General features: G+C 72.3%; 57 protein-coding genes and 1 tRNA gene (1 of these 58 running past the window's edge). 34 read left to right on the forward strand and 24 right to left on the reverse strand.

All coding sequences use genetic code 11. The annotated features are described in order from the left end of the window. Nucleotides 1-107 precede the first annotated feature (107 nt). Nucleotides 108-181: transfer RNA gene (locus ACZ4TW_RS19955), tRNA-Leu, on the forward strand. Between the two features lie 12 nt (nt 182-193). Here the strand turns inward: ACZ4TW_RS19955 and ACZ4TW_RS19960 are convergent. Beyond that, nucleotides 194-775, reverse strand: a complete 582-nt coding sequence (locus tag ACZ4TW_RS19960; protein WP_465545635.1) for a dihydrofolate reductase family protein — start codon at nt 773-775, stop codon at nt 194-196. Nucleotides 776-875: 100 nt separating this feature from the next. Beyond that, the gene (locus ACZ4TW_RS19965) at nt 876-1,802 is read right to left on the reverse strand and encodes a Ppx/GppA phosphatase family protein (protein WP_465545637.1); all 927 of its coding nucleotides are present in this window, start codon (nt 1,800-1,802) and stop codon (nt 876-878) included. A 108-nt stretch (nt 1,803-1,910) separates the two neighbouring features. Between ACZ4TW_RS19965 and ACZ4TW_RS19970 the strand changes: the two genes are divergently transcribed. Genes ACZ4TW_RS19970 through ACZ4TW_RS19990 form a run of 5 tightly spaced genes read left to right on the forward strand, consistent with a single transcriptional unit; the run spans nt 1,911 to nt 6,613 of the window. Next, on the forward strand, nt 1,911-2,513 hold the full coding sequence (locus tag ACZ4TW_RS19970) for a TetR/AcrR family transcriptional regulator (protein WP_465545639.1): 603 nt from the start codon (nt 1,911-1,913) through the stop codon (nt 2,511-2,513). After that, the gene (locus tag ACZ4TW_RS19975; protein ID WP_465545641.1) at nt 2,510-3,778 is read left to right on the forward strand and encodes an alanine racemase; all 1,269 of its coding nucleotides are present in this window, start codon (nt 2,510-2,512) and stop codon (nt 3,776-3,778) included. Before ACZ4TW_RS19970 ends, ACZ4TW_RS19975 begins: the two co-directional genes overlap by 4 nt. Next, nucleotides 3,775-5,127 (forward strand): D-arabinono-1,4-lactone oxidase, encoded by a 1,353-nt coding sequence (locus tag ACZ4TW_RS19980; protein WP_465545643.1) that lies wholly within the window; start codon nt 3,775-3,777, stop codon nt 5,125-5,127. The genes ACZ4TW_RS19975 and ACZ4TW_RS19980 overlap by 4 nt, the downstream gene beginning before the upstream one ends. Nucleotides 5,128-5,171: 44 nt before the next feature. Further along, nucleotides 5,172-5,738 carry a LemA family protein gene (locus ACZ4TW_RS19985; RefSeq protein WP_465545645.1) on the forward strand — a complete coding sequence of 189 codons (567 nt, stop codon included), beginning with the start codon at nt 5,172-5,174 and terminating at the stop codon, nt 5,736-5,738. A 2-nt stretch (nt 5,739-5,740) separates the two neighbouring features. Further along, nucleotides 5,741-6,613 carry a M48 family metalloprotease gene (locus ACZ4TW_RS19990; protein WP_465545647.1) on the forward strand — a complete coding sequence of 291 codons (873 nt, stop codon included), beginning with the start codon at nt 5,741-5,743 and terminating at the stop codon, nt 6,611-6,613. Here the strand turns inward: ACZ4TW_RS19990 and ACZ4TW_RS19995 are convergent. After that, nucleotides 6,610-7,824 (reverse strand): winged helix-turn-helix domain-containing protein, encoded by a 1,215-nt coding sequence (locus ACZ4TW_RS19995; RefSeq protein WP_465545649.1) that lies wholly within the window; start codon nt 7,822-7,824, stop codon nt 6,610-6,612. The genes ACZ4TW_RS19990 and ACZ4TW_RS19995 overlap by 4 nt on opposite strands. Nucleotides 7,825-7,895: 71 nt before the next feature. Here ACZ4TW_RS19995 and ACZ4TW_RS20000 point away from each other — a divergent pair, with 71 nt between their 5' ends. Together ACZ4TW_RS20000 and ilvA are read left to right on the forward strand one after the other, a co-directional pair. Next, nucleotides 7,896-9,116, forward strand: coding sequence for an AI-2E family transporter (locus ACZ4TW_RS20000; protein ID WP_465545651.1), 1,221 nt, complete (start codon nt 7,896-7,898; stop codon nt 9,114-9,116). Nucleotide 9,117: 1 nt separating this feature from the next. After that, nucleotides 9,118-10,416 (forward strand): threonine ammonia-lyase, encoded by a 1,299-nt coding sequence (gene ilvA, locus ACZ4TW_RS20005; RefSeq protein ID WP_465545653.1) that lies wholly within the window; start codon nt 9,118-9,120, stop codon nt 10,414-10,416. A gap of 48 nt (nt 10,417-10,464) precedes the next feature. On the opposite strand, the gene greA is transcribed toward ilvA, so the two are convergent. After that, on the reverse strand, nt 10,465-10,962 hold the full coding sequence (gene greA / locus ACZ4TW_RS20010; RefSeq protein WP_465545655.1) for a transcription elongation factor GreA: 498 nt from the start codon (nt 10,960-10,962) through the stop codon (nt 10,465-10,467). 60 nt (nt 10,963-11,022) lie between these two features. Further along, the gene (locus ACZ4TW_RS20015) at nt 11,023-11,499 is read right to left on the reverse strand and encodes a DUF4307 domain-containing protein (RefSeq protein WP_465545657.1); all 477 of its coding nucleotides are present in this window, start codon (nt 11,497-11,499) and stop codon (nt 11,023-11,025) included. Nucleotides 11,500-11,571: 72 nt separating this feature from the next. Here ACZ4TW_RS20015 and ACZ4TW_RS20020 point away from each other — a divergent pair, with 72 nt between their 5' ends. Beyond that, nucleotides 11,572-11,841 (forward strand): hypothetical protein, encoded by a 270-nt coding sequence (locus ACZ4TW_RS20020; protein ID WP_465545659.1) that lies wholly within the window; start codon nt 11,572-11,574, stop codon nt 11,839-11,841. 18 nt (nt 11,842-11,859) lie between these two features. On the opposite strand, the gene trhA is transcribed toward ACZ4TW_RS20020, so the two are convergent. Continuing rightward, nucleotides 11,860-12,657 carry a PAQR family membrane homeostasis protein TrhA gene (gene trhA, locus ACZ4TW_RS20025; RefSeq protein ID WP_465545661.1) on the reverse strand — a complete coding sequence of 266 codons (798 nt, stop codon included), beginning with the start codon at nt 12,655-12,657 and terminating at the stop codon, nt 11,860-11,862. 72 nt (nt 12,658-12,729) lie between these two features. On the opposite strand from trhA, the gene ACZ4TW_RS20030 reads away from it, so the two are divergent. From ACZ4TW_RS20030 to ACZ4TW_RS20040, 3 genes are all read left to right on the forward strand, one after another. Continuing rightward, nucleotides 12,730-13,515: an isoprenyl transferase gene (locus ACZ4TW_RS20030; RefSeq protein ID WP_465545662.1), complete on the forward strand. Its 786-nt coding sequence runs from the start codon at nt 12,730-12,732 to the stop codon at nt 13,513-13,515. Between the two features lie 58 nt (nt 13,516-13,573). Then, entirely contained in the window at nt 13,574-14,692 is a 1,119-nt protein-coding gene (locus ACZ4TW_RS20035; protein WP_465545664.1) for an aminotransferase class V-fold PLP-dependent enzyme, read from the forward strand. A 207-nt stretch (nt 14,693-14,899) separates the two neighbouring features. Beyond that, entirely contained in the window at nt 14,900-16,285 is a 1,386-nt protein-coding gene (locus tag ACZ4TW_RS20040) for a PhoH family protein (RefSeq protein WP_465545666.1), read from the forward strand. A gap of 54 nt (nt 16,286-16,339) precedes the next feature. Here the strand turns inward: ACZ4TW_RS20040 and ACZ4TW_RS20045 are convergent, their stop codons facing one another. The 5 genes from ACZ4TW_RS20045 to xseA all read right to left on the reverse strand — a co-directional run bounded on the left by ACZ4TW_RS20045 (nt 16,340) and on the right by xseA (nt 20,634). Next, nucleotides 16,340-17,755, reverse strand: a complete 1,416-nt coding sequence (locus tag ACZ4TW_RS20045; protein ID WP_465545668.1) for a class II fumarate hydratase — start codon at nt 17,753-17,755, stop codon at nt 16,340-16,342. Between the two features lie 73 nt (nt 17,756-17,828). Beyond that, the gene (locus ACZ4TW_RS20050; protein ID WP_465545670.1) at nt 17,829-18,482 is read right to left on the reverse strand and encodes a carbonic anhydrase; all 654 of its coding nucleotides are present in this window, start codon (nt 18,480-18,482) and stop codon (nt 17,829-17,831) included. A gap of 13 nt (nt 18,483-18,495) precedes the next feature. Then, the gene (locus ACZ4TW_RS20055; RefSeq protein WP_465545672.1) at nt 18,496-19,137 is read right to left on the reverse strand and encodes a DUF4245 domain-containing protein; all 642 of its coding nucleotides are present in this window, start codon (nt 19,135-19,137) and stop codon (nt 18,496-18,498) included. Beyond that, a complete protein-coding gene (locus ACZ4TW_RS20060; protein WP_465545674.1) occupies nt 19,137-19,409 on the reverse strand; it encodes an exodeoxyribonuclease VII small subunit in 273 nt (90 codons plus the stop codon). Before ACZ4TW_RS20060 ends, ACZ4TW_RS20055 begins: the two co-directional genes overlap by 1 nt. A 1-nt stretch (nt 19,410) precedes the next feature. Then, the gene (gene xseA, locus ACZ4TW_RS20065; protein ID WP_465545676.1) at nt 19,411-20,634 is read right to left on the reverse strand and encodes an exodeoxyribonuclease VII large subunit; all 1,224 of its coding nucleotides are present in this window, start codon (nt 20,632-20,634) and stop codon (nt 19,411-19,413) included. An 85-nt stretch (nt 20,635-20,719) separates the two neighbouring features. On the opposite strand from xseA, the gene ACZ4TW_RS20070 reads away from it, so the two are divergent. Further along, on the forward strand, nt 20,720-21,766 hold the full coding sequence (locus ACZ4TW_RS20070) for a 4-hydroxy-3-methylbut-2-enyl diphosphate reductase (protein WP_465545814.1): 1,047 nt from the start codon (nt 20,720-20,722) through the stop codon (nt 21,764-21,766). 49 nt (nt 21,767-21,815) lie between these two features. Here the strand turns inward: ACZ4TW_RS20070 and ACZ4TW_RS20075 are convergent, their stop codons facing one another. Together ACZ4TW_RS20075 and fbaA are read right to left on the reverse strand one after the other, a co-directional pair. Then, on the reverse strand, nt 21,816-22,427 hold the full coding sequence (locus tag ACZ4TW_RS20075) for a DUF6264 family protein (protein ID WP_465545678.1): 612 nt from the start codon (nt 22,425-22,427) through the stop codon (nt 21,816-21,818). An 8-nt stretch (nt 22,428-22,435) separates the two neighbouring features. Further along, nucleotides 22,436-23,467, reverse strand: a complete 1,032-nt coding sequence (fbaA, locus tag ACZ4TW_RS20080; RefSeq protein WP_465545680.1) for a class II fructose-bisphosphate aldolase — start codon at nt 23,465-23,467, stop codon at nt 22,436-22,438. Nucleotides 23,468-23,584: 117 nt separating this feature from the next. On the opposite strand from fbaA, the gene ACZ4TW_RS20085 reads away from it, so the two are divergent. From ACZ4TW_RS20085 to ACZ4TW_RS20120, 8 genes are all read left to right on the forward strand, one after another. Further along, entirely contained in the window at nt 23,585-24,484 is a 900-nt protein-coding gene (locus tag ACZ4TW_RS20085; RefSeq protein WP_465545816.1) for a fructose-bisphosphatase class II, read from the forward strand. A gap of 43 nt (nt 24,485-24,527) precedes the next feature. Continuing rightward, nucleotides 24,528-25,250: a FadR/GntR family transcriptional regulator gene (locus ACZ4TW_RS20090; RefSeq protein ID WP_465545681.1), complete on the forward strand. Its 723-nt coding sequence runs from the start codon at nt 24,528-24,530 to the stop codon at nt 25,248-25,250. A gap of 68 nt (nt 25,251-25,318) precedes the next feature. After that, nucleotides 25,319-26,770, forward strand: a complete 1,452-nt coding sequence (locus tag ACZ4TW_RS20095) for a four-carbon acid sugar kinase family protein (RefSeq protein ID WP_465545683.1) — start codon at nt 25,319-25,321, stop codon at nt 26,768-26,770. A gap of 49 nt (nt 26,771-26,819) precedes the next feature. Continuing rightward, entirely contained in the window at nt 26,820-27,749 is a 930-nt protein-coding gene (locus ACZ4TW_RS20100; protein WP_465545685.1) for an NAD(P)-dependent oxidoreductase, read from the forward strand. A 45-nt stretch (nt 27,750-27,794) separates the two neighbouring features. Continuing rightward, on the forward strand, nt 27,795-29,300 hold the full coding sequence (locus tag ACZ4TW_RS20105; RefSeq protein ID WP_465545687.1) for a GntP family transporter: 1,506 nt from the start codon (nt 27,795-27,797) through the stop codon (nt 29,298-29,300). A 189-nt stretch (nt 29,301-29,489) separates the two neighbouring features. Next, nucleotides 29,490-30,491, forward strand: a complete 1,002-nt coding sequence (gene glpX, locus ACZ4TW_RS20110; protein WP_465545689.1) for a class II fructose-bisphosphatase — start codon at nt 29,490-29,492, stop codon at nt 30,489-30,491. Between the two features lie 57 nt (nt 30,492-30,548). Then, nucleotides 30,549-31,922 carry an MFS transporter gene (locus tag ACZ4TW_RS20115; protein WP_465545691.1) on the forward strand — a complete coding sequence of 458 codons (1,374 nt, stop codon included), beginning with the start codon at nt 30,549-30,551 and terminating at the stop codon, nt 31,920-31,922. Nucleotides 31,923-31,986: 64 nt separating this feature from the next. Beyond that, on the forward strand, nt 31,987-32,379 hold the full coding sequence (locus ACZ4TW_RS20120) for a VOC family protein (protein ID WP_465545692.1): 393 nt from the start codon (nt 31,987-31,989) through the stop codon (nt 32,377-32,379). Nucleotides 32,380-32,422: 43 nt separating this feature from the next. Here the strand turns inward: ACZ4TW_RS20120 and ACZ4TW_RS20125 are convergent, their stop codons facing one another. The 3 genes from ACZ4TW_RS20125 to ACZ4TW_RS20135 all read right to left on the reverse strand — a co-directional run bounded on the left by ACZ4TW_RS20125 (nt 32,423) and on the right by ACZ4TW_RS20135 (nt 35,520). Then, the gene (locus tag ACZ4TW_RS20125; RefSeq protein ID WP_465545694.1) at nt 32,423-33,775 is read right to left on the reverse strand and encodes a DNA recombination protein RmuC; all 1,353 of its coding nucleotides are present in this window, start codon (nt 33,773-33,775) and stop codon (nt 32,423-32,425) included. A gap of 132 nt (nt 33,776-33,907) precedes the next feature. Beyond that, nucleotides 33,908-34,714 (reverse strand): SDR family oxidoreductase, encoded by an 807-nt coding sequence (locus ACZ4TW_RS20130; protein ID WP_465545818.1) that lies wholly within the window; start codon nt 34,712-34,714, stop codon nt 33,908-33,910. A gap of 188 nt (nt 34,715-34,902) precedes the next feature. Then, a complete protein-coding gene (locus ACZ4TW_RS20135; protein ID WP_465545696.1) occupies nt 34,903-35,520 on the reverse strand; it encodes an exonuclease domain-containing protein in 618 nt (205 codons plus the stop codon). A 109-nt stretch (nt 35,521-35,629) separates the two neighbouring features. On the opposite strand from ACZ4TW_RS20135, the gene ACZ4TW_RS20140 reads away from it, so the two are divergent. After that, nucleotides 35,630-36,424 carry a class I SAM-dependent methyltransferase gene (locus tag ACZ4TW_RS20140; RefSeq protein WP_465545698.1) on the forward strand — a complete coding sequence of 265 codons (795 nt, stop codon included), beginning with the start codon at nt 35,630-35,632 and terminating at the stop codon, nt 36,422-36,424. Between the two features lie 21 nt (nt 36,425-36,445). On the opposite strand, the gene ACZ4TW_RS20145 is transcribed toward ACZ4TW_RS20140, so the two are convergent. After that, entirely contained in the window at nt 36,446-38,656 is a 2,211-nt protein-coding gene (locus ACZ4TW_RS20145) for a caspase family protein (RefSeq protein WP_465545700.1), read from the reverse strand. A 50-nt stretch (nt 38,657-38,706) separates the two neighbouring features. Further along, on the reverse strand, nt 38,707-40,779 hold the full coding sequence (locus tag ACZ4TW_RS20150) for a DUF7363 domain-containing protein (RefSeq protein WP_465545702.1): 2,073 nt from the start codon (nt 40,777-40,779) through the stop codon (nt 38,707-38,709). Nucleotides 40,780-40,917: 138 nt separating this feature from the next. Between ACZ4TW_RS20150 and ACZ4TW_RS20155 the strand changes: the two genes are divergently transcribed. From ACZ4TW_RS20155 to ACZ4TW_RS20175, 5 genes are all read left to right on the forward strand, one after another. Beyond that, nucleotides 40,918-41,817 (forward strand): DMT family transporter, encoded by a 900-nt coding sequence (locus ACZ4TW_RS20155; protein ID WP_465545704.1) that lies wholly within the window; start codon nt 40,918-40,920, stop codon nt 41,815-41,817. 17 nt (nt 41,818-41,834) lie between these two features. Next, nucleotides 41,835-42,908 carry a redox-regulated ATPase YchF gene (gene ychF, locus ACZ4TW_RS20160; protein ID WP_465545706.1) on the forward strand — a complete coding sequence of 358 codons (1,074 nt, stop codon included), beginning with the start codon at nt 41,835-41,837 and terminating at the stop codon, nt 42,906-42,908. A 201-nt stretch (nt 42,909-43,109) separates the two neighbouring features. After that, entirely contained in the window at nt 43,110-43,676 is a 567-nt protein-coding gene (locus tag ACZ4TW_RS20165; protein ID WP_465545708.1) for a DUF4240 domain-containing protein, read from the forward strand. A gap of 240 nt (nt 43,677-43,916) precedes the next feature. Beyond that, on the forward strand, nt 43,917-44,252 hold the full coding sequence (locus ACZ4TW_RS20170; protein ID WP_465545710.1) for a hypothetical protein: 336 nt from the start codon (nt 43,917-43,919) through the stop codon (nt 44,250-44,252). A gap of 127 nt (nt 44,253-44,379) precedes the next feature. Further along, nucleotides 44,380-44,586: a hypothetical protein gene (locus ACZ4TW_RS20175; protein ID WP_465545712.1), complete on the forward strand. Its 207-nt coding sequence runs from the start codon at nt 44,380-44,382 to the stop codon at nt 44,584-44,586. Between the two features lie 67 nt (nt 44,587-44,653). On the opposite strand, the gene ACZ4TW_RS20180 is transcribed toward ACZ4TW_RS20175, so the two are convergent. Beyond that, nucleotides 44,654-44,992 carry a YciI family protein gene (locus tag ACZ4TW_RS20180; protein WP_465545713.1) on the reverse strand — a complete coding sequence of 113 codons (339 nt, stop codon included), beginning with the start codon at nt 44,990-44,992 and terminating at the stop codon, nt 44,654-44,656. Nucleotides 44,993-45,179: 187 nt separating this feature from the next. On the opposite strand from ACZ4TW_RS20180, the gene ACZ4TW_RS20185 reads away from it, so the two are divergent. The 3 genes from ACZ4TW_RS20185 to ACZ4TW_RS20195 all read left to right on the forward strand — a co-directional run bounded on the left by ACZ4TW_RS20185 (nt 45,180) and on the right by ACZ4TW_RS20195 (nt 47,438). Then, entirely contained in the window at nt 45,180-45,779 is a 600-nt protein-coding gene (locus ACZ4TW_RS20185) for an RNA polymerase sigma factor (protein ID WP_465545715.1), read from the forward strand. A 76-nt stretch (nt 45,780-45,855) separates the two neighbouring features. Beyond that, nucleotides 45,856-47,145: a hypothetical protein gene (locus tag ACZ4TW_RS20190; RefSeq protein ID WP_465545717.1), complete on the forward strand. Its 1,290-nt coding sequence runs from the start codon at nt 45,856-45,858 to the stop codon at nt 47,143-47,145. An 83-nt stretch (nt 47,146-47,228) separates the two neighbouring features. Next, nucleotides 47,229-47,438, forward strand: coding sequence for a dodecin (locus tag ACZ4TW_RS20195; protein ID WP_465545719.1), 210 nt, complete (start codon nt 47,229-47,231; stop codon nt 47,436-47,438). A gap of 22 nt (nt 47,439-47,460) precedes the next feature. Here the strand turns inward: ACZ4TW_RS20195 and ACZ4TW_RS20200 are convergent, their stop codons facing one another. The 3 genes from ACZ4TW_RS20200 to ACZ4TW_RS20210 form a co-directional block, all read right to left on the reverse strand. Continuing rightward, complete coding sequence (locus ACZ4TW_RS20200) at nt 47,461-48,048, reverse strand: 1-acyl-sn-glycerol-3-phosphate acyltransferase (RefSeq protein WP_465545721.1); 588 nt, start codon at nt 48,046-48,048, stop codon at nt 47,461-47,463. Nucleotides 48,049-48,096: 48 nt separating this feature from the next. Next, a complete protein-coding gene (locus tag ACZ4TW_RS20205) occupies nt 48,097-48,714 on the reverse strand; it encodes a hypothetical protein (protein ID WP_465545723.1) in 618 nt (205 codons plus the stop codon). A 120-nt stretch (nt 48,715-48,834) separates the two neighbouring features. Then, nucleotides 48,835-49,602, reverse strand: a complete 768-nt coding sequence (locus ACZ4TW_RS20210; protein ID WP_465545725.1) for a hypothetical protein — start codon at nt 49,600-49,602, stop codon at nt 48,835-48,837. 226 nt (nt 49,603-49,828) lie between these two features. On the opposite strand from ACZ4TW_RS20210, the gene ACZ4TW_RS20215 reads away from it, so the two are divergent. From ACZ4TW_RS20215 to ACZ4TW_RS20225, 3 genes are read left to right on the forward strand one after another with little or no spacing between them, the layout of a single operon-like run. Continuing rightward, the gene (locus ACZ4TW_RS20215) at nt 49,829-50,179 is read left to right on the forward strand and encodes a DUF7882 family protein (protein ID WP_465545727.1); all 351 of its coding nucleotides are present in this window, start codon (nt 49,829-49,831) and stop codon (nt 50,177-50,179) included. A gap of 43 nt (nt 50,180-50,222) precedes the next feature. Next, a complete protein-coding gene (locus tag ACZ4TW_RS20220; protein ID WP_465545729.1) occupies nt 50,223-51,122 on the forward strand; it encodes an Fpg/Nei family DNA glycosylase in 900 nt (299 codons plus the stop codon). A gap of 23 nt (nt 51,123-51,145) precedes the next feature. Then, a complete protein-coding gene (locus ACZ4TW_RS20225) occupies nt 51,146-51,739 on the forward strand; it encodes a hypothetical protein (RefSeq protein ID WP_465545731.1) in 594 nt (197 codons plus the stop codon). A gap of 52 nt (nt 51,740-51,791) precedes the next feature. Here the strand turns inward: ACZ4TW_RS20225 and ACZ4TW_RS20230 are convergent, their stop codons facing one another. Then, nucleotides 51,792-52,430, reverse strand: a complete 639-nt coding sequence (locus tag ACZ4TW_RS20230; RefSeq protein WP_465545733.1) for a phosphoribosyltransferase — start codon at nt 52,428-52,430, stop codon at nt 51,792-51,794. A 246-nt stretch (nt 52,431-52,676) separates the two neighbouring features. Between ACZ4TW_RS20230 and ACZ4TW_RS20235 the strand changes: the two genes are divergently transcribed. Continuing rightward, the gene (locus tag ACZ4TW_RS20235; protein WP_465545735.1) at nt 52,677-54,335 is read left to right on the forward strand and encodes a substrate-binding domain-containing protein; all 1,659 of its coding nucleotides are present in this window, start codon (nt 52,677-52,679) and stop codon (nt 54,333-54,335) included. A 47-nt stretch (nt 54,336-54,382) separates the two neighbouring features. Here the strand turns inward: ACZ4TW_RS20235 and ACZ4TW_RS20240 are convergent, their stop codons facing one another. Next, nucleotides 54,383-55,124: the 3' portion of an MDR family MFS transporter gene (locus ACZ4TW_RS20240; protein WP_465545736.1), read on the reverse strand. Its footprint extends 788 nt past the window's final position; the window shows 742 of its 1,530 coding nt (coding positions 789-1,530); its start codon lies beyond the right edge, outside the window; the stop codon is at nt 54,383-54,385.

The raw sequence follows: 55,124 nt of genomic DNA on the forward strand, positions 1-55,124 counted from the left end.
CCCACGGCCGCTCCCGCCCAAAAACCCCCCCCCCCCCCCCCCCCCCCCCCCCCCCCCCCCCCCCCCCCCCCCCCCCCCCCCCCCCCCCCCCCCCCCCCCCCCCCGCTGCTCCCGTAGCCCAATCGGCAGAGGCAGGCGGCTTAAACCCGCCCCAGTCTGGGTTCGAATCCCAGCGGGAGCACCTTCGGGCCCGTCAACGGCGCACGCGATAGCGCAGGTGCAGCACCCGATCGCCTTGGATCACCTCGTCGGGATCTTCCAGCAGGTGCGGCGCGCGGACCGACCCGAAGTAGCGCTTGCCCGACCCGAGCACGACGGGGACCACGTCCATGCGCACCTCGTCGACCAGGCCCGCGGCGAGCGCCTGGCCGCCGATGTCGCCGGCGGCGACCTCGACGATGCGGTCGCCCGCGAGCTCGGTCGCCCTGGCCACGGCGGCCTCGACGCCGTCGACGAAGTGGAACGGCGCGTCGGGGTCCCAGCCCTCGGGCGGCGGCCGGTGCGTCACCACGACCACGTGGTCGATCCCGCTCGGGGGCGTCCCGTCCCAGCCGTCCGTCAGGTCGAAGACGTGGCGGCCGGCGACCGTCACCCCGACCTCGTCCCAGTACGACCGGGTGTAGTCGTAGGAGACCTGCGACACCTTCAGCACGCCGCTCTCGTCCAACGGCACGTCACCGCTGGTCAACCAGTCGAACAGGGGCCCGGGCTGGTCCTGCTCGTCGGCGATGAAGCCGTCGACCGACACCGAGGCGTACATGACCACTCTGCCCATGGGACGCTCCTTGCCTCCGGTGCCCCCAACGTAGCGGCTCCTCACGGATGCGGCGACATGCCTCAGCCCCTGCGGCGGCGAGGGTGCGCCCCGCGCCCGCTCACTGCATCCGGTCGAGCCGTCGCAGGATGAGGCCCTCGCGGAGCGCCCACGGCGACACCTCGAGCACCTTCGCCTTGAACGCGCGCATGGTCTCGGAGAGCACGACGGCGCCCGCGACGATCTGGAACGTGCGGTCGGCGGTGATGCCGGGCAGGTTGGGACGCGCGTCGGCCGGAATTCGCGCGAGGCGCGGGATCCAGTCGTCGAGCTGCGAGAGCTTCAGGATGCTGCGCTCCTCGGCGCCCACGCCCTCCTCGGTGTTGCCCGCGAGCCTGGCCAGTGAGCGGATGGTCTTCGACGACCCGACGACGTGGTCGGAATCGGGGATGCCGCCCACGTCGCGGACCGTCTCCTCGAGCACGCTCCGGGCGTGCTTGCGCAGCCTGGCGACCTGCGCGTCGGTGGGCGGGTCGTCGGGGAGGAACTCGATGGTCGAGCGGCCCGCACCGAGCGGGACGGAGTGCGCGGCATCCGGTACCTCGTCGCCGCCGTGCGCGATCTCGAGCGAGCCGCCGCCGATGTCGAAGAGCAGCACGCGGCCGGCCGACCAGCCGTACCAGCGGCGTACCGCGAGGAACGTGATGCGCGCCTCGTCGGGGCCGCTCAGCACGTCGAGGTGGATGCCCGCCGCCTCCTCGATGAGGGCGAGCACTTCGGTGCCGTTCGCCGCCTCGCGGATCGCCGAGGTCGCGAACGCGAGGAGCTCGTCGATGCCCGACTCGCGCGCCACCTGGGCGGCCTCGCGGACGGCCTCGAGGATCGCCTCGACGCCCGCCTCGCTGATCGCGCCGTCGTCGTCGAGGTAGCGCATGAGCCGCAGCACCGACTTGTTGGAGGCCATGGGGATGGGGCGGGCGCCCGGATGGGCGTCGACCACGAGCAGGTGCACGGTGTTGGAACCGACGTCGAGAACCCCGAGGCGCATGCTGCGAGCGTACTGAATGGTGGTGCGACGCGCGTGCCGCGTGCATACTGATCCGAGTGGGACGATCGTCCCAGTACGAGGCCGCGCCGCCGAGCGGAGAGGAGCGCCATGCCCCGCATCCCCGCCGCCGAACGGCGCAGCGCGCTGATCGACGCGGGACTGCGGCTCATCGCCCGCGAGGGACTCGCGAACGCGACCACTCGGGCGATCGTCGCCGAGGCGGGGATGTCGCTCGCGAGCTTCCACTACGCGTTCGAGTCGCGCGATGCCTTCCTCGACGAGCTCATCGCCGCGGTCGTGGCGACCGAGCAGCAGGCGGTGCTGCCCGACGCGGGGCCCGAGGGCGACGGCAGCCTGCGCGACGTCCTCGAGCGCGGCCTGCTCCGCTACCTCGACCACCTCGCCGCCGACGCCGAGCACGAGCAGGCGATGCTGGAGCTGACCCAGTACGCACTGCGCTCGCCCGAGCGCCATCCGCTCGCCGTGGCCCAGTACCGGCGCTACACCGAGCTCGCGGAGCACGCGCTCGAGACCGCGGCGCGACGGGCGGGCACGACGTGGCGTGCGCCCGTCGCCGAGGCCGCCGGCGTGCTGGTCGCGTTCACCGACGGCATCACCCTCACCTGGCTCGTGCATCGCGACGACGCCGCCGCCCGGGCTGCGGCGCGTGCCGCCGCCGCCGCGCTCTCGAGCATGGCGGTCACCGCGTGACGACGACCCTCGACCTGACGCGTGCGGGCACCGCCACCGATGCGACGGATGCCGCGGCGTGGCTCGACCCCGCCGGCTTCTGGCCCGCCCTCACCGAGGCGACCCGGCACCTCGACGCACCCGTCGGCGTGCTGCACCTCGGAGCACTCCGGCACAACGCCGCAGACATGGCGCGCCGCGCGTCCGGCACGCCGATCCGCATCGCCACGAAGTCGATCCGCGTGCGCCCGGTGATCGACGCCCTGCTGCGCCTGCCCGGATACCGCGGCGTGCTCGCGTACACGCTCGCCGAGGCAATCTGGCTCGCCGAGCACATCGACACGCTCGACGACCTCGTCGTCGGCTACCCGACGGCCGCGGCCGGTGCCATCCGTCGCCTCGCGACCGACCCCGACCTCGCGCGCCGCATCGCGATCATGGTCGACTCGCCGGCGCACCTCGATCTCGTCGACGCGGTGCTGCCGCCGACCGCACGCGAGGAGCTGCGCGTCTGTCTCGAGCTCGACGCATCCTGGGAGGCGCCCGTGCTCGGTCACATCGGCGTGCGCCGCTCGCCCGTGCACCACCCGGCCGACGCGGGCGCGCTGGCCGCGTACATCGCGGGCCGCGCCGGCTTCCGGCTCGTCGGCATGATGGCGTACGAGGCGCAGGTCGCGGGCGTCGCGACCCGCCCGCGCGGCCGGTCGATCGACGGTGCCGTGAACCGCTGGATGCAGGCGCGATCGATGCACGAGCTCGTCGAGCGGCGCGCGGCCGCGGTCGAGGCGGTACGCCGTCACGCCGAGCTCGAGTTCGTCAACGGCGGCGGCACCGGATCGATCGAGGTGACGGCCGCCGACCCGTCGGTCACCGAGATCGCCGCAGGGTCGGGCATCCTCGCGGGGCACCTGTTCGACGGCTACGCGCAGTTCGCGCCCGCGCCGGCCGCCGCGTTCGCGCTCGACGTCGTGCGGTCGCCGAGCGCTCGGCACGCGACGCTCCTCGGCGGCGGCTGGGTCGCGTCGGGTCCGCCGGGCGCCGATCGCCTGCCTCGTGCGGTGTGGCCGGAGGGCGTGCGGATGCTGCGGCGGGAGGCCGCCGGCGAGGTGCAGACGCCGGTCCTCGGCACTGCGGCGGGACGGTTGAGACCCGGCGACCGGGTGTGGTTCCGCCATGCGAAGTCGGGCGAGCCGGCGGAGCACCTGGGCGAGTTCTCGGTGGTCGACGGCGATACCGTCGTCGGCACCGTTCCGACGTATCGAGGCGAGGGGAAGGCGTTCCTGTGACGGCGACGGGCGAGGTGTGGCGCAACTGGTCGCGGACGGAGTCGGTGCGGCCGCTGCGGGTCGAGCGGCCCGCCGATGCGGGCGCGGTGCAGCGCGCGGTGCAGGCCGCCGCGGCAGCCGGCCTGCGCATCAAGCCGGTCGGATCGGGGCACAGCTTCACGGGCATCGCCGTGGCCCCCGACGTGCAGCTCGATGTCGTCGACCTCTCGGGCGTCGTCGCGGCGGATGTCGCGGCCGGCCGCGTCACGATCGGCGCCGGCACGCCGCTCCACCGCCTCCCGCACCTGCTCGAGCCGTACGGCCTGGCCATGCCGAACCTCGGCGACATCGACCGCCAGACGATTTCCGGCGCCATCTCGACGGGCACGCACGGCACCGGGCTCGGGTTCGGCGGGCTCGCGACGCAGGTCGTCGCGGCGACGCTGGTGACGGGCACCGGCGAGCTGCTGCGCGTGAGCGAGACCGAGCGCCCCGACCTGCTCCCCGCCGTGCGAGTCGGCCTGGGCGCGCTCGGTGTGCTCGTGGATGTGACGCTGCAACTCGCGCCCCGGTTCGTGCTGCAGGCGGTCGAGCGGCCCGAGCCGTTCGACGCCGTGCTCGCCGAGTGGATGGAACGGGTGCGCGGCCGCGACCACTTCGAGTTCTATTGGTTCCCGCACACCGACACGGCCCTTACCAAGACGAACACGCGGCTGCCGGGCGACGCGCCGCGCGAGCCGCTCGGGCCGTTCGCGCGCTGGATCGACGACGAGCTCGTCTCGAACGGTCTGTTCACCCTCGTCTGCGAGATCAACCGCGCCGTCCCGGCGGCGGCGCCGCACCTGGCATGGATGACTGACAAGGTCACCGGCAATCGCGATTTCACCGACTACTCGCCCGCCGTGTTCACGACGCATCGTGCCATCCGCTTCCGCGAGATGGAGTACGCGATCCCGCTCGAGGCGGTGCCCGAGGCGGTGCGTGAGGTACGCATCCTCATCGAGCGCAATCGGTGGAGCATCAGCTTCCCGATCGAGGTGCGTGCCGCGGCATCCGACGACATCTGGCTCTCGACCGCATACGGCCGGGAGACCGGGTACATCGCAGTGCACCGCTACTTCCGCGAGGACCCCCGCGAGTACTTCGGCGCGGTCGAAGAGATCATGCGCTCGTACGGCGGGCGGCCGCACTGGGGCAAGGAGCACTCGCTCGACGCCGAGTCGCTTCGCGAGCTCTATCCGAGGTTCGACGACTTCCTCGGAGTGCGCGACGAGCTCGATCCCGACGGCGTCTTCGCGAACCCCTACCTCGATCGCGTGCTCGCTCGGAGTCCGGTGGGAACTCGGAGCGAATCCCCATCCGACGGATAGGATCGGGGGTACATCGATCATCGCGATACTCAGGAGTCCGCGCCATGGAATGGCTGATCCCGCTCATCATCGTCGTCGTGCTCGTGCTGGTGATCGGCATCTACCTGTGGGCCACCTACAACTCGCTCGTGACGCTCAACGTGCGCGTCGACGAGGCGTGGAGTGACATCACGGTGCAGTTGAAGCGGCGGGCCGACCTGATCCCGAACCTCATCGAGGCGGTCAAGGGGTACGCCGCACACGAGAAGGCGGTCTTCGAGAACGTCACCAAGGCGCGAGCCGAGACCCTCTCGGCGCAGGGCCCCGCCGAGGCGGGCGTCGCCGAGAACCACATGCAGCAGGCGCTGAAGTCGATCTTCGCGGTCGCCGAGGCGTACCCGCAGCTGCAGGCGAGCCAGAACTTCCTGCAGCTGCAGTCCGAACTGGTCGACACCGAAGACAAGATCCAGGCCTCGCGCCGGTTCTACAACGGCGGCGTGCGCGAGCTGAACACCAAGATCAAGGTGTTCCCGAACACGCTGTTCGTGCGCGGCCTCGGCTTCCACGAGCGGGAGTTCTTCGAGGTCACGGAGGCCGCGGCGATCGCCGAGCCGCCGCGCGTGCAGTTCTAGCGATGTACCGAGCGATCGCCCGGAACAAGCGCAACACCGTCTTCACGATCCTGCTCTTCCTCGCCATCGTCGGCGGGCTGGGCTATCTCGCCTCGGTGATCTACGGCGATCTCACGATCGTCGTCGTCACCCTCGTGATCGCCACGGCGTACGCGCTGTTCCAGTACTTCACCGCCGACCGGCAGGCGCTGTCGATGTCGGGCGCCGTCGAGATCCGGAACGTGACCGACCATCCTCGGCTCTGGCGGACGGTCGAGAACCTCTCGATCGCCACGGGCACGCCCATGCCGCGCGTGTTCGTCATCTCCGACCCCGCGCCGAACGCGTTCGCGACGGGCCGCGATCCGCAGCACGCGGTCGTCGCGGCGACCACGGGCCTGCTCGAGATCATGGACGACTCCGAGCTCGAGGGCGTCATGGCGCACGAGCTGGGTCACGTGCGCAACTACGACATCCGGCTGTCGATGATCGTCTTCGGCCTGGTCGTCGCGATCGGCTTCATCTCCGACCTGTTCCTGCGCATGGCCTTCTTCGGCCGCGGCAACAACGGCAATCCGATCGTGATGGTCTTCGGGCTCGTCGCGATGCTCATCGCCCCGCTGGTGGCGAGCCTCGTGCAGCTGGCGGTGTCGCGTCAGCGCGAGTACCTGGCCGACGCCACGAGCGCCATGACCACCCGGCACCCCGACGCGCTCGCTCGCGCGCTCGTGAAGCTCGAGCAGTACGGGCGGCCGATGCAGCGGCAGAACACGTCGATGGCGCACCTCTGGATCGCCGACCCGCTCAAGCCGGGCGTGATCGACCGCCTCTTCGCGACGCACCCGCCGATCGGCGAGCGCGTGCGACGGCTCCACGAGATGGGCCGCAGCTTCTAGGCCGCGACGGTCAGCGCCGAGGCGATCGCGGGCGAGAGGTCGCCGCGACCGGCCACGACGATCTCGCCGAGGCCCTGCCAGTCGGCGGCGCGCCGCAGCACCGGCACGAGCCGTTCGGCTGCATCGTCGGGGGCGGACGGCTCGGCCCACGCCGACTGCACGCGCAGCACGCCCGCGGCGCGGTCGCTCTTGAGGTCGACCCGGCCGACGATGCGATCGTCGACGAGCAGCGGCAGCGAGTAGTACCCGAAACGCCGGTCGGCCTCGGGCGTGTAGATCTCGATGCGGTAGTGGAAGTCGAAGAGGCGCTCGGCGCGCGGCCGGAACCACACGACCGGGTCGAACGGCGAGAGCAGTGCCACGGCATCGATGCGGCGCGGGCGCCGCGCGTCGCGGTGCACCCACGCCGGCGTGGGGCGCGCGCCCGTGCTCCAGCCGGGCACGGTGACCGGTTCGAGCACGCCCGCGTCGACGAGGTCGGCGATCGCGGGTCGCACCTGGGCTCCCAGGAGGCGCCAGTAGTCGGCGAGGTCGGCCGCGGTCGCGATGCCGAGGGCGGATGCCGCGCGCGCCACGAGTTCGCGGACCGCGTCGGCCTCGGCCGGACCCGCGTCGATCACCCCGGGGTCGAGCACCTGCTCGGGCAGCGCGTAGACGCGCTCGAACCGGCGCCGGTCGGCGCACACGACCTCGCCGGTGCGGAACATCCACTCGAGCGTGCGCTTGACGTCGGACCAGCCCCACCACGGCCCGCGGCGCTCGTTCGCGTCGTGCTCGATCGCGCTCGCGGGCATCGGCCCGTTGGCCTCGAGCTCGGCGCGAAGCCAGTCGGCGAGCGTGCGGTTCTCGCCGAGCCATCCGCCCCACTCGGACGTGCCCTTGCGGCGGTACTCGGCACGCCGGAACTCGAAGAGCGGCCAGAGCTCGCGGGGGATGAAGGCGGCCTGGTGCGCCCAGTACTCGATCAGTCGGCCGCGCCGGCCCCACGCCATGCCGTCGAGCACCGCGCGGTCGTAGGCCCCGAGCCGGCTGAACGCGGGCAGGTAGTGGCTGCGCTCGAACACGTTCACCGAGTCGATCTGCAGCAGGCCGAGCCGGTCGACCACGCCCGCCAGCTGCCGGGTTCCGACCGAGGCGGGTGCCGGCCGGCCGAACCCCTGGGCGGCGAGCGCGATGCGGCGCGCGAGGGCGGGGCTGATGCGTTCGGCCATGGTGCTCCGACCCTAACGGGGGGCGCCGACATCCGGCGGAACGCGCGCACCCCCGCGCCTAGACTGGGACGGTGACCGAGGGGAACGGGGCCGCGCGCGTGCGACGGCAGCGCGCACGCCGCTCCGCCCGCGCGCCCGAGCAGCCGACCGCCGACCAGGTCCGCGATGCCGCAGCCTCGGTTCCCTATGCGATGCGCGTCGCCGCGTCCTGGTCCTGGCGCCTGCTGCTGGTCGGCGGCGTGCTCGCCGTCGTGATCTTCCTGATCATCCAGCTGCGCTACGTGATCGTCCCGGTGCTCGTCGCCGTGCTGCTCTCCGCGCTGCTCGTGCCGTTCTCGCAGTTCCTGCAGCGACACGGCTGGCCCAAGTGGCTCGCGGTCACGGTCGCGATGCTCGCCACGCTCGTCGCCGTCGGCGGCCTGCTCACGCTCGGCATCTCGCAGATCGTGCGCGGTTCGGGCGACCTCGCCGCGCAGACCGTGATCGCGTGGGAGGACTTCCGCGAGTGGCTGCTCGAGGGGCCGCTGCACGTCACGCCCGACCAGTTCGACGCCCTCGTGCAGCAGGTGGTCGACTCCGTCCAGCAGGACAGCGGCGTGCTCGTGACGGGCGCACTCTCGGTCAGCTCGTCGATCGGGCACTTCCTCGCGGGGCTCCTGCTCGCGCTGTTCGCGACGCTGTTCATCCTGATCGACGGCCGCCACATCTGGTACTGGATCGTCGGCATCTTCCCGCGCCGGGCGCGCGCCGCGATCGACGGAGCCGGCCGCTCCGGCTGGGCCACGCTCGAGAACTTCGTGAAGGTGCAGATCCTCGTCGCCTCGATCGACGCGGTCGGCATCGGCATCGGCGCACTCCTGCTCGGCGTGCCGCTCGCGATCCCGATCGCGATCCTGGTCTTCCTCGGGTCGTTCGTGCCGATCGTGGGCGCGGTCGTCACGGGCGCGCTCGCCGTGTTCGTGGCGCTGGTCTACAACGGCTGGGGCATCGCGCTGGCGATGCTCGGCGTCGTGCTGCTCGTGCAGCAGGTCGAAGGGCACGTCCTGCAGCCGCTGATCATGGGCACGGCCGTGAAGGTGCACCCCCTCGGCGTGGTCGTGGCGGTCACCACCGGTTCGCTCCTCGCGGGCATCCCCGGCGCGCTCTTCGCCGTGCCGGTCGCGGCGGTCGGCAACGTCATGATCCTCTACGTCGCGGGCGGCACGTGGAAGCAGGCCGAACCCCCCTCGCCGGCCGAGACCCATTCCCCCCTCTGGCGCACGGTACCCCAGCGCCCCGGATACGGACGGTGACATGAACCACGCACTCGACGCCCGACCCGACTCGCCCGCCGCGGCGCCCGCGGCGCCCGCCACGGCATCCGGCTGGCCCGGTCCCGACCTCGCCGCGTTCGAGCGGGCGCAGCGCACGGTCGCCGAGATCGCACGGCGCACGCCCATGGAGACCTCGCGGTTCCTGGGCAGGCTCGAGGGCGTGCCCGTGCACCTCAAGTGCGAGAACCTGCAGCGCACCGGGTCGTACAAGCTCCGCGGCGCCTACAACCGGATGTCGGCGCTCTCGTCCGACGAGCGGGCGCGCGGCGTCGTGGCGGCCTCGGCCGGCAACCACGCGCAGGGCGTCGCGTACGCGGCGCGCGAGCTCGGCATCCGCGCGACGATCTTCATGCCCGTCGGCGTCGCGCTGCCCAAGCTCGAGGCCACGCGCGCGTACGGCGCCGACGTGGTGCTGCGCGGCGACTCGATCGGCGAGACCCTCGAGGCCGCCGCGCAGTTCGCGGCCGAGACGGGCGCGACGATCATCCCGCCGTTCGACCACCCCGATGTCGTCGCGGGGCAGGGCACGCTGGGCCTCGAGATCCTCGAGCAGGTTCCGGATGTCGCGACCATCGTCGTCCCGATCGGCGGCGGCGGCCTCGCGGCGGGTGTCGCGAGCGCGGCCAAGCTGCGGGCCGCGCAGCTCGGCCGCGCCATCCGGGTGATCGGCGTCCAGGCCGAGAACGCCTCGCCGTATCCGCCGTCGCTCACGGCGGGGGAGCCGACCTCGGTGCCGGTCGTGCCCACGATCGCCGACGGGATCGCCGTCTACCGCCCCGGCGAGCTCAACTTCGCGATCATCCGCGAGACGATCGACGAGGTCGTCACCGTCACCGAGGATGACATCGCACGCGCCCTGCTCGTGCTGCTCGAGCGTGCGAAGCTCGTCGTCGAACCCGCGGGCGCGGTCGGCGTCGCCGCGCTCATGACCGGCAAGGTCCGCTCCGACGGCCCGATCGTGGCGCTCCTGTCGGGCGGCAACATCGACCCGCTGCTCATGCAGCGGGTGATCGCGCACGGACTCGCGGCATCCGACCGCTACCTGACGCTGCGCATCGGCCTGCCCGACCGGCCCGGTCAGCTCGCACGCATCGCCGAGTTGGTCGCCGAGGCGAAGGCGAACGTCGTCGAGGTGCTGCACACGCGCCACGGCGCCGGCATGCAGATCTCCGAGGTCGCGCTGCAGCTCTCGGTCGAGACCCGCGGTCCCGCGCATCGCGACGAGGTCGTCGAGGTGCTGCGTCGCGCGGGCTACGATCCCGAGATCATCGAGGAATGACGAACGGCCCCTCCGAGGAGGGGCCGCTCGCGATGCCGGTTCAGCAGGTCACTGCCCGGCCCAGGTCTCGACGCCCGTCACCTCGACCGCGATCTCGCGGCCGTTGGGGGCGGTGTAGCTGGTCTTCTCGCCGACCTTCAGGCCGAGGATCGCCGCGCCGAGGGGCGACTGCTCGCTGAAGACGTCGAGCTCGGAGTCGCCGGCGATCTCGCGGCTGCCGATGAGGAAGCGCTCCTCGTCGCCCGCGACGATCGCGCTGATGACGGTGCCCGACTCGACGACGCCGCTCGAGGCGGGAGCGTCGCCGACCTCGGCGGTGCGCAGCAGCTCGGTGAGCTGGCGGATGCGGGCCTCCTGCTTGCCCTGCTCGTCCTTCGCGGCGTGGTACCCGCCGTTCTCCTTGAGGTCGCCCTCCTCGCGCGCGGCCTCGATGCGCTTCGCGATCTCCTCACGGCCCGCGGTGGAGAGGTGCTCGAGCTCGGCGGCGAGCCGGTCGTAGGCCTCCTGGGTCAGCCAGGTGGTCGTCGCGGTGGCGTCCTGCGCCATGGTGCACACTCCCGTGGATATACGTGACGCCCCAGCGTGTGCCGGGGCGAATTTCCCATTCTAGAGCAGCCAGCAGCCCTGGACCAAACCCGTGTTCGCCTCCTGTGCGGTGCGCACGCGCTCCGTGAAGGTCCGCAACGGCCGGTCGGAGGCCGGGATCTCGACCACCTTCCAGCCCACCACGGTGAAGTCCTCGTTGAGGGCCTGCACGACGCACGCGGTCTCGCCGCCCTCGGGCGCGGAGAGCCGCCAGGTGACCTCGACCGAGCGGTCGTCGAGCAGCCGGTGCCCGAGGTCGGTGGCCTGCACCTGCGGCCGGCTGCCGTCGAGCCCGGCCCAGGCGACCCAGGCGACGAGCACGACTGCGAACGCGACGGCGGCGCCGACGAGCAGCATCCGCTCGCGCCGGCGTCTGGCGGGCGTGCGGCCGTACCGGTCGGCGAGCTCGGATGCCGCGGGGCCGGCGCGATCGGTCGCGGGGGTGCCGCCGAGGGCGGCGTCCTCGGCCGCTGCGTCGGCGGACTCGCGTGGGGGCACCGCCCGGCTCCTTCCCGGTTCGATCGTCTAGGCTTGGCATCCAGCCTAACCCCGCCCCCTGAAGGGAATCCGATGCTCGTCGTGCCCGCCGTCACGTCCCTCATCGCCGTGGCCGCGGACGAGGATTTCGACCCGAACGACGTCACGCCGGGCGTCGAGGGGTTCGTCATCACGTTCATCGTGATGGCCGTGGTCCTGCTGCTCGTGCTCGACATGGTGCGGCGCATCCGCCGCGTGAACTACCGCGCCCAGGCGCGGGAGCGCATCGAGGCGGAGGAGCGCGAGGCGAACGGCGAGGCCGGTGCCGCGGCATCCGACACCCCGCCGACCACGCCCGAGTGACGGGTCGCGGCCGCGCGCTCAGGCCACGTGGTAGACGGGGTCGATCGCGATGATCAGCGTCGCCGTCCAGTGGCACATGAACGCCAGCACCGTGCACACGTGGAAGATCTCGTGGAAGCCGAAGTGCCCCGGCCACGGGTTCGGCCGCTTCAGCCCGTACACGACGGCACCGATCGTGTAGAGCACGCCGCCGACGATCACGAGCACCATCATCGCCACGCTCGCGGCGAGCAGGTCGCCGAGGTACATGACCGCGGCCCAGCCCAGCAGCAGGTAGAGGGGCACGTAGAGCCAGCGCGGCGCGTGGATCCAGAAGACGCGGAAGCCGATGCCGAGCAGCGCGCCGCCCCACACGATCCCGAGGAGCAGCCAGCCCTTGTCGGGCGGCAGGGCCAGGATCGCGAGCGGCGTGTAGGTGCCCGCGATGAGCAGGAAGATGTTCGCGTGATCGATGCGCTTCAGGATCACCTTCGTGCGCGGCGTCCAATCGAACCGGTGGTAGAGCGCCGAGTTGCCGAAGAGGAGCATGGACGTGAGCGTGAACACCGCCGACGCCCACTTCGCCCACGGGCCCTCGGCGAGCGCGATGAGGACGATGCCCGCGGCGATCGTCAGCGGGAACGTGCCCGCGTGGATCCAGCCCCGCCAGGTGGGCTTCAGGTCGGCGGGATGCTCGGTCGACGCGTCGATGAGGGGGACGTTCGGCAGGTCGGGTCCGCGGCGCTCGTCGACGGCGACGGCGGCGTCGGCCGCGTCGAGCTCGGATGCGGGGCGATGGAGGTGCTCCGCGACATCCTCGGGCTCGTGAGCGCTCATGCGCCAAGCGTACGGCCGCTCGCATCACGGCTTGCTGTGAGCCCGCGTCCCGGCGCGGGGTAGCGTAGTCGCGTGCAGACAGGCGATCATCACTCCGGTCGCGGCCTCCTCTACCGGCTCTACCAGAAGCGGCTCAAGCGCGAGGTCGACCAGGCCGAACTCCCGCACCACGTCGCCATGATCATCGACGGGAACCGGCGGTGGGCCAAGCAGCTCGGCTACGACTCCGCCGCGCACGGACACCGGGCCGGCGCGGCGAAGATGCGCGAGTTCCTCGAGTGGTGCGACGACCTCGGCATCCGGGTCGTGACGCTCTACCTGCTCTCGAGCGACAACCTCCTCAACCGCACGCCCGAGGAGCTCGCCGACCTCATCGAGATCATCGCCGACCTCGCCGAGGAGCTCAGCCACTACCGCGACTGGCGCGTGCAGCACGTCGGCTCCGACGCGGGGCTGCCCGAGCCCCTGATCGCTGCGCTGGATGCCGCGGAGCAGCGCACCGCGGGCAAGCGGGGCCTGCACGTGAACCTCGCGGTCGGCTACGGCGGCCGCAAGGAGATCACCGACGCGATGCGCTCGATCGTGGCCGCCCACCACGCCGAGGGACGCAGCCTGGAGGACCTGGCGGAGCGACTCACGCCCGAGCTGATCGGCGAGCACCTCTACACGGGCGGGCAGCCCGATCCCGACCTCGTCATCCGCACGTCGGGCGAGCAGCGGCTCAGCGACTTCATGCTCTGGCAGGCCGCGCACAGCGAGTTCTACTTCGTCGAGGCGCTCGGCCCCGACCTGCGCGAGGTCGACCTGCTGCGTGCCATCCGCGACTACACCATGCGGCACCGGCGATTCGGCGGCTGATCGGCCGACCATCCGCCGCCCTTCTGCCAGTATGGCTCCGAGAAGGGGGCGCACCCACGTGACCATCGACGACTACGCGGCCGGATTCGGCGAGGAACCCGGCTACCTCGACTACGGGCGGGTCGGACCCCTCGCCCGGGTCGCCGCCGAGGAGACCTTGGCGTTCACGCAGGTGCTCGAGCGGGCACGGCACGGCAGCATGGAGGTATTCCGCGAGCAGGATGCGCGGGTCCGCGCTGCGGCATCCGCCCTCACGGGTGCCCCGGCCGATCGCATCGTGTCGATCCCGAACACGTCGACGGGACTCATGCATGCGATGTTCGGCCTGACCGGCACCGTGCTGCTCTCGCCGGGCGAGTTCCCGAGCGTGCCGATCGCCGCGGTCCGCGCGAACGAGGCCCTGCACTCGGTGCAGCCGGCCTGGCTCGAGACCGACCACGGCAAGGTCACGCCCGGCCGCATCCGCGACCAGCTCGAGGCGAATGTCGCCGCTGTCGCGGTCAGCCTGGTCGACAGCCGCACCGGCTACCTGTGCGACCTCGAGGGCATCCGGCAGGTCATCGGCGACCGCTTGCTCATCGTCGACGCGATCCAGGGCTTCGGCCTCGTCGACGCCCCGTGGGAGGTCGCCGACGCGGTGGTCACGGGCGGGCAGAAGTGGTGCCGTGCGGGTTGGGGCACGGGGGTCATGGCGCTCTCCGAGCGTGCCGTCGAGCGGCTCACGCCCGTGTTCTCGGGCTACACCGGCACCGAGGACGACGAGGTGTGGGACGAGGTGCCGCCGCCCGCCGCCGGCGCGCGCGCCTACCGCGTGTCCAATCCCGATCCCGTGGCGCAGGCGCGGTTCGCGGCGACCCTCGAGGAACTCGCAGCGGTGGGCGTGCCCGAGGTCAACGCCCGGGTCGCCGAGAACGTCAGCCGCGTCATCGACCTGGCCGATGAGTTCGCGATCCCGGTCTCGTCGTCGCGCGACGAGCGCGAGCGCGCCGGGATCGTCGTGCTCGAGCCCGAGCCCGAGCACGGCGCGGTGCTCTCGGCGTCCCTGCACAACCACGGCGTCACGGCGACGACCCGGCTCGGCACGGTGCGCCTCAGCGTGCACGCCGTGCTCTCCGAGGACACCGTCGAGATGCTGCGCGGCGCGTTCGTGTCGTTCAACACGGCCGCGACCTACTGACGGCAGCCGGTCCGACGCGGCCGGCCGTTCGTCCACGAAATGTGAACAGCCGATGTCGCGCCGCGTGTCGTGCTTCGCGATCGTCGGAGGTCGGACGTAGCGTCGAGGCATCGGGCAAGTCGCCCGGTCGAGTCGGCTCGTGAACCGCTCGTGGAGGGATCGCCCGCCGGCGCGAGAGCCGAGCGAGAGCTCGGGGCAGGAGCGGTCGTGACCTCTGTCGAACCCACCAAGCCCCTCGGTCCGGTCGAGTCGGAAGGGCGCCGTACGCGGCCCGCTGACACGACGCCCGGGGGTGCCGCGCAGGCCGAACGCACGTACGTGCTCGACACGTCGGTGCTGCTCTCCGACCCGCGCGCCCTGTTCCGATTCGCCGAGCACCCCGTCGTGCTGCCGGTCGTGGTGATCACCGAGTTGGAGGCCAAGCGCAACGACCCCGAGATCGGGTACTTCGCGCGAGCGGCGCTGCGGCTGCTCGACGACCTCCGCGTCGAGCACGAGCGGCTCGACTTCCCGATCCCGGTCGGCGACGGCGGCTCGCTCCGCGTCGAGCTCAACCACTCGAGCCTGTCGGTGCTGCCGAGCGGACTCCAGCTCGCCGACAACGACTCCCGCATCCTCGCCTGCGCGCTGAACCTCGCGAACGACGGGCTCGAGGTGACCGTCGTCTCGAAGGACCTGCCGCTGCGCATCAAGGCCGCCTCGGTCGGCCTCGATGCGCAGGAGTACCGGGCCGAGCTCGCCGTCGACTCCGGCTGGACCGGCATGGCCGAGCTCGCCCTCGGTTCCAACGACATGGCCAAGCTCTACGAGCACGAGAGCCTCACGACGAGCGAGGTCGAGGGGATGCCGGTCAACACCGGGCTCGTCATCCACTCCGAGCGGGGCTCGGCCCTCGGCCGCGTCATCGGCGAGCACGAGGTCCGGCTCGTGCGCGGCGACCGCGAGGTCTTCGGCGTGCACGGTCGCTCGGCCGAGCAGCGGCTCGCGATCGACCTGCTCCTCGACCAGGAGATCGGGATCCTCTCGCTCGGCGGTCGCGCCGGCACCGGCAAGTCGGCGCTCGCGCTCTGCGCCGGACTCGAGGCGGTGCTCGAACGGCAGCAGCACAAGAAGATCATGGTGTTCCGCCCGCTCTACGCGGTGGGCGGACAGGAGCTCGGCTTCCTCCCCGGCGACCAGGGCGAGAAGATGAACCCCTGGGCGCAGGCGGTCTTCGACACGCTCGGCGCGCTCGTCTCCGACAACGTCCTCGAGGAGGTCGTCGATCGCGGCATCCTCGAGGTGCTGCCGCTCACGCACATCCGCGGCCGGTCGCTGCACGACGCGTTCGTCATCGTCGACGAGGCGCAATCGCTCGAGCGCAACGTGCTGCTCACGGTCCTCAGCCGCGTCGGACAGAACTCGCGCGTGGTGCTCACGCACGATGTCGCCCAGCGCGACAACCTGCGCGTCGGCCGGCACGACGGCGTCGCGAGCGTCATCGAGACGCTGAAGGGCCATCCGCTCTTCGCGCACATCACGCTCACCCGCTCCGAGCGCTCGGCGATCGCCGCGCTCGTCTCGGAGATGCTCGACGGCACCGAGCTCGCCTGAGCGGACGCGCTGACGCCCCCGGAGCGAGGCTCCGGGGCCGTCGTGGCGTTCGCGCTACTTCGCCTGCGGCGGGCGCGTCATCGAGAGCAGGTGCAGCGCCTCGTCGAGCTGGGCCTCGGTGAGGTCGCCGCGCTCGACGTGGCCGAGGTCGATCACGGCCTCGCGGACCGTGATGCCCTTGGCGACCGAGTGCTTGGCGATCTTCGCGGCGGCCTCGTAGCCGATGATCTTGTTCAGCGGCGTCACGATCGACGGCGACATGCCCGCGAGCGCCGAGGTGCGCTCCTCGTTGACCTGCAGCCCGTCGACGGTCTTGTCGGCGAGCACGCGCACCGAGTTGGCCAGCAGGCGGATGGACTCGAGCAGCGCCGTGCCCATGACCGGGATCTGCACGTTGAGCTCGAACGAGCCCGACGCGCCGGCCCAGGCGATCGTGGCGTCGTTGCCGACGACGCGCGACGCGACCATCAGCACCGCCTCGGGCACGACCGGGTTCACCTTGCCGGGCATGATCGACGAGCCGGGCTGCAGGTCGGGGATGTACAGCTCGCCGAGCCCCGTGTTCGGCCCGGAGCCCATCCAGCGGAGGTCGTTGCAGACCTTGGTCAGGCTGACGGCGATGGTGCGCAGCGCGCCCGACGCCTCGACGAGGCCGTCGCGGTTCGCCTGCGCCTCGAAGTGGTCGGCCGCCTCGGTGATCGGCAACTCGGTCTCCTGCTGGAGCAGCTCGATGACCAGCTGCGGGAAGCCGGCGGGCGTGTTGATGCCGGTGCCGACCGCGGTGCCGCCGAGCGGGACCTCGGCGACGCGGGGGAGGGCGGACTGCACGCGCTCGATGCCGAGGCGGACCTGGCGGGCGTAGCCGCCGAACTCCTGGCCGAGCGTCACGGGCGTCGCATCCATGAGGTGCGTGCGACCGGCCTTGACGATGTCGGCCCACGCCTCGGCCTTGGCCTCGAGCGCGACGGCGAGGTGGTCGAGCGAGGGGATGAGGTCGTCGATGAGCGCGGCCGTGACGGCGATGTGCACCGAGGTGGGGAACACGTCGTTCGAGGACTGCGACGCGTTGACGTGGTCGTTCGGGTGCACGGGGCTGCCGAGCTTCTCGGTCGCGAGCGTCGCGAGCACCTCGTTCATGTTCATGTTCGAGGAGGTGCCCGAGCCGGTCTGGTACACGTCGACCGGGAAGTGCTCGGAGAAGCCCACCCGCCCGTCGATGACGTCGTCGGCGGCATCGGCGATCGCCCGCGCGACGTTCTCGTCGAGCACGCCGAGGCGCGCGTTCGCGAGCGCGGCCGACTTCTTGATGCGCGCGAGCGCCGCGACCTGCGCGGGCTCGAGGCCCTTCCCCGAGATGGGGAAGTTCTCGACGGCGCGCTGGGTCTGCGCGCGGTACAGCGCCGACGCGGGGACCCGCACCTCGCCCATCGTGTCGTGTTCGATCCGGTAGTCGGCGGCGTTGTCCACCACGGTGTGTTCCCCTTCGATCTCGGCGGCCTCGATGCGGCACCGTGCGCGCGGCGGGCGGATGCCGCCGGCGCCCTCAGATGCGACCGACGGCGATGTCGGTCTCGGCGCGGCCCTCGAGCAGGCGGTAGTTCGCGCCGACGACAGCCAGCGTACCCGCTGCGATCGCGTCGCTGATCACCTCGGAGCGCTCGAGCAACTCGGCCACGGTGTCGCGCAGGTGCTCCCGCCCGACGAAGCCCGCGTCGATCGCATCGGCCTCGATCGGCCCCTCGGAGGTGCCCGCGACGCGGCGAACGGCCGGCACGATCCGGTCGACGAGCGACGCGATGTGCGCCGGCAGCGGGTCGGGCTCGGGGCCCTGCGAGTCGATCGCGGCGCGCACGGCGCCGCAGTGGTCGTGGCCGAGCACGAGGATGAGCGGGACGCCGAGCACGCCCACGGCGTACTCGAGCGAGCCCAGCACGTCGTCGGAGATCACCTGGCCGGCGTTGCGCACCACGAAGGCGTCGCCGAGGCCGACGTCGAAGATGATCTCGGCCGAGAGGCGCGAGTCGCTGCAGCCGAAGATCGCCACGAGCGGGCGCTGGTGGCCGGCGAGCTCGGTGCGCCGCTCGACATCCTGGCGGGGATGCAGCGGCGTGCCCGCCACGAAGCGGGTGTTGCCGGCGCGCAACTCGCGCCAGGTCTCGGCGGGCGTGGTCGGTCGTGCGGGGGCGGCATGGCTCACGGCCGTTCCTCTCTCAGCGCTGCGCGTCGATGGCCGGGGCGATCGCCCGGGCCAGGGTGTCGAACTCCTCGGGATCGGCGGTGCCGAGCAGCACGAACGTGCTCTCGCCCGCCTCGGTGACGAGGCCGTAGCGCGCGTTCCCGACGTCGGCGTCGGACTCGCGGTTGTCGTACACGGTCCACTCCACGCCGTCGATCTCGACGACGCCGGTGGCGACGGTGTTCGCGAGCAGGTCGGCGGTCCAGGTCGGGTTCGCGCCGAGGCCCTGGTACATGCCGACGTACTCGTCGCTCGGCGTGAGGTACCCCGCGTACCACGCGGTGACGCCGTCGGCCTCGCTCTGGCGCAGCGACGCGTCGTTCGAGCGCCAGCCCTCGGGCAGGTCGGGCACGGCGAGCTCCTGCTCGATCCCGACCTGGGCCTGTGCGGCGACGGATGCCACGTCGATGTCGCGTTCGATCGGGGTGTCGCTGCGCGGCACGATGAGCACGATCACGGCGACGACCGCGAGGCTCGCGACGAGCGCGCCGACGAGGTTGCGCACGTTCTGCCGCTGCCGGTGGTCGCGCGAGTCCTGGGCTTTGCGCGCCGCGGTCTCTTCGGGCGTCTCGGGCCGGCCGAGTTCGGCGACCACGCGCGGTTCGCGACGGGCCATCAGCCCTCGCCGCCGTCGGTGGTGGGGGCGGATGCCGCGGCGCCGGCCGAGCGGGCGGCACCGGCGCGCGCCGCGTCGAGTCGGGCCTTCGCGCCCAGCAGCCATTCCTCGCAGCGCTGGGCCAGTGCCTCGCCGCGCTCCCACAGGGCGAGCGACTGCTCGAGCGTGGCCGAGCCCTGCTCGAGCTCGGCCACGACGCGCACGAGCTCGTCGCGGGCCTGCTCGTAGCTGAGCTCGGCGACATCCGGGGGAGTGGTGGGCATGGAGGGCATTCTATTCGGCGTCGCCGACAGCCCCCCGAGATGTCGCCGCGAGACGACCCTCGGCGAGCGTGATGCGCAAGGCCGTGCCGTCGGGCGCCTGTTCGGGACGGGTCAGCACGCCGTCGTGCTCGCGCTGCACGATCGCGTATCCGCGCTCGAGCGTCGCGAGCGGCGAGAGCGCCCGCAGCTGCGAGCGGAGCTCGGCGGTGCGGGTCGCGGCGCGCTCGATCGCGCGCTCGGCGAGCTCGGTGCCGCGGGCGACCCAGCGCGTGAGCTCCTCGGCGCGCCGGTCGACCATCCACGCCGGATCGGCCAGCGCCGGCCGCGTCCGCAGGTGCCCGATCCGGTCGATCTCGTGCGTCACGAGCGTGGTCACGCGCATGCGCACCCGCGCGCGCGCCTGCTCGACGCGGATGAGCTCCTCGGCCACGTCGGGAACGACGCGCTTCGCGGCATCCGTCGGCGTCGACGCCCGGAGGTCGGCGACCTCGTCGAGCAGGGGGCGGTCGGCCTCGTGCCCGATGGCGCTGACGATGGGCGTGGATGCCGCGGCCGCCGCCCGCACGACCCGCTCGTCGCTGAAGCCCAGGAGGTTCTGGAAGTCGCCGCCGCCCCGCGCGACGATGATCACCTCGACCTCGGGATCGGCGTCGAGCCTGCGGATCGCGGCGACCACTTCGGGGCAGCAGCGCTCGCCCTGCACCGACGCGTAGGCCATGCGGAACTCCACCGCCGGCCAGCGGAGCCGGGCGTTGCGCAGCACGTCCTTCTCGGCGTCGCTGTCACGCGCTGTGACGAGTCCGACGACCTTCGGCAGGAACGGCAGGGGGCGCTTGCGGGCCGCCTCGAAGAGGCCCTCGGCCGCCAGTTGCGCGCGCAGCCGCTCGAGCCGCTCGAGCAGGTCGCCGAGCCCGACGTGGCGGACGTCGAACACCTGCATCGTGAGCGAGCCGCCCTTGACCCACCAGTTGGGCTTGACCAGTGCCACCACGTGGTCGCCCGGCTTGAACTGCTCGGTGAGCTTCGCGCGCGTCGACGACCAGATCGAGAAGGAGACCGTGGCGTCGGCTTCGAGGTCCTTCAGCTTGCCGTAGACGTTTCCGGCCGACACGCCCCACTGGGTGATCTCGCCCTCGATCCACACGGTGCCGAGCCGGTCGAGGTACTCCTTGAGCTTGCCCGAGAGCATCGAGACCGACCACGGCGTCTCACGGGTCGTGGGGCCCTGTGCCATGCGCCTCCCAGCCGCTCGCCATCTGCGCCCGCGTAGGATGGCAGCCGTGACGAGCTTGACGGATGCCCCGCGAATCGACCTCGGCATGCCTCGGATCCCGAGCGTGCGCGGCCGGCTCAAGGATATCCCCGCCCAGGGACAGAAGCGGGTGCTGCTCGCGGCCCCCCGAGGGTACTGCGCCGGCGTCGACCGCGCGGTGATCGCCGTCGAGAAGGCGCTCGAGCACTACGGGGCGCCGGTGTACGTGCGCAAGCAGATCGTGCACAACATCCACGTGGTCACCGAGCTCGAGAAGCAGGGCGCCATCTTCGTCGAGGAGGTCGACGAGGTGCCCGAGGGCGCGCACGTCGTCTTCAGCGCCCACGGCGTCTCGCCCGCGGTGGTGAACTCGGCCGCGGAGCGCGGCCTCCACGCGATCGACGCGACCTGTCCGCTCGTCACGAAGGTGCACCGCGAGGCGGTGCGCTTCGCACGCGACGACTTCGAGATCCTGCTCATCGGCCACGAGGGCCATGAGGAGGTCGAGGGCACGGCCGGCGAGGCGCCCGACCACGTCACCCTCGTCAACAGCCCCGACGACGTGCCGAACATCGAGGTGCGCGACCCCGACAAGGTCGTGTGGCTCTCGCAGACCACGCTCTCGGTCGACGAGACGATGGAGACCGTGCGGCGCCTGCGCGAGCGGTTCCCGAACCTGCAGGACCCGCCCTCCGACGATATCTGCTACGCCACGCAGAACCGCCAGGTCGCGATCAAGAAGGTCGCCCGGGAGGCCGATGTCGTGATCGTCGTCGGCTCGGCGAACTCGTCGAACAGCGTCCGCCTCGTCGAGGTCGCGCTCGAGTACGGCGCCAAGCGCGCGTACCGCGTCGACTACTCGACCGAGATCCGGCAGGAATGGCTCGACGGCGCCGAGACGATCGGGGTCACGAGCGGGGCCTCGGTGCCCGAGGGGCTCGTCAAGGAGGTGCTGCTCGAACTCGCCGACGCGGGCTACGGCGACGTCGCCGAGGTCAAGACCGCCGAGGAGGACCTGATGTTCTCGCTGCCCAAGGAGCTCCGCAAGGACCTGCAGGGCAACCGCGACCAGCGGGCGCTCGGCGGTCGCAACCGGGCGGGCGCCCAGGCCTGAGGCGCGCTGTTCCGGGCGCCGACCGTGGCGTCCGGCCGGCCACCAGGGCTCAGACGCCCGACATCCGCTCGACGTACGACACGAACGTCGGGTCGGTGAGGAACACGATCGAGGTGAGCACGATCGTCGCGACCACCGCGACGGCGCCGCCGACCAGGGGCACCCAGAACGCCGGCTTGCGCGCGCGCATGCGCGCGATGGACCAGCCGAGCACGGCCGCGTACAGCCCGAGCATGAAGATCGTGCCGATCGTCGCGAGCGTCGGCAGCCACTCCTGCGGCGAGTACGTGCCGACGCCCTGCTGCGAGTACACCGTCTGGATGGCGGCCGGCAGCTGCTGCAGGCTCACCGAGGTGTTCCAGGCGCCGACCGCGCCGATCGCGAGCAGCAGGATGGTGATGAACCGGTCGGCGGTGCGCGATGGCGCGGTGGCGGGAGCGGCGGGTGCCGGCGCCTGCGGCGCCACGGGCGGCGGCGGTGCCGGGTGCGGGGCGGATGCCGCGGCATCCGCTCGCTCGTCGGCAGGGGGCTGCCACGACCACCCCTCGGGGGCGTACTCGCCGTAGCGCGGACGGGGCCGCTCATCGCGCGGCGGCGGGGGCGCGGCGCCGTCGGCGGCCTGTCCCCGCGTCTCGTTCCGAGCGGCCTCGTCCTGCGACATCCGGTGCCCTACGCCGAGATCGACTTGCCGGCGGAGCCGAGCTGGCGGGTCGACTCGCCGACGCGCGCGGCCATGGCCGTCTCGGCGACCTTGCCCCACGCGCGCGGGTCGTACTGCTTCTTGTTGCCGACCGAGCCGTCGACCTTCAGCACCCCGTCGTAGTTCTGGAACATGTAGCCGGCGATCGCGCGCGTGAACGCGTACTGCGTGTCGGTGTCGATGTTCATCTTCACGACGCCGTTGCGCACGGCCTCGGCGATCTCCTCGTCGGTCGAGCCGGAGCCGCCGTGGAAGACGAGGTCGAGCGGCTTCTCGCCGGTGCCGTACTTGGCGGCCAGGCCGTCCTGGATCTCCTTGAGCAGCGACGGGCGCAGCTTGACGTTGCCGGGCGCGTAGACGCCGTGCACGTTGCCGAACGTGAGCGCCGCCATGTAGCGGCCGTTCTCGCCGAGGCCGAGCGCCTCGACGGCCGCGATCGCGTCGTTCAGAGTGGTGTAGAGCGCCTCGTTCGAGCCCTCGTGCTGGACGCCGTCCTCCTCGCCGCCGACGACGCCGATCTCGACCTCGAGGATGGCGTTGATGTTCTTGATCTTCGGGAGGATGTCCTTCGCGATCTCGAGGTTCTCGTCGAGCGGCACGGCCGAGCCGTCCCACATGTGCGACTGGAAGATGGGGTTGCGACCGGCCTTGACCTCCTCCTCCGAGGCGGCGATGAGCGGATACACGAACCCGTCGAGCGCGTCCTTCGGGCAGTGGTCGGTGTGGAGCGCGACCGTCACGGGGTAGGCCTTCGCGACCTCGTGGGCGAACCTCGCGAAGGCGAGCGCGCCGGCCGCGCGGGCCTTGACGGTGTGGCCGGCGAAGTAGTCGGCGCCACCCGTGGTGACCTGGATGATGCCGTCGGAGCCGGCCTCGGCGAGGCCCAGCAGCACCGCGTTGAGGGTCTGCGAGCTCGACACGTTGAACGCCGGGAACGCGAAGCCCTGGGCCTTGGCGGTGTCGAGCATCTGCGCGTACTGCTCGGGGGTTGCGATGGGCATACCTTGCTCCTTCGAAAAGTCGTGGGTTGCGCACGAGTCTAGCGACGTGTCGAGCCCGCCTCAGGTGCGCGAGCGGATGCCGCGGGCGCGATCGGGCACGATGGACGCGTGCCCTCCATGCCGCTCGACGTCCACCCGCTCGCCCTCGGCCTCGCCGAGGCGACGCGGCTCGCGGCGGTCGCGGCGATGCCGTTCGTCGGGAGCGGGGATCGCGGCGCCGTCGACGGTGCGGCGGTCGCGGCGATGCGCGCGGCGCTCGCCCGCCTGGACGTCGAGGGTCGCGTCGTCGTCGGCGAGGGCGAGAAGGACGAGGCGCCGATGCTGCACCTCGGTGAGCGGTTCGGCACCGGGCGCGGCCCCGCGATCGACATCGCGGTCGATCCCGTCGACGGCACGAGCCTCGCCGCGGCCGGGCTCCCCGGGGCCATGGCGATCATGGCCGTCGCGCCGCGTGGCGCGTTCCTCGACATCGGGCCGGCGCACTACATGGCCAAGCTCGTCAGCCGGGTGCCCGGGCTCGAGCTCGACGCGCCGGTCGGCGAGACGGTCGGGCGGATCGCCGCCGTGCGCGGCGTTCCCGTCGGCGCCGTGCGCGTGGCGGTGCAGGACCGGCCGCGGAACGCGGCGCTCGCGCGGGCGGCCGCCGACGCGGGGGCGCGCGTCGAGCGGTTCGCGCACGGCGACGTCGAGCGATGCCTGCGCGCGGCAATGCCCGACGGCGACCTCGACCTCGTGATCGGCATCGGCGGTGCGCCCGAGGGCGTGCTCACCGCGGCGGCCGTGCGGGCGCTCGGCGGGTGGATGCAGGCGCGGCTCGCGCCGCAGTCGGCCGCCGAGGCCGGACGCGTGGGCGCGTCCGGCGTCGCCGCCGATCGGGTGGCGGGACTCGAGGAGCTGTGCGGTCACGCGATTGCGGTCTTCCTCACCGCGGTCACCCCGTGCGACCTCGGACCGGGGCGCCGGCTCGCGCCAGGGGAGTCGTGGGCGCTCGGGTCGGCGGAGGCCCTCCTGGATTAGTCTGGACGCACCTGTCGGAGAGCTGCCAGCTGATCGGAGCCGCATGCCGCGCAAGTCGCTCGTCGCCACCGTGGCCGATGCCGTCCTCGACGGAATCGTGCGCGGCGACCTCGCGCCCGGCGACGCCCTGCCGAGCGAGGCCGAGCTCGGCGCCATCCATGATGTCAGCCGCATCACCGTGCGCGAGGCGATCAAGACGCTGCAGGCGCAAGGGGTCATCCGCGTCGAGAACGGCCGCGGCAGCTACGTGCAGCCGGTGGCGGAGTGGGTCTCGCTCGACGCCGTGCTGCGCGTCACGTCGGCCGGAGGTCGCGACGACGACGTGGCGGTGCAGCTGATCGAGGTGCGCCGGATGCTCGAGACCGGGGCCGCGGCGCTCGCCGCCGCGCGGTGCAGCGACGACGACCTCGCCCAGCTGGCGGACTACGTCGACCAGATGCGCGAGTCGAGCGAACGCGGCGACGTCGACGCGTTCGTGATCGCCGACCTCGCCTTCCACGATGTCATCCTCCGCGCGAGCGGCAACGTGTTCCTGCGCGTCATGTTCGAACCGCTCACGCGCGTCCTCGCCGAGCGGCGCGCGCAGACCTCGCGCGTGCCCGACATCCAGGCGCACGCGATCGATGAGCACGCCGCGGTCCTCGACGCGCTTCGCACGGGAGAGCCCGAGACCGCCCGACGCGCGATGGACCGGCACATGGACCAGACCATGGACGACCTCCGGCGCTACGTACTCGACGCCGGCCCCACCGAGGCGCCGGCGTAGGAGGAGGCGCTGGGCTTGACATCCGTCGGGCGGGCGGTAACCTATATGACAGCAGATAGCAGACGGGAATGATCGCCGTCTGCGGATACGAAGGAGTAGCCACCGTGAACGAACGCGAACTGCTCGCGGCCTTCCCGACCGTCGCCGAGGTGCCGGCTTCGCGCGTCGCCGCAGCGGTCGCCGACGCGCCCCGCACGCTCGTCGTCCTCGACGACGACCCCACCGGCACCCAGTCCGTCTCCGGTCTCCCCGTGCTCACGAGCTGGGAGGTCGCCGACCTCGCCTGGGCCCTCGACCAGGGCGCGCCCGCCGTCTACGTGCTCACCAACACGCGCAGCCTCGACCCGGCCACGGCGGCCGAGCGCAACCGCCAGGTCGTCCGCAACGCGCTCGACGCGGCATCCGGTCGCCCGCTCGGCTTCGTGAGCCGCGGCGACTCGACGCTCCGCGGGCACTTCCCGCTCGAGACCGACGTGATCGCCGACGAGCTCTCGGCCGCCGGCGCCGCCGAGATCGACGGCGTGGTGATCGTCCCGGCGTTCCCCGACGCCGGGCGGGTCACCATCGGCGGGGTTCACTACATGCGCCAGGACGGCGGGCTCACCCCGATCGCCGAGACCGAGTTCGCGCGCGACTCGACCTTCGGGTACTCCGAGTCGGACCTCTCGCGCTGGGTCGAGGAGAAGACCGGCGGCCGCGACCGCGCCGACGGGGTGATCGTGCTCGACCTCGGCGTGATCCGCGCCGGAGCGGAGGCCGTCGCCGACGCACTCGCCGCGGCATCGGCCCGACGGCCGGTCGTCGCCGACGCCGTCACCGAGGATGACCTCCGGCTGCTCGCGCTCGGACTGGAGCTCGCCGAGCGCGCCGGCAAGCACTTCCTGTACCGCGTCGGCCCGCCGTTCGTGCGCGCCCGGATCGGACAGGAGCAGCGCCATCCGCTCACCGCCCCCGAGATCTTCGGTGCGCGGCCGGTCGCGACGGTCGGCGGGCTCGTCGTCGTCGGCTCGCACGTCGGGCTCACGTCGCGCCAGCTCGCCGCGCTCCGTCGCGAGCGGCCGGGCGCCGTCACGTTCGAACTCGACGTCGACCGCGTCATCGCGGGCCAGGGCGCGGACGCCCTCCTCGCGGAGGTGGCCGAGGGGATCGCCACCGCGCTCGAGACCGGCGACGTGATCGTGCACACCAGCCGCACGCTCGTGAAGACGGACGACCCCGACGAGAGCCTCGACATCTCGCGCCGCGTCTCGGCCGCCGTCGTCGACGTCGTCCAGCGCACGCTCGCACTCCGCGCGCCTCGCTACGTCATCGCCAAGGGCGGCATCACCTCCAGCGACGTCGCCTCGCACGGCCTCGGCATCCGCCACGCCACCGTCCGCGGGCCGATGCTGCCCGGCATCGTCTCGCTCTGGGAACCCGCTGACGGCCCCGCCGCCGGCATCCCGTACATCGTCTTCGCCGGCAATGTCGGCGACGACGACTCGCTGGCCGACGTCGTCGACGTCCTGAGCGCCGCCTGACCCGACCCCCCCCGAACCTCCACCTCGACCTCGACCAAGGAAGATCGACATGACCACCGTCACCGCTGGCCGCACCGCCGGCCGCACCGCCACCGTCGCCGTGCTCGGCCTCGGCGCCATGGGCCTGCCCATGGCCACGCGCCTGACCACCGGACTCGCCGTGCACGGGTTCGACATCGCGGAGCCCCGCCTCGAGCTCGCCGCCGCCGCGGGCGTCACTCCGTACGGCTCCGCCCGCGAGGCCGTCGCCGGCGCCGACGCCGTGCTGCTCGCGGTGCGCGACGCCGCCCAGCTCGACGACGTGCTCTTCGCCGACGGCACCGGCATCGCCCCGTCGCTGGCACCGGGCGCCGTCGTCATCCTCACGAGCACGGTCGGCACGGATGGCATCCCCGCCGTCGTCGAGCGCCTGGCCTCGCACGGCGCCGACCTCGTCGACGCGCCGCTGTCGGGCGGGCCCGCACGCGCGGGCGCCGGCGACCTGCTCATCGTCGTGGGCGCGGCGCCCGCCGCACTCGAGAAGGCCCGGCCCGTCCTCGAGCTGCTCGCGTCGACCCTCACCGTGGTCGGCGACGCACCGGGCGACGGGCAGGCGCTGAAGACGGTGAACCAGCTCCTCTGCGGCGTGCACATCGCGGCGGCCGCCGAGGCGCTCGCGCTCGCCGATGCACTGGGGCTCGACCTCGAGAAGACCCTCGACGCGCTGCAGGCCGGCGCGGCCGGCTCGTTCATGCTCGGCAACCGCGGCCCTCGCGTGCTCCAGGCCTACGACGAGGGCGGCGCCGAGGTGCTCAGCCGCCTCGACATCTTCGTCAAGGACATGGGGATCGTCGGCAAGGCCGCCCGAGCCGCCGGCCTGGCGACCCCCGTCGCCGCGGCCGCCGAGCAGCTCTACCTGATCGGCCAGGCGCAGGGCCTCGGCGCCGCCGACGACTCGGCGGTCGTCCGGGCCGTGGCGCCCGAACGCCGCAGCCGCTGACCGCTCCGACCACATCCGATTACCCTCAACGTCAAAGGAGACACCATGTCGACGATCGCCCTGCTGGCCATCGCGGCGGGAGGCATCGGCCTCCTCCTGCTGCTCATCATCAGATTCAAGGTCCATGCGTTCCTCGCGCTGCTCATCGTCAGCGTGCTCGTCGGCCTCGCCGCCGGCCTGCCGCTCGCGACGATCCCGGCGACCGACGACCAGCCCGAGCAGCTCGGCATCATCCCGGCGATCATCGCGGGAATGGGCGGCACGCTCGGCTCGGTCGCGATCCTCGTCGCGCTGGGCGCGATGCTCGGCAAGATCATCGAGCTCTCCGGCGGGGCCGAGAGCCTCGCGGGCCGGTTCACCAAGCTCCTCGGGCCCAAGCGGATCGCCGGGGCGCTGACCGCGGCGGCGCTCGTGCTCGCCATCCCGGTCTTCTTCGACGTCGGGTTCATCGTGCTCGTGCCGATCATCTACGGCTTCGCCAAGCTGGCCGACGTCGACCCCGTCAAGTTCGGCCTGCCGATCGCCGGCATCATGCTCGCCGTGCACGTGTCCGTGCCGCCGCACCCGGGCATCGTCGGTGGCGCCGCGCTGCTCGGCGCCGACCTCGGCTGGATCACGCTCATCGGCCTCGCGATCACCATCCCCCTCGGCGTGCTCTCGCACTTCATGTCCAAGTGGCTGAACCGCCGCGACTACCCCATGCTGCCGGCGACGGCCGAGGCGTTCCACGCCTTCGGCGCCGAGCGCGACGGCAGCGGCACGGTCGGCTTCGGGGGCAGCGGCGGCAGCGGCGGCTCGACCGGCGGCTCGCGTCGCGGCCTGACGCCGACGGGCGCGACCGCACTCCTCACCCGCACCGAGGCGGCGCCGAGCGCCGGCATGATCGTGGCCCTCATCGTCACCCCGCTGGTCATGATCGGCCTGGGAACGGTCGGTGCGACCCTGCTCCCGGCCGGCGACCCCGTGCGCGACGTGCTCGGCTTCATCGGGGCGCCCATCTTCGCGCTCCTGGTCACCGTCCTGCTCGCCGGCTACCTGCTCGGCATCCGCCGCGGCTGGAGCACCGCGCACCTCGCCGAGGTCTTCGAGTCGGCGCTCGGTCCGGCCGCGGTCGTGATCCTCGTCACCGGCGCCGGCGGCGCATTCGCCAAGATCCTCACCGAGTCCGGCATCGGCACCGCGCTCGCCGACACCCTGCTCGCGACCGGCCTGCCGCTGCTCGTCCTGGCGTTCCTCGTGTCGCTCGCGCTGCGTGCCGCGCAGGGGTCGGCGACCGTCGCGATCCTCACCACGGCGGGCCTGCTCGCGGCGAGCATCACCGAGGGCGGCTACTCGACCGTGCAGGTCGCGCTGCTGGCACTCGCGATCGCGTTCGGCGCGCTCGGCCTCTCGCACGTCAACGACTCGGGCTTCTGGGTCGTGACGCGGTACCTCGGCCTCTCGGTCCGCGACGGCCTGCGCAGCTGGACGGTGCTCACCACCACGCTCGGCATCGCCGGCTTCGTGATGGTCGCGATCGTGTGGAGCATCGTCAGCGCCGCCGGCGTCTGATCCGTTCCACGTCGACGGTCGAAGGATGCCGGGAGCCCGCGTCGCGCGGAGCCTCCCGGCATCCTTCCGTCTGGACCATCCGTTAAGAATCCTCGAACTTTCATGCCGTAACGCCGTCATCGGACGGTTGCCGGATGGCCGCCGTCAGTAGGCTCGAAACGATCCCACGACTTCATGGAGGACACCTCGATGGTGAGCACCGACACCGAAAGCCTCTACCTGCACCCCGACCGCAACATCGCGCTCGAGCTGGTGCGTGCGACCGAGGCGGCCGCCATCCGCTCGTACCCGTGGATCGGCCGGGGCGACAAGCTCGCCGCCGACGGCGCCGCGGTCGACGCGATGCGCGCGTTCCTCGGCACGGTCAACTTCGACGGCGTCGTGGTGATCGGCGAGGGCGAGAAGGACGAGGCGCCCATGCTGTTCAACGGCGAGAAGGTCGGCAACGGGCGCGGCCCGGCGTGCGACATCGCGGTCGACCCGATCGACGGCACGTCGCTGACCGCGGCCGGCCGCCAGAACGCGCTGTCGGTCATCGCGGTCGCCGACCGCGGCACCATGCTCGACGCGTCATCCGTCTTCTACATGGACAAGATCGTGACGGATGCCTCGGGCATCGGCGTCGTCGACATCCGCAAGCCGATCGGCGAGAACCTGCGGGCGCTGGCGAAGGCGAAGGGCAAGGAGGTCGGCGAGCTGCGGGTCGCGGTGCTGAACCGGCCGCGGCACGAGCAGCTGATCGCCGACATCCGCGCCGCGGGCGCCGGCACGCGGCTGATCTCCGACGGCGACGTCGCCGGTGGCATCAACGCGGCCCGGTACGAGTCGCGCATCGACATGTGCGTCGGCATCGGCGGCAGCCCCGAGGGCATCACGACCGCGTGCGCGATCAGGGCGCTGGGCGGGTTCATGCAGGGCCGGCTCGCCCCGAAGGACGACGAGGAGCGCGCGCGCGGCGAGGCCGCCGGGCTCGACTGCGACAAGGTGTACGAGCTCGACGACCTGGTGCGCAGCGACAACACGTTCTTCGTCGCCACGGGCGTGACCGACGGCGAGCTCGTCGACGGCGTACGCAAGAAGGGCCCGATCATCCGCACCGAGTCGATCGTGCTGCGCGGCCGGTCGGGCACGATCCGCCGCGTCATCGCCGACCACCTGGTCGAGAAGTGGCTCGACGAAGCCGACCGCTGACGCTGCGCTGAGCCGAGCCGCTCGCCCCGTGTCGGTCGGATGCCCCAGACTGGGCGGGTGAGCCCCGAGACGAACTTGCCGCGGGCCTTGCGCCCGTTCGCCTCCGGACAGTACCGCCTGCTCGCCGTCGCGCTCGCCGCGTCGCTGTTGTCGGCGGGCGCCTGGATCGTCGCGGCCGCCTGGCAGGTGATCGAGCTCGGCGGATCGCCGATCGACCTGTCGATGGTGGCGGTCGGCGCGAGCCTCGGACTGGTGGCCGCGGTGCTCGTCGGCGGCGTGGCGGCCGACCGGGTGCCGCAGCGCCGTATCCTGCTCGTCGTCGAGGTCGTGCGCGCCGTCGTCTTCGCGATCGCAGGCACGCTCGCGGTGACCGGCACGATCGAGGTGTGGCACCTGGCCGTGCTCTCGTTCGTGCTCGGTGTCGCCGACGGCTTCTTCTACCCGGCGTACTCGGCGTGGCTGCCCGCGATCCTGCCGGCAGGGCAGCTGCTCGCGGCGAACGGCGTCGAGGGCGTGCTGCGGCCGGTCGCCCAGAACGCGGCCGGGCCTGCGGTCGCGAGCGCCCTGATCGCGGTTCAGGCCCCGTGGCTGGCGTTCCTGGTCGTCGCGGGCCTGCAGGTCGTCGCGATCGTCGGCCTCGGGCTGATGCGCACCACGGCCGTTCGCCGGGATCTCGAGGCGGCCCCGTCGCATCCGGTGCGGCAGATGTTCGCCGACCTTCGCGACGGCTTCGCCTACCTGATGCGCACGCGGTGGCTGTTCGCGACGCTGGCGTTCTCGATCCTGCTCGTGCTCGTGGTGATCGGTCCGATCGAGGTGCTCATCCCGTTCGCGGTGCGCGACCAGACAGGCGGCGGCGCCGGCGAGTTCGCGCTCGTGCTCGCGGCGTTCGGCCTCGGCGGTGCGGTGGGCTCGCTCCTCGTCGCATCGTTCCGGCTCCCGCGGCGGTACCTCACGCTCATGATCCTCGCGTGGGGATTCGGGTGCGTGCCGCTCGCCGTGATCGGCGTGACCCCGTGGCTGTGGGTCATGGTCGTCGCGACGTTCATCGTCGGCTTCCTGTTCGACGGGGCACAGGTCGTGTGGGGCACGCTGTTGCAGCGGCGCGTCCCACCGGCGATGCTCGGACGCGTCTCGAGCCTCGACTTCTTCGTCTCGCTCGCGCTCATGCCGCTCTCGATGGCGGTTGCCGGCCCGGTGGGCGAGTGGCTCGGACTCGCACCGGCCTTCCTCATCGCCGGGCTCGTGCCGCCCTTGCTCGCGCTGGTGACGCTCGCCGCGGCGCGGCTCGGGGAGGACGAGCTCGCGCACCCGCTCGACGACGGCGCCATGGACGCGACGCAGGTCACCGGCGCCGAAGCGGCGGCCGGGTTCGCCGCGCCGGTCGACGAACCGCACCCGTCGAGCGAGCGGCCCGAGGCCGGCGCCTGACCGTGCAGCCCTCGACGGCACGGCCATCCCGTGCCAGTGTGGGCGCAAAACGGAGGAGGACGGCATGGTCGACATTCGAGAGGCGTTCCCGGGATTCAGCGTCGACGACATCGACGCCGCGCGCGAGTTCTACGGGTCGAAGCTCGGGCTGCCCGTCGCCGAGGAGGCGATGGGCGGTCTGCGTCTGACACTGCCCTCGGGCCAGCCGATCTTCGTGTACCCGAAGCCCGATCACGAGCCGGCATCGTTCACGATCCTGAACTTCGTCGTGCCCGACATCGGCAGGGCGGTCGACGACCTGAACGAAGCGGGAGTCGTGACGAAGATCTACACCGAGGGTTGGGCCTACGGCACGGATGAACGTGGAATCCTCTACAGCTCCGAGCAGAATCCGGGCCCGAACATCGCCTGGTTCCGCGACCCGGCGGGGAACGTGCTGAGCATCATCGAGATGTGATCGCTCGCTCCGACACCGCGTCGCGCATTCCGCGCGGCCCTGCTCACTCCCGAACCGCGTCGCTCGACTCGAGCTCGCGACGCAACTGCGGGTCGAGGTCGGCCTGCTCGTGCGAGACCAGCTCGTAGGCCGCGAGTTCGCGCGGGGCCTCCTCGATGCCCTTCAGCGGCGCGAGCACCTTCGACTCGTCGAGCGCGCCGAGCTTGCGAGCGGTCGGGAGCACCTGGCGCTCGAGGGAGCCGACGAACGCGTTGTAGTCCTTGACGCTGCGCTCGATCGTGCGGCCCAGCTTCTCGATGTGCCCGGCCGTCGTGGCGAGGCGCGAGTAGAGCTCGCGGCTGAGGTCGAACAGGGTCTTCGCCTCATTGGTGAGCACATCCTGCTGCCACGAGTAGGCGACGGTCTTCAGTACGGACCACAGGGTGACGGGGGAGGCGAGCGCGACGCGCTTGCCGAACGCGAACTCCATGATGCCGGGATCGGCTTCGAGCGCGGAGGAGACCAGCGACTCGCTCGGGATGAAGGCGATCACGAGTTCGGGCGAGGCGTCGAGCCCGTTCCAGTACGACTTGGACCCGAGCGCCGTGACGTGGGCACGGACGGCGGCGACGTGCTGCCTGAGGAAGTCGGCACGCTTGGCCGCGTCGGCACCCGTCGCCGTCGCCGGGATCTGGCTCGCCTCGAGGTATGCGTTGAACGGCACCTTGGCGTCGACCGCGATCGACTTCCCGCCGGGCAGGTGCACGATCATGTCGGGCCGGCCGGCGCCCGAGTCGCTCGAGATGCTCGACTGCACGTCGAAGTCGACGCGCTCGATGAGCCCGGCCGCCTCGACGACGCTGCGCAACTGGGTCTCGCCCCAGACGCCGCGCGTGCTGTTCGAACGCAGCGCCGACGCCAGCGACTCGGCCGTCGCCCGGAGCCGTTCCTCGGACTCGGCGGCCGAGCGCAGCTGCTGCGCCAGCTCGCCGTGCTGGAGCGTGCGCTGCGACTCGAGCTCGGTGACCTTGTGCTGCATCTCGCTGAGCGACTGCTTCACGGGAGCGAGCGCCTGGAGCACGCGGCTCTCGGCGGCGTCGCGCGCCTCGCGTGCGGCGACCTCGGCGCGCTGGCGCTCGACGAGCTCGCGGTACTGCTGCCGGGCCGTCTCGATCTGCTCGCGGAGGCCCTCGGCCCGTGCCTGGGTCGCCGCGAGCTCCTCGCGCAGCAGCGCCCTGGCCGCCTCTTCGCCCGCGCGGACCTCGGCGATCATCGCCTGGTGGCGCGCCTCGACGAGCGCCGGATCCTCGCGGAGGGCCACCTCGGCCGCCTGCCGCCGCGCGGCGAGCAGGTGCGTCGCGAGCGCGCCGAGCGCGGCGCCGACGAGGAGGCCGATGACGAGGAGCAGGAGGTCCATGCCGTCAGTGTGTCAGCGGCCCCCGACATCGGTCGGGAGGCGCCGCGCGTTGCGCGACTTCGGCAGCTCGTGCGCCATCCCAGTGGGCGCAGCGAACCGCCGCGTGGCGCAACGCGCAACGCGCACCGCCGGTCAGCCGCGTCGCCAGTCGTCGCCCGTCAGGTGCGAGCCGGCCTGCGGGCCCATCTGCAGCATGCCGCCGTCGACCACCCACGATGCGCCGGTGACGTACGCCGCCTCGGGCGAGGCGAGGAACGCGATCACGGCCGCGATCTCGCGCGCATCGCCGGGTCGGCCGAGCGGCACGCCGGGCCGATGCACGGTGCGCGGGTCCACGTCCTCCTGATCCGTCATGGGCGTGGCGATCTCGCCGGGCGCGACGCTGTTGGCGGTGATGCCGTGCTGCCCGAGCTCGAGCGCGATGGTCTTCACGAGGCCGCCCAGCCCGTGCTTCGCGGCGTCGTAGGCGCTCGAACCGACGCGCGGCTGGTGCTCGTGCACGCTCGTCACGGCGATCAGCCGGCCGCCGCGACCGGCGTCGACCATGCGCCGCGCCGCGCGCTGCAGGCACACGAACGGCCCGTCGAGGTCGGTGGCCACCACGTGACGCCACTCGTCCCACGTCTGCTCGGTGAACGGCGTCGACGCGCCCGTGCCGGCGTTGTTCACGAACACGTCGACCCCGCCGAGGCGGTCGCACAGCTCGTCGACGACGTCGCCGCAGGCCGGCGCGTCCGCCGCATCGAGGCGGGCGACCTCGGCCCGCCGTCCGTGCGAGCGCACCTCGTCGGCGGTGGCCTGCGCTCCCTCCTCGTCGGTGTGGAACGTGATCCCCACGTCCATGCCCGCGGCGGCGAGCGCCACCGCGGTGGCGCGGCCGATGCCCGAGTCGGCCCCCGTCACGATCGCCCTGCGGGGCGCCCCCGCAACATCCGTCATGTCGGTCATCCCGGCTCCCTCCGTCGTGCGTCGAGCCAAGCCGACGCCGACCGCGTACGCGAGGGGGTTGACCGCACGCCGCGGCCCCCTCGACCGAGAGGCGCAGCGCTGCGCCACCTCCGCGGCTCGCGCGCCATCCCGACCGGCGCGGCGGACGCCGAAGTGGCGCAACCGTGGCGCGACGGCCGCTACTGCAGCGCCATGGGCCCGTGCTCCGCGGCCTGCGCTGCCGCGGCGGCCGCGCCGATCGCGCCGACGCGCACGCGCGTGACGTGCGCGAGCAGCTCGAGGTCGTCGGCCTCGTGCCGCTTCGCCGCATGCAGGACGATCGCGGCGCAGGCCTCGGCGTCGGCCAGCGCATCGTGGTGCGAGAAGTCCTCGAAGCCGGCCGCCATGGCCGCGGACGGGAGCCGGTACGAGTCGAGGTGGTAGGTGCGCCGGGCGACCTGGAGGCTGCAGAGGTACCGGAAGTCGGGCACCGCGAGCCCGTGCGCCTCGGAGGCCTTGACGATGACGCCCATGTCGAAGCCGGCGTTGTGCGCGACCAGCCAGTCGTCGCCCGCGAACTCGCGGAGGAACGGCAGGTGCACCTCCCACCCGTCGGCCCCGGCGACCATGTCGCGCGTGATGCCGTGGATGCGGACGTTCCACTCCGAGAACTCGTCGTGCGGGAACGGCGGCCGGATGTAGCGGTGCTCGCGTTCGACCACGCGGCCGTCGACGACCTTCACGAGTCCGACCGAGCAGGCCGATGCAGCGGACGGGTTGGCGGTCTCGAAGTCGATCGCGGTGAAGCTCACTGGCACGAGGGGATCGTCGCACGCGACGCCGACACGGCCGGGCGCGTCGCCCCGCGCGTCGGCGATCCGGCGCCAGGCGGTTGACGGATGGCGGGCCCGGGCGTGGAATGGCACCGTGGAGCAGCCGCAGCACGAGTCCGCGCGCGACCGCGCGGCACTCGTGAAGGATCCCTCGGACCCCGAGACCGTGCGCTCGGCGCGTTCGTTCGGCGCCGCGGCGTCCGTCTACGGCGCCGCCCGGCCCGGCTATCCGGTCGAGGCGGTCGCATGGCTCGTCGGCGACGCGCAGCGGGTGCTCGACCTCGGCGCGGGCACGGGCAAGCTGACCGAGGCGCTGGTCGCGCTCGACCTCGACGTGATCGCGGTCGACCCGGTCGAGGAGATGCTCGAGGAGCTCGAGGTGCAGGTCCCGGGGGTGCCGCGAATCCTCGGCACCGCCGAGGACATCCCGGTCGAGGATGCCTCGGTCGACGCGGTCGTCGCCGGGCAGGCGTGGCACTGGTTCCAGCGCGAGCGCGCGGTGCCCGAGATCGCGCGCGTCCTCCGCCCGGGCGGCACGCTCGGCATCGTCTGGAACAGCCGCGACACGTCGGTGGCCTGGCTCAGGGAGGCCGGGGCGATCATGCACGAGCGCCACGACGCGTCGGCGACCTTCGAGGAGTACGTGCGGGTCGGCCGGCCCTTCGGTCCCATCGAGGAGCACCGGGTCGACTGGGTCGAGCGGATGTCGCGTGCGAAATTCCTCGACCTGGTGCGCTCGCGAAGCCACTTCATCACGGCCGCGCCGGCCGAGCAGCGATCGGTGATCGCCGCGCTCGAGACCCTGCTGAGGACGCACCCCGACGTGGCCGGTGCTGAGGAGCTGGCGGTCCCGTACGTGACGCGCTGCTTCCGCGCGCGCCTGGGCTGATCGCCGCCGCGGCTGTCCGGCTCACGCCTCGAGCACGTCGGCGACCGCCCGCAGCAGCGCCGCCACGGCGGCCGTGCGCCGATCCGCGACGGCGCCCGGCGTGCCCGGCCGCAGCCCGGCCGGCCCCGTGCCATCCGACCCGCCGCCGGCCTCGCCCGGCCTCGACCCCGGTCCGGATGCGGGCCCGGCGGGCGTCGGCTCGGCCTCCTTGCTCCGACGCGCGGGGCCGAGCAGCACGCGCCCGGCCAGCACGTCGCTGCCGTGGATCTCGGGGGTCTGCCGCCGGCGGTCGCCGAACGCCTCGAGCACCGCATGGTGGAACTCGCGGTTGCGCAGGCCGGCCGAGGTCGGCGCGGCCAGCAGCGGTGCCGCGATCCGCGTGAAGTCGCCGTGCCCCGCCGACTCCCAGGCGACCTCGGTCGACCGGCACGCGCTGAAGAGGAACTCGCGTCCGGTGCGCGGCGACCGTCGGGCGGGACGTCCCCGCCGTTCGGCGGCGCGCACCGCCCTCAGGGCCTCGGCGCGCTCGGGCGTCGCGGCCTCGGTGCCTCGCCGGCGACGGAACGCCGCGACGGCCGCATCGTCGAGGTCGACCCATCGTGCGAGCGCGTCGTCGGGCAGTTCCTCGGCGGGTGCGCGGTTGGCCTCGCCGGAGTGGCAGCAGTCGAAGAAGAGCGTCAGGCTGACCCCGCTCGGGATGACCTCCCAGATGCGCGCGAGGTCGTCGTCGAGGATCAGCGCGCCGTCGCGGAAGTCGACCGGGCAGAGCGCCTCGTCCTCCGACTCCTCGCCGGCGGTCTCGTCGCCGTCGAGGTCGGGTGCCGTCGTGCCGTGCCCCGAGTACTGGATCGCGAGCACGTCGCCGGGCGCCGCCTCGCTCACGAGGTCCAGGATGGCGGTGAGGATCGCCTCGCGCGTGGCCTGCTCGTTCGTGACCGAGGTGACGTCGAAGTCGCGAGCCTCGAACGCCTCGCGCCACATCGTCGCGTCGGCGACGCAGCCGCGGAGGCGGTCGCGCGGCGTCGGGTACTCGTCGATGCCGATGCACAGCGCGCGCCGGCTCGACCGGCCGGCCCGGCTGGTCGCGGCGGGGTCGTCGACGACCGCCTCGGGCAGCATGATCTCGCGTGAGCCGGCCACCGTGGAGAACGAGTCCACGTCGGCTCGGCCCGCGACGCGTCGCAGCACGCTGTCCATGGTGGCGATGTCGTTGTCGAAGCCCCCGTGCGAGCGGCTCCCGCTGCCCGACCTCGGGCCGCGGTCGCGGGGGGCGAGCACGAGCTCGCCATCCGCCGCGGGCGGCCGCGTGATGAACGCCGCGACCGCGCGCGTGCGCGCGATGTCCTTCTCGAGCCCGAGGATCGGCGTGTCCTTCGCCGACTCGAACGAGCGCGACACGAGGTACAGCAGCGACTTGCCGTACAGGCCGACGCACGTGTCGGCCTGCTCGGTCTCGTCGTCCATGTTGAAGATCGCGAGGCGCTCGATCGCGCCGGCCTTGGCACGGCCGAGCAGCTTCTCCGAGAACGTGTCGATCCGCACCGCCGGCGCGAGGAACGACACCGTCTCGAACCGCGGTACGCCCGCGTCGAGCGCGACCGGCAGGAAGTGCGAGTGGAAGATCGAGCCGGCGCTGTGCCCGACCGCGTGCACCGAGACCGCGTTCGGGTTGGCCGCCACGAACCTGCCCAGCTCGCCGGCGACCACGCGGGCCCCGCCGTCGCCGGCGGACGCGGCCGCCGCGTCGACCTTCATATCGTTCCAGATGCCCGGACCGCCGAGCAGCCGGGCCGCGACCTCGATGAAGTTGTCGCGCGCATCGTCGAGCCATCCGCGCCGACCGCCGCTCGCCCACCGGGAGAGCGAGTCGCCGACGGCCGACCAGATGCCCGTCTCCCACACGAAGTGGATCGGGTAGACGCCGTTGCGCTTCCACCACTCGACCTGCTGCTCGGCGATCGCGAAGCCCGACTCCTTGTCGACCAGGCCCCCGTGCGCCCAGAGCACGATCGGGACCGGGCCGGGCCGGTGCTCCTCGAGGAAGGCCGGCAGGTGCGTGCGGAAGATCTCGCGCACGTCGGCCTCGGTCGACGTGTACTCGTCGACCGTCTTGGGCGCGCGGGCTCCTCGCGGGGCGAGGCGACCGTCCTGGAGGTTGACGACATGGGGGCGGAGTGCGGCGAGCCGCTTCGGGCTCAACGTCGACGCGGCCCTGGTCTCGGTGGTGGTCATTGCCGTTCCCCCTTCTGGGCGATCCGCTCCGTCGCGGGTCGCGCCGCTCGTCACTCCACCCGCACGCGCGCATCGGGGTGCGCGTACACCGCATAGGCGAGCGCCGACGCGTCGCCCGCCGCGCTCGCGGCCGCGCGACCGGCACGCGCCGCGCGCGAGATCGTCGAGCCCGCCGCGAGCTCGTCGTAGAACGCCTCGACGAACCGGCTCGCCGGCTCGTCGCCGACCGACCACCCGCATCCGACGAACGCCGCGGCGCCTCCGCGCAGGAACGCCTCGGCGAAGCCGCCCAGGCCCGGGTCGCCCGACGGGAGCCGGCCGACGTCGCACGCGTTGAGCACCACGATCGGGCCGATCGCCTCGGACGCCGGCCGGTGCGGCAGGTCGCGTCGTGCGTCGGCGTCGGTGTACCGGCCGGTGGGCGTCGCGTCGTCGTCGCGGTAGCCGCCGAGCAGGAGCTCCTGGTGCCGGTCGGCGCCGCTCGCCCAACGCCCGTGGCCGGCGAAGTGCAGCAGGTCGAAGCCGCCCGACATGAGGGCCGTGAGGCCGTCCGCGGCATCCGGTTCGACCGCGATCGCCCCGAACCGGCGGTGCACGACCTCGCCCTCGCCGGCCGTGCGCGCGAGCGCGAGCGCCGGCGCGGAGTACTCGGGGCAGAGGTACCGGGCCCGGCTGCGGCGCACCCGGATCGCGGTCGGGTGCGCGGTGTCGTACACCCAGCGGGTCGCGCCGTACTCGGCGATGAAGCGATCGCCGGCGGATGGCTCGCGCCCGGGCTCGTGCACGAGCAGCAGCTCCCACGGCAGGTCGACCTCGCCGGTCGTCTGCACCACGATGCCGTCGAGCTCATCGCGGTGCCTCCAGAGCAGGTCGCGCGCGCGTCGGTCGAGCAGCTGGTCGGCGAGCGCCGCGCCGATCCGCCGGAGCCGGCGATCGGACACGTCCGCGCGCTCCGACGCGGGCAGGTCGGCCAGCTCGGCGCGGAGCCCGGCGATGGACGCGTCGAGGTTGCGCACGAAGCGCGACTTGTCGCCGAGCTTCACCCGGAAGCGGTGCGTCTCACCGCCAGCCGACACCGCTGCATGCAACGTCGAGCGACCGGCGACGAGCTCCTCGTCGAGGCGGAGCGTCGGCAGTGCGGCGACCGTCGGGTCGGGGTCGGTGACGGATGCCGCGACGCGGGCCACGCCCGTCTGGTCGTGGTCGTCGGACCCCACCACCTCGACCGTGAGCCGGAGGGTCGCGAGGGGGAGCTCCGAGTCCTGGCGGACGATGACGGACACCTCTGCGGGGCCCCGATCCACCGCGATGAGCTTGAAGCGCGCCTCGGCCGAGCCCGTGGCGGGCAGCCGGAGCGATCGGGAGCGGAGCGTGCCGAGCGGGAAGCGGAAACCCCGCGGCACGACGGTGACGGTCACGGGTCGCTCGGCGACGACCGGGATGTCGGCCCGATCGTCGACAACGTCGGGCGACGCCTCGATCACGCCCCGGCTGAGTCGCACGAGCAGGGTCGTGGACGATCCCGTGGCGACGATCGGCTTCATCTCGGCCTGCACCTGCGCGGGCACGGTCGGAGCCGGGGCGGGCTGGGTCGGCGCCGGCGCGCTCGGTGCCGGCATCGGCGGCGGCGCCACGGGCGGCACGTGGGTCGGCCCGCGCGTCACCACGTCGCCGGGCATCGGCGCCTCCGCGGGCGGTGCCGCCTCCGGGAGTTCCTCGCCCGCGCCGAAGCCGGGGCCCGGCACGCCGGACAGCTCGAACGCATGCGCGAAGACCGCCGCGTCATCCGCCGTCGCGAACTCGAGCACGACGATCCGGGTTCCCGCCTCGGGGGCGACGATCTCGAAGATCCCGCCGCCGTCGAGGGACCGGAACGGCACGACGGCCGCGGAGCCGTCGGGCAGCGCGAGGAACACCAGCAGCCGTGAGGCATCCGTCGACTGCACCGCCACGCGCACGCGCGGGAATCCGAACGGGCCCGAGTCGGGATCGGGCACCGCGACGACGTCGGCCAGCACCTGCGTCATGCCGATCGGCGGCATCGTCGACGGCAGCGGTGCATCCGCGCCCACGAGCGTCGCGGGCGGCGCGATCTCGACGACGACCCGTCCTGCCTGCAGCATCCGATCCCCTCCCAGGGTCCACCGAGCGGGCCCGGAATGGCGCCCACGAAGCGGACGCTACGCCTGCACGGCCCGCGCCGCATCAGGGTGCGCACCGATGCCGCCGGCGGCGATCGGCGCACCGCATACGCTGGACCGGTGACGCGCGGCCGGGTGTACCTCTTCCTCGCCCTCGCCAACCTGTTCTGGGCCGGCAACTACGTCGTCGGCGAGATGGTGACGCGCGAGGTCACGCCGATCTCGCTCACGTTCCTCCGGTGGGCGTTCGCGTTCCTGCCGCTCATCGCGCTCGCCTGGCTGATCGAGCGCCCGGACTGGCGCGCGGCACTCCGCGAATGGCGGCTGCACCTGCTCCAATCGGTCCTCGGCCTGACGGGCTACACGCTGCTCCTCTACGCCGCGCTGGGACTCACGGGCGCCGTGAACGCCGCGGTGATCAGCGCCGTCAACCCGGCCGCGATCGCGCTCGGTGCGGCGATCTTCCTACGCGAGCGGCTGGGCCGTGTGCAGGTCGTCGGTCTCGTCGTCGCGTTCGCGGGCGTGACGGTCGTGCTCACGGGCGGCGACCTCGGCCTGATCGTCCGGCAGGGGTTCGGCGTGGGCGACCTGCTGGTCCTCGCCTCGGTGCTCGCGTGGACCGTGTACTCGCTGATCTCGCGGCGCCTCGCCACGCCGCCCATCACGGCGACCGCCGTGCAGGGCGTGTTCGCCGTCGTGACGCTCGTGCCGGTCGTCGCGGTCACGGGCCTGTCGCTGCCCTCGAGCGCGGGTGCGGCACTCGGGCTCGCGTACATCGTGCTCTTCCCCTCGATGGCGGGCTACGCCTTCTGGAACATCGGTGCGTCGAAGGTCGGTCCGGCCCGAGCGGGGATCTTCCTCAACCTGTTGCCGGTGTTCACGGTCGCGATCGCGCTCGCGTTCGGCGCGACGCTCGAGCCGCCTGCCGTGGTCGGCGGTGCGCTGGTCATCGCCGGCGTGTACCTGACGCTCCACCAGCGGCGGGCGAAGGTCGACGATCAGGCTCCGCGACCGGCCTGACGGTACGATGGACGCCCGTGGCACTCACCATCGGAATCGTCGGCCTCCCCAACGTCGGCAAGTCGACCCTCTTCAACGCCCTGACCAAGAACACGGTGCTCGCGGCGAACTACCCCTTCGCGACGATCGAGCCCAACATCGGCGTGGTGAACCTGCCCGACCCGCGGCTCGAGACGCTCGCGAAGATCTTCGGATCGGAGCGAATCCTGCCCGCGGCCGTGTCGTTCGTCGACATCGCCGGCATCGTGAAGGGCGCCAGCGAAGGCGAGGGCCTCGGCAACAAGTTCCTCGCGAACATCCGCGAGGCCGACGCGATCGCACAGGTCGTGCGCGGTTTCGAGGACTCCGACGTCGTGCACGTCGAGGGCGTCGTCGACCCGAAGAACGACATGGAGACGATCAACGCCGAGCTGATCCTCGCCGACCTCGAGACGCTGGAGCGCGCCATCGCGCGCTACGAGAAGGAGGTCAAGGGCAAGAAGCTCGACCCGTCGGTGCTTGCCGCCGCGAAGGAGGCGCAGGACGTCCTGCAGCGGGGCACGCCGCTCTCAGCCTCGAAGGTCGACATCGCCCCCATCGCCGAGCTCGGCCTGCTCACGGCGAAGCCGTTCATCTACGTCTTCAACGTCGACGAGGCGGTGCTGACGGATGCCGCGAGGAAGGCCGAGCTGGCGGCGCTCGTGGCGCCCGCCGAGGCGGTCTTCCTCGACGCGAAGATCGAGTCCGAGCTCATCGACCTCGACCCCGAGGACGCCGCCGAGCTCCTCGCCTCCACCGGCCAGGAGGAGTCGGGCCTCGACCAGCTCGCGCGCGTCGGATTCGACACGCTCGGCCTGCAGACCTACCTCACGGCCGGCCCCAAGGAGTCGCGCGCCTGGACCATCCGCAAGGGCTGGAAGGCCCCGCAGGCCGCCGGCGTCATCCACACCGACTTCGAGAAGGGCTTCATCAAGGCCGAGGTCATCTCGTTCGACGACCTCGTCGAGACCGGGTCGGTCGCCGAGGCGCGCGCCAAGGGCAAGGCCCGCATGGAGGGCAAGGACTACGTCATGCAGGACGGCGACGTGGTCGAGTTCCGGTTCAACGTGTAGCTGGTCCCACGTCGAAATCACGGCTGTGAAGGTCGACGGGAGTGAGCCCCGGAGCGCGGATGGTAGGAATGTCGCGTGATTCGCACTCCCAGATCCTTGCTGTGGTCGGCCGCCGCGGCCGTCCTCGCTGCCCTGGCTCTCACGGGATGCTCGGGCGATGCCGGTTCAGCCATCAGTACTCCGCGCGATCGGTTCTCGGTGGTGAACCCGGGGGACGACCTATGGCAGGGCGACGCTGAGGGGTGCCGAAGCGGCACGCTAGAGGAAACCGACCCCGCGGTCGCGAGCGCGCTCGCGGTCGCGATGCCCGAGGTCGAGTTCTGGGAGCTGATCGAGGTGATGGACGGCGGCCACGCCGAGGACGATTTCCGTCGCCTGTCGGAGGCGCTCGCGAAGCGCCCTATCGACGACCTGGTCGCGTTCGACGCGCGTCTCGCGCTGTCGCTCTACGCGCTCGACGACGAGTGCCGCCTGCTCCGGTACAGGGACGACGACCCGTACGGCATTGGCTTCGTCAGCGAGGATGTCTTCCTGTACGCACGAGCCGACGTGGTGAGCATGGGCAAGGGCGCATGGGATTCCGCGATCGCCGACGGGCGGCTCCCGGTGCGGATGTCAGAAGGCATCGGCGAGCTTCTCCTCTACGTCGCCCTGGATGCATCCATCGCTCAGGGAATGGAGGAGTACGCGATCTGGGAACTGGAACGTGAGCGGTTCTCGCTCAGCTACGAGTCGGGGAGCAATCCGGCCGGCTGGCCGGAGCCGTGAGCGCCTCGCTCGACCTCGTACCCAAAGGACAACACTGACGACGTGCTGGATGATCAGCCGCGCGAATTTCGCAATCTCGTTGGTGCTTGAGTTCATCGGATCGAGTGAGGCGCGAATCGAGTGCGTCAGCGTGCTCGAAATCTGAGGTCATCGTGGCGCGAGAGGTCCCCGTGTTGGAACGGTGGAGTTTCGTCACAGTCAGGCATCTCGTCGCAACGCTCGCGTTCTAGTCTCACGGGTATGCGCAACACTCCTCCGGCACGCCGTGTGATCCGCCTGTTCCCGGAGTACGGCCGTAAATGGCCCCTTTGGGAGAACTCGACTCCGACGTGGGATGTCGGGTACTCGACGACGCCAGACATGTACGGATTGTCCGAGGAGCTGGCGCGAGACATGGCCGAGTGGAACGCTCTGTGGGACTCGAGCTTCGACCCGTTCGATGGTTGGAAGAGTGATGCGGCGCGCGAGAAGTGGCGCGACGACGGCGTCGACATCGCGGCACGCTTGGGCGCTGAGGTCGCTGACTTCGCCGATGTGAAGTACGAGCCGTGGCCGCTCGGTAGTTGGAGCGAATAATGGTCGAGTTCCGCTTCCAGGCAACCTCTGGCCAGACGTGAAGCAGGGGCCCAACGGGCGCGGGAGCCATGCCAGTTGGTACGGCGAACTCGCGGGCGTCATCGTGATCGGTCTGATCATCGTGGTCATGACGTTCGCCTTGGTCGACTTCTGGGTCAGCGCGGGGGGAAACCTGCGTTCGGATGTCGATCTGGGGGGACGATGGGGCAAGGGCACAGTGGGCAGCGCGATGTTCGCGTTCGGACTCATCATCGTCCTTCTGACCGCGTACGCGCTGTACTCCATCCGATCGCTGAAGCGCGGCTGGCCGCCCGGCCGTTCACGCCGACCCTAGACCACAAGTGGTCGAGTTCCGGTTCAACGTGTAGGCCCGGGGGAGTAATCGCCGGCCCTGGATCGGATCAGCCGATCCGTCGGACCTCCTGGGGCCACCCGCACGCCTCGGCGACCCTCCCGGCCCACGCCTTCGCCGCCTCGTCGTCCGCGACATCCACGATCGTCAGGCCGCCGAGGAACTCCTCGGTCACCCGGAAGGGCCCGTCGGTGATCTCGAGGGTGCCGCTCGTCGCGTCGGCGCTGAAGGCCGTGTCGGGGTGTTCCAGCCCACCGGCGTACACATACACGCCCGCGTCCTTCATCTCCTCCACGACCGCCGCGGCGAGCGGGCCGCGCTCGATGATCCACTCCTCGGGGTGGTTGCCCACCCACTGCTGGTTGAAGTAGATGATGTACTGGGTCATCGTCCACCCTTCATCCCTGTCAGCGCTTCGTTCACCTGGGAGTCCGCGCGGGACCGGTGCCCTCCTCGGAGGCTACGGCAACTGCGCCTGCTCCGGCAGTGCTCCTCCGGTCATCTCGTGACCGGTCCGTGACCATCGGGCGCGGGGAGCCGTGCAAGACTCGCGTCAGTCGCGACAGAGTCAGGGTGTGAGGATCGCCAGCACCGACGCCGCAGCCGACGACACGACCGGGGGAGTGCCGATGCCCGACCGCGCGGAGCCGCATGCCGAGGAGCACGCCGAGCGCGACGAGCGCGGCGATGACCTGGCGTGGTTCACCGCGGTCGTGCACGCGCACTCGACCGCGATCGTCAGGTACTTCGCGCGTCGCGGGCCGCGGCAGGACGCGGAGGACCTGGCCGCTGACGTGTTCGCGACCGCGTGGCGGCGCCGCGACGACGTGCCGCGCGAGGCGGTGCTGCCGTGGTTGTACCGCACAGCCGGGTTCACGCTCGCCAACCACCGGCGCAAGCTCGTCGACCTGCCCGTCGACCAGGTGCCCGAGACCGCCGAGGCGCGTGTCGGCGAGGACCCGGAACTCAGCGCGCTGTTCGACGCCGAGCTGCGCGGCGCGCTCCTGAGCGTCGGCGAACGCGATCGGCGCATCCTGCTCCTGCACGCGTGGGAAGGCCTCGACGGCGAGGCGCTCGCGCAGGTGCTCGGCATCTCCCGGTCGGGCGCCGACGCCGCGCTCTCGCGGGCCCGCACGCGACTCCGCGAGGCGTGGGGCGAGCGGATGTCGTTCTGAGCCCTGCCGCGTGCAAGATTCGACGACCACGGCACACATGCATGGGTGAGACCGGATGCCACGGAGGGTGAACGACATGGACGACGACGAGCAGCGCGACCCGCTGGACCGACTGCGCGCCGCCGACCCCGCGGCCGGGCTCGAGCCGCGCGACGGGTTCGCCGACGAGGTCGTCCACGCCGCGGCCGGGTCACCCGGTGGGAGTGCCGCGCCCGTGACCGACCTCGGCTCGGAACGCGCTCGCCGGAGACCGGCCTGGACCACGCTCGCGGCCGTCGCGGCCTCGCTCCTCGTCGTGGGCGCCGTCGGCTACGGCGTCGGCTCGGCGACCGGGGGCACGACGAACCTCGCCGGCGGCGCAGCGCCGCCCATCTCGCTGCCGACCGGTGCCGACGCCGCCACGACGGAACAGGGCATGATGCCGGAGCCCTCGACCGGCGACCTCAAGATGTCGGGACCTGGCGTCGGCGGCATGATCTACCCCTACGGTGCCGGTCGCAACTCGTTCAGCGCGTCGGGGCTCTCGACGTCGGATGGCACGGCGGCGACGTTCGCGTTCGATGCGCGCGCGGCATCCGATGCCGGCACGATCGCGGCGCTCGCCGCGGCGCTGGGCGTCGAGGGCACGCCCCGGCTCGAGAACGGCTCGTGGACCGTGGGCCCGCAGGACGGCAGCGGCCCGACCCTCGGGGTGTCACTCGACGGCACGCTGGGGTTCTGGTACTCCGACCCGGGCCTCAACCCCTGGCAGTGCGCCGACGGTGCGGAGACGTGCGAGCCTGCAGGCGACCTCCCGAGCGAGCAGGCGGCCGTCGATGCGCTCCGCTCCCTGCTGTCCGCGACGGGCCGCGATCCGTCAGGCTATGAGTTCACGTCCGAGACCTGGGACGGCGCCGTGACCCGGTCCGCGCAGGCGTGGCCGGTGGTCGACGGCCAGCGCATCGACCAGGCGTGGACCGTCGAGCTCTCGAACGACGGGATGGTCAGCGCCTCGGGCGCGCTCGCCGAGCTCTTCGCGCTCGGCGACTACCCGGTCGTCAGCGAGCAGGAGGCGTTCGAGCGGCTCTCCGACCCGCGTTTCGGCGCGCAGATGACCGCACTGCCGATCGCGCTGCGCGACGCGGCCGTCACGACCGACGAGTGGGTGCCGCCGACCGAGCCGCCCGCCGCGCCGAGCCCCGGCAGCGTGGTCTCGTGGCCGGTCGCCGACGTCGAGATCGTCGAGGCCCGTCTGGGGCTCGCCAGCCAGTGGCAGCCCGACGGCAGCGTGCTGGTCGTGCCGGCGTACGAGTTCACGGATGCCGACGGCGGCACCTGGTCGGTCATCGCGATCGCGGAGTCCGAGCTCGACTTCGCGAGCGAGTAGTGGTGCCGGGGCCTGTCGCCGAGCGATGGAGTGCGACTAGGGTCGAGGCATCCCGCGACGGAGCGGGGGTGGGGAGCCGGCAAATGAGCGATCACGTCTACCGCGTCACCGAGATCGTCGGGAGTTCGCCAGAGGGCACCGATACCGCGATCCGCAATGCCATCGCCCGGGCGACGTCGACCCTGCGGCATGTCGACTGGTTCGAGGTGGTGTCGACGCGCGGCGTGGTCGCCGACGGCGACGTGGCGCATTTCCAGGTGACGCTGAAGGTCGGCTTCCGGCTCGAGGACTAGCGGGGCCGAGAGCGCGGCAGCGTCACGCGGCCGCCGTGCCGCCGGCGGTCTCGTCGCGCAGACGCGGCTCGGTGCGGAGGTGCGGTCGCACTCCCGACTTGTCGGCGTAGAACGCGCGAATGCGGTCCATGTCGGCGGCGACGTCGCCCGTGAGCTCGAAGGTGGGGCCCAGGCCGGTGGTCATCGTGGTGCGGTCGACGAAGCCCAGGGTCACGGGCATGCCGGTCTCGCGGGCGATCCGGTAGAAGCCCGACTTCCAGTACTCGTTCGCGCCCCGCGTGCCATCCGGTGTCACGACCAGCCCGAACACCTCGCCCGAGCGGATGCGGGCGACGACCTCGGCCACGACGCGGCTCGGATCGGAACGGTCGACCGGGATGCCGCCGAGGCGGCGCATGATCGGTCCGCGCCATCCGGCGAACAGGCTGGCCTTGCCGAGCCACCGGATGTCGATCCCGTACCGCCATGCGATGCCGAGCATCAGTACGAAGTCCCAGTTCGAGGTGTGCGGCGCGCCGATCAGCACCGACGGGCGGCCGGGCGCGGGCTCGCCCGCGAGGGTCCACCTGCTGAAGGCCCAGTAGACGCGGGAGACGAGCTGTCGGAGCATTCGGCCACCCTATGGGAACGCATATGTCCGGCAGCGCATGCTGGACGCTCACTCGCCCGGTTCCGGGGTGCGGTCGGCAGCGGAGGTCGCGTCGCCCGCGCTGCGACGCCAGTCGGTGTCGAGCGTCTCCCGGTACCGCCGTCGCTCGGGCTCGCTCGCGACCGCGCGGAACAGGCGCGAGCCGACCGGCGGACGCAGGCCGCGGCGGCGACGCTCGGCGCTCATCCACTCGCGTCGCCGCATCGACCGGAGGTGACCGATGACGCCGCCGACCGCGAGCAGCGCCGCACCGACGACGTACCACGCCCAGAACCACCACTGGTAGCCGGGGGCCAGGATGAGCTGGATCGCGCCGGTGACGAGCACCAGGATGCCCGCGTAGTAGCTGGCGAGGCCGGCGGCACGGAGCCGCGTGAACGTGGGCGCCGCCTCGCGGAGCGCCCAGGACGCGGCATGGTCGTCGCGCACCTGCCGCACCAGGTCGCGATCGGGCGACTCTGCCATGCCGTCGAGCACGTTCGTCAGCTGCTCGGCGCGCTTGAGATCGTCGGCCGAGGCGTTCAGCCGCGGCGCGACGAGGGCGCCCGCCACGGTGAGCACCGTGACGAGGATCGGCACCACGATCTCGCTGACCGTCGCGGTGCCGGCCTCCAGCGCGAGCGCCATCGGCAGCACCTCCACTCGCGCTCAGGGTAGCGCGGTCTCAGGCCGCGGGCACGGGAAACTGAAGGCGGGTGACTTCGCTGCTCGACGCGGCGCACCGCGTGAGCCCAGCGGCCCGGCCCGTCAGGACGCGCCGCAGCGGACGTTCTCGACCCAGCCGTAGTCGTACGCGTCGTTGCCGAACACGACGGGGGTCGCCTCGCCGGCGATGACATCGGCCTCGTTCACCGTGCGCGTCTCCTCTGGACGGAGCGCATCGATGTCGTTCGCGAACCCGAGGTCGATCTCGAGCGCGGCGCAATCGGCCTCGGTGAACAGCGCCATCTCCCAGCAGCCCTCGAGATGCTCGCCGCCGCAGAGGTGGCCGTACCGCCCGTCGGAGTAGAACTCGATGGCGGCGGGGAACGTGTAGAAGGTCTCGCTCGCCTCCATCCGATCGACGTTCGGGTCGGACGCCTCGGGGGTGGCGTCGCCGCCCTCGACCTCGCCGCCGGGCTCGGTCTGCTCGGCCACGGGCGGCGGAACGAGCTGCTCGCCGAACTGCCGGGCCAGCTGGAACGCGACGACGCCGGCGATCACGAGGACGGCGACGAGCGCGAGTCCGCCGGCCACGATGCCGATGACCGCCCCACGCGAGGGGCCGCGACGTGCGACCGGGGCGGGCGCGCCATACGTCGGTGCCGTCGGCCGGGTCGCCGCGGCGAGGAGCGACGCGCGGGCGTCGGCGAGCGTGCCGGCCCACGCCTCGGCCGCCTGCTTCGCCTCGCCCTCGGGGTACCGCGACGGATGCCGCTCCCAGGCCTCGTGCGCGTAGGCGCGCTCGATCACCTCGGGCGTGAGGGGGAGGGCGGGGTCGAGTCGCAGCGTGCTGCGGGCGATGTCGGGGTCCACAGCGTGATCATATGGCCCAGCACGGTGGGTATCTCCGTGTCAAGTCCCTCCCTCGAATCCGGAGACGGGCTTAGAACTGTCAGCGCGGGTCCCCGAAGCCCGCCACAGGCCGTCGGCCCCCGCGAGCGTTCGACCGCGGATCCCGGTTCGTCCGGGAGGGCCGACGGCCTGGCCTGTTCTCGCACGGCCGCCCGACCCCCGCCCCCGCACCGGAAGGATCCCAGCCTTGGGAACTCTCGACCTCGGACGCATCGTCAACATCGACCTGCCCGACGACGTGCTCGCACACGTCCATGCGGTGATGATCGCCAAGCTGCGGGTGCACGAGCCGATCCTGATCGGCTGGACGACGCCCGACGGCGGACATGACGAGGTGCTCGTGAACCCGACGATGCCCATCGTGATCCGGTACGACCTCGACGACGATCGGCGCCTGGACCGCCGCTGGCTGAACCGGCTGATGATGGCCGCCAACTCCGTGCAGGGCCTGCAGATCCGTCCGGAGCTCGTCGACGCGCTGCGTGCGATCGACGGCGACGCGATGGATGCCGCGCCGGCCCTCGGCGGCGGGAGCTGAGCGTTCGCGTGCGGATGTCGGCGGCGGATGGGACGATGGGCGAATGCCCGAGATGCCCGAGGTCGAGGCGCTCGCCGGGTTCCTCCGCGAGCGCGCCGTCGGTCATGCCGTCGCCTCGGCCCGCGTGGCCGCGATCGCGGCGCTGAAGACGTTCGACCCGCCGCTGCACGCCATCGAGGGCCGGCCCATCACCGCCGTCCGGCGGTACGGCAAGTTCCTCGACCTCGAGGTGGGCGGAGCCGGGGCCGCGCCGTCCGCGTCGCCGGCCGAGCCGCCGGTGCACCTGGCCTTCCACCTCGCACGTGCCGGATGGCTCCGCTGGTACGACGAGCTTCCCGCGACCGTGCTGCGGCCGGGCAAGTCGCCGATCGCCCTGCGCGTGCGTCTCGACGACGGCGCCGGTTTCGATCTCACCGAGGCGGGCACCAAGAAGTCGCTCGCGGTGTACGTCGTGCGCGACCCTGCCGAGGTGCCGGGCATCGCGCGGCTCGGCCCCGACCCGATGACCGACGACTTCACCGAGCAGGAATTCGCGGGCATCCTCGCCGGCCGCCGCACCCAGCTCAAGGGGCTGCTTCGCGACCAGTCGGTGCTCGCCGGCATCGGCAACGCGTACTCCGACGAGATCCTGCATGCCGCGCGCATGTCGCCGTACAAGCTCGCCGCCGCGCTCGACGCCGACGAGGTGTCGCGCCTCTACACGGCGATGCGCGAGACGCTCCGCGATGCACTCGACGAGGCGTCCGGCAAGCCCGCCGCCGAGCTGAAGGATGCGAAGCGACGTCGGCTTCGCGTGCACGGTCGCACGGGTGAGGCGTGCCCGGTGTGCGGCGACACCATCCGACAGGTCGAGTTCCACGACTCGACCTTCCAGTACTGCCCGACGTGCCAGACCGGCGGCAAGCCGCTCGCCGACCGCGTGCGATCCCGGTTGCTGAAGTAGGCCCCCCGTCGAGCGCCGCGCGAATGGCGTGGGGCGTCGCCGTGCTCGGTGTCGACCGGGTTGCCGTGCTCGTCGACCGGCCCGCGGGCCGGTGCCGGCCGCTGCTCGTCGCGGGGAGCGGGGTGGGTCAGCGGGTTGCCGTGCTCGTCGGTCGCAGGACGATCCGCTCCGGCCGTGCGCGACTCACCGGGCGCGCGGGTGTCGGGGTCGACCGCGGCAGCGCGCTGGGCCTGCTCGGCCTGCTCGGCACGCAGTCGCTCGGCGTCGGTGCGGTGCTCGCGACCGGCGCCGGCGAGTCGCTCGGCCTCGAGCTGCGCCGCAGCGGCGTCGGCCTGCGCCTGGCGAGCCGCGGCATCCGCCTGCATCGCCTTGACCTCGCGCTCGCGCGCCGCCGCGTCGGTCTCGGCCGCCTTCTCGCGCAGCTCCTCGGCGTCGCGACGGCGCGACTCGAGCTGCGCCTCGCGGCGACGGCCGGACGTCGCGACCCACGCGATGATGGCGACCAGCGCCACCAGCGCGATCACGCCGACGATGATCCAGATGATGGTGCTCGTGTCCACGGTGCAACCGCCCTTTCTGCGCGCCGCAGGGGATCGGAGCGCGATCATGCACACTGAACCGCAGTCCCCGGCACACCGGTACGGGGTTGCACGGGCGCGTCACCTGTGCTTAGCCGCCGCGCGCCGCATCGAGCAGTCGGGTCACCTCGGCGTCCTCGGTCTGCCGGAAGTCGACGTAGTGCATGCCGACGGCCATGAAGTGCGGCGGGGTGCGCACGGCGACGATCTCGTCGGCCTCCGGGATGGTCGCGAGGGCGTCCGGAGCGCCGACCGGCACGGCCAGGACGATGCGTTCGGCCCCGCGGGCTCGTGCCACGCGGCATGCGACGCGCGCCGTCGCCCCCGTCGCGACGCCGTCGTCGACGATGACGACGGTCCGGCCGCCGAGCGGCAGCGGAGGCCGATCGCCGCGGAATCGCCGCACGCGCGCCTCGAGCTCCCCGCGCTCGCGGCGCTCGACGGCGGCGAACTCGTGCCGTGAGACCCGGCCGAGTCCCACGACGTCGTCGTTCACCACCTCCGCGCCCTCCTCGCCGATCGCGCCCATGGCCACCTCAGGCTGGTGCGGCAGGCCGAGCTTGCGCACGACCAGCACGTCGAGCGGTGCATCGAGCGCGCGCGCGACCTCGGCGGCGACCGGCACGCCGCCCCGCGGCAATCCGAGCACCACCGGCGCCTCGGACCTGCGATCGCCGAGCTCCTCGGCGAGGCGCCGGCCGGCCTCGCGTCGATCCGCGAACCGGTTCACGGTCGCCTCCGTCGGGGACGGCGCGGACCGGAGCGGAGTGAGCATCGCGGCACCCGGAAGGGGTCCATGAGCCGACCCTAACTCCCGCACGACCGGCCGGAAAGCGTCGGTCGTGTCCGGGGGAGCGCCGAGTTCGCCCATCGCTCGTCTTCTGCGTATGCTGTCAGCACCCATCCCCCTGAACGGGGGAGCCCGTTCAGATTGGGATCGGCGCGCTGCGGCGCTGCCGACCGCCTTAGAGTGTCCGTGGGACGTCACAGCGTCGCAGCTCCGGCGAAGACGCCGAGCCGCAGGTTCATCCTGTCCCTGGTCGCGGGCGTCGCAGTGATCGGCCTGGTCGCCTCCGGTGTCTACCTGTGGGTCGGCGGGCACCTCAGCCCGCTCTTCGCCTCGGCCGACGAGGCGGCCTGCGAGACCGTCGAGCCGATCGTCGTCGTCGCCGACCCGTCGATCGCCAACGCCGTCATCGAACTGGCCGACGACTTCTCGGCGAGCCCCAAGCGGTGCGTCGAAGTCGACGTTCGGGCGCAGGACTCCGCCGACACGACCGCGGCGCTCGCCGCCGGCACGCTCGAGGCCGACGCCTGGATCCCCGATTCATCGGTGTGGATCGAGCGCACCGACACGACCGCGACCTCGCTCGGCCTGGGGGAGCCCGATCTGACCGTCGGCGGGTCGATCGCGACCTCGCCCGTCGTGTTCGCCGCCCCCGCCGGCGATGCCGAGGAGCTCGCCACGGAACCGGTCAGCTGGGCCCGGGTCCTCGCCGGCCAGCTCCCCGCGCTGCTGCCCGACCCCGAAGCCTCCGCCGCCAGCCTCGCGAGCCTGTTCGCCCTGCGCGGGCAGTCCTCGCCCGACGACCCGCGCCAGTTCGCGGGCGCGATGATCGCGCTCGGCAAGTCCATCCCGGCGACGGCCGATGCCGCGATGGCCACCCTCTCGTCGACGACGCAGCCGACCGTCGTGCTCACGAGCGAGTCGCGCGTCGTCGAGCACAATCGCGACACCTCCGCAGAGCCCCTCGTCGCGGCCTATCCCTCGGAAGGCACGGTTGCGCTCGACTACCCGTTCGTGCGCCTCGGCGAGGCGGCGGGCGAGAACCTCGACGCGTTCGAGGCCGCGCTGCGGAAGGCGACCGAGCACCTCGCCGAGGCCGGCTTCCGGGCACCCGACGGAACGGGTGAGCTCGACGCACCGGGCGTCGCCGGGAACGCGCCCCGCGCGCAGACCGAGCTCGACGATGCGGCGCAGATCGAGATCCTGCGCTCGTGGGCGGTGCTCACGCTGCGGTCGCGCATGCTCGCCGTCATCGACGTCTCCGGATCCATGGAAGAACCCGCCGAGAACGGGCTCCGCCGCATCGACATCTTCCAGCAGGCCGCGGTCGGTGCGATGTCCAAGTTCTCGGGCGAGGTCGAGCTGGGCGTCTGGGTCTTCTCGACGGCGCGCAACGGCGACCTCGACTACGAGGACCTCGCGCCCATCGCGCCGCTGGCCGACTCGGGGCACAACCAGGCGATCCAGCAGATCATCGGCTCGCTGCCCGCCCGGCTCGGTGGGGCGACCGGGCTCTACGACACCACCCTCGACGCGGTGAAGCGGGTGCGCGAGAACTACGACCCCGACAAGGTCAACTCGGTGCTCGTCATCACCGACGGCAAGAACGAGGACCAGAACGGCCTCAACCTCGACCAGCTGCTCGCCGAGCTGAAGAAGATCGACGACCCCGCGAAGCCGGTCGCCGTCATCATGATCGGCTTCGGGCCCGACACCGACCTCGGGGCCATGCAGCAGATCGCCGCCGCGACGAAGGGCGCCGCCTACTCGGCCTCCAAGCCGGAAGACCTCGGAACCGTGCTCGTCGACGCGCTCTCGCAGCGCACCTGCCGCCCGAACTGCGGCTGAGCCCGAGCCGCGGCCGGCGCACGAGACGCCGGCCGAGACCCCGACCTTCAGTGCGCGGCGCCGCCCGCGCCGTGCACCATGTCGGCCGGCCGCCGCACCAGCGTGGATCCGACGATGGCGAACAGCGACACTATCGCGCCGACGAGGAACGCGTTCCGCACGCCCGCGGCCTGCGCTGCGATCTCGGCGGTTCCGGCCGCCTCGGCGGAGGCCGCGGTCGCGGTCATCACCGTGATGAACAGAGCGGTGCCGGCGGCGCCGGCCACCTGCTGGAGCGTGCCGACCGTCGCCGAGCCGTGCGAGTACAGGTGCGGTTCGACCGATCCGAGCGCGCTCGTGAACAGCGGCGTGAACATGAACGCCAGCGCCGTCGACAGCGCCACGTGGGCAATGAGGATCATCCACGGCGGCGTCGACTCGGTCACCAGCGTGAGCGACCAGAGCACGGCGCTCACGACGATGCTGCCCGGCACGAGCAGCGGCGTCGGACCGACGCGGTCGTACAGTCGCCCCACGGTCGGGCCGAGCAGGCCCATCACGAGGCCGCCCGGCAGCACCAGCAGCCCGGTCGCCAGGGGCTCGAGCCCCGCGACATCCTGCAGGTAGATCGGCAGCAGGATGATCGTGCCGAACAGCGCCGCCATCATCACCGCCATCAGCGCGATGGAGACAGCGAAGTTCCGGGTGCGGAAGGTGCGCAGGTCGAGCAGCGCCCGGTCATGGCGCTGGAGCAGCAGCTGCCGGACGATGAACGCGGTGATGCCGACCGCGCCCGCGGCGAGGGCGATC

This window comes from Agromyces sp. NPDC029043 (genome assembly GCF_055564615.1).

Coding starts and splice junctions, on each gene's coding strand:
- glpX (WP_465545689.1), top strand. CDS start 29,490: ATGGTGAGCACCGACACCGAAAGCCTCTACCTGCACCCCGACCGCAAC.
- ACZ4TW_RS20075 (WP_465545678.1), bottom strand. CDS start 22,427: ATGTCGCAGGACGAGGCCGCTCGGAACGAGACGCGGGGACAGGCCGCC.
- ACZ4TW_RS20085 (WP_465545816.1), top strand. CDS start 23,585: ATGCCGCTCGACGTCCACCCGCTCGCCCTCGGCCTCGCCGAGGCGACG.
- ilvA (WP_465545653.1), top strand. CDS start 9,118: ATGAACCACGCACTCGACGCCCGACCCGACTCGCCCGCCGCGGCGCCC.
- ACZ4TW_RS20225 (WP_465545731.1), top strand. CDS start 51,146: ATGGCGTGGGGCGTCGCCGTGCTCGGTGTCGACCGGGTTGCCGTGCTC.
- ACZ4TW_RS20130 (WP_465545818.1), bottom strand. CDS start 34,714: ATGACGGATGTTGCGGGGGCGCCCCGCAGGGCGATCGTGACGGGGGCC.
- ACZ4TW_RS20055 (WP_465545672.1), bottom strand. CDS start 19,137: ATGGCCCGTCGCGAACCGCGCGTGGTCGCCGAACTCGGCCGGCCCGAG.
- ACZ4TW_RS20090 (WP_465545681.1), top strand. CDS start 24,528: ATGCCGCGCAAGTCGCTCGTCGCCACCGTGGCCGATGCCGTCCTCGAC.
- ACZ4TW_RS20200 (WP_465545721.1), bottom strand. CDS start 48,048: ATGCTCCGACAGCTCGTCTCCCGCGTCTACTGGGCCTTCAGCAGGTGG.
- ACZ4TW_RS20145 (WP_465545700.1), bottom strand. CDS start 38,656: ATGACCACCACCGAGACCAGGGCCGCGTCGACGTTGAGCCCGAAGCGG.
- ACZ4TW_RS19995 (WP_465545649.1), bottom strand. CDS start 7,824: ATGGCCGAACGCATCAGCCCCGCCCTCGCGCGCCGCATCGCGCTCGCC.
- ACZ4TW_RS20060 (WP_465545674.1), bottom strand. CDS start 19,409: ATGCCCTCCATGCCCACCACTCCCCCGGATGTCGCCGAGCTCAGCTAC.
- ACZ4TW_RS19970 (WP_465545639.1), top strand. CDS start 1,911: ATGCCCCGCATCCCCGCCGCCGAACGGCGCAGCGCGCTGATCGACGCG.
- ACZ4TW_RS19960 (WP_465545635.1), bottom strand. CDS start 775: ATGGGCAGAGTGGTCATGTACGCCTCGGTGTCGGTCGACGGCTTCATC.
- greA (WP_465545655.1), bottom strand. CDS start 10,962: ATGGCGCAGGACGCCACCGCGACGACCACCTGGCTGACCCAGGAGGCC.
- ACZ4TW_RS20100 (WP_465545685.1), top strand. CDS start 26,820: ATGACCACCGTCACCGCTGGCCGCACCGCCGGCCGCACCGCCACCGTC.
- ACZ4TW_RS20205 (WP_465545723.1), bottom strand. CDS start 48,714: ATGGCGCTCGCGCTGGAGGCCGGCACCGCGACGGTCAGCGAGATCGTG.
- ACZ4TW_RS20190 (WP_465545717.1), top strand. CDS start 45,856: ATGGACGACGACGAGCAGCGCGACCCGCTGGACCGACTGCGCGCCGCC.
- ACZ4TW_RS20105 (WP_465545687.1), top strand. CDS start 27,795: ATGTCGACGATCGCCCTGCTGGCCATCGCGGCGGGAGGCATCGGCCTC.
- ACZ4TW_RS20195 (WP_465545719.1), top strand. CDS start 47,229: ATGAGCGATCACGTCTACCGCGTCACCGAGATCGTCGGGAGTTCGCCA.
- ACZ4TW_RS20150 (WP_465545702.1), bottom strand. CDS start 40,779: ATGCTGCAGGCAGGACGGGTCGTCGTCGAGATCGCGCCGCCCGCGACG.
- ACZ4TW_RS19965 (WP_465545637.1), bottom strand. CDS start 1,802: ATGCGCCTCGGGGTTCTCGACGTCGGTTCCAACACCGTGCACCTGCTC.
- ACZ4TW_RS20070 (WP_465545814.1), top strand. CDS start 20,720: ATGCCTCGGATCCCGAGCGTGCGCGGCCGGCTCAAGGATATCCCCGCC.
- ACZ4TW_RS19990 (WP_465545647.1), top strand. CDS start 5,741: ATGTACCGAGCGATCGCCCGGAACAAGCGCAACACCGTCTTCACGATC.
- xseA (WP_465545676.1), bottom strand. CDS start 20,634: ATGGCACAGGGCCCCACGACCCGTGAGACGCCGTGGTCGGTCTCGATG.
- ACZ4TW_RS19985 (WP_465545645.1), top strand. CDS start 5,172: ATGGAATGGCTGATCCCGCTCATCATCGTCGTCGTGCTCGTGCTGGTG.
- ACZ4TW_RS20120 (WP_465545692.1), top strand. CDS start 31,987: ATGGTCGACATTCGAGAGGCGTTCCCGGGATTCAGCGTCGACGACATC.
- ACZ4TW_RS20095 (WP_465545683.1), top strand. CDS start 25,319: ATGATCGCCGTCTGCGGATACGAAGGAGTAGCCACCGTGAACGAACGC.
- ACZ4TW_RS20180 (WP_465545713.1), bottom strand. CDS start 44,992: ATGACCCAGTACATCATCTACTTCAACCAGCAGTGGGTGGGCAACCAC.
- ACZ4TW_RS20125 (WP_465545694.1), bottom strand. CDS start 33,775: ATGGACCTCCTGCTCCTCGTCATCGGCCTCCTCGTCGGCGCCGCGCTC.
- ACZ4TW_RS20170 (WP_465545710.1), top strand. CDS start 43,917: ATGCGCAACACTCCTCCGGCACGCCGTGTGATCCGCCTGTTCCCGGAG.
- ACZ4TW_RS20220 (WP_465545729.1), top strand. CDS start 50,223: ATGCCCGAGATGCCCGAGGTCGAGGCGCTCGCCGGGTTCCTCCGCGAG.
- ACZ4TW_RS20020 (WP_465545659.1), top strand. CDS start 11,572: ATGCTCGTCGTGCCCGCCGTCACGTCCCTCATCGCCGTGGCCGCGGAC.
- ACZ4TW_RS20175 (WP_465545712.1), top strand. CDS start 44,380: ATGACGTTCGCCTTGGTCGACTTCTGGGTCAGCGCGGGGGGAAACCTG.
- fbaA (WP_465545680.1), bottom strand. CDS start 23,467: ATGCCCATCGCAACCCCCGAGCAGTACGCGCAGATGCTCGACACCGCC.
- trhA (WP_465545661.1), bottom strand. CDS start 12,657: ATGAGCGCTCACGAGCCCGAGGATGTCGCGGAGCACCTCCATCGCCCC.